The sequence below is a fragment of the Klebsiella sp. X1-16S-Nf21 genome (assembly GCF_002837615.1).
GTDB lineage: Bacteria > Pseudomonadota > Gammaproteobacteria > Enterobacterales > Enterobacteriaceae > Klebsiella > Klebsiella variicola.
In genome coordinates, this window is the sequence record NZ_PJDK01000004.1 from 1 (window position 1) to 57,671 (window position 57,671).

The window sequence follows — 57,671 nt, forward strand, 5'->3', positions numbered from 1 at the left end:
GGCGCTTACTCGCCGTCGTCGCAGATCCGCGCCCGCGTGTGGACCTTCGACCGCAATGAAGCCATCGATAGCACCTTCTTTGAACGCCGCCTGCAGCAAGCGCAAACCTGGCGGGCATGGCTGGCCGAGCGCGATGGTCTCGACAGCTACCGTCTGATCGCCGGCGAGTCCGATGGGCTGCCGGGCGTCACTATCGACCGCTTTGGCAACTTTTTCGTGCTGCAGTTGCTCAGCGCAGGCGCCGAATACCAGCGGGCCGCCATCATCAGCGCCCTGCAGAACCTGTTCCCGGACTGCGCCATTTACGATCGCAGCGATGTCGCCGTGCGTAAAAAAGAGGGACTGGAGCTGGCCCAGGGGCCGGTGGTGGGCGAGCTGCCCCCGGCGCTGCTGCCGATCACCGAGCACGGCATGAAACTATTGGTTGATATCCAGGGCGGGCACAAAACCGGCTACTACCTCGACCAGCGCGACAGTCGCCTGGCCACTCGCCGCTATGTCGCGGATAAGCGGGTGCTGAACTGCTTCTCTTATACTGGCGGCTTTGCGGTGTCAGCGCTGATGGGCGGCTGCCGCCAGGTCACCAGCGTGGATACCTCTCAGGAAGCGCTGGACGTCGCCCGACAGAACGTCGAGCTCAACAGACTGGATCTGTCCAAAGCGGAATTTGTGCGCGACGACGTGTTCAAACTGCTGCGTAAATACCGCGATCTGGGAGAGAAATTCGACGTGATCGTGATGGATCCGCCGAAATTCGTGGAAAACAAAAGCCAGCTGATGGGCGCCTGCCGCGGTTATAAAGATATCAATATGCTGGCGATCCAGCTGCTGAACCCCGGCGGCGTGCTGCTGACTTTCTCCTGCTCCGGCCTGATGACCACCGATTTATTTCAGAAAATCATCGCCGATGCCGCAATTGATGCCGGGCGTGATGTACAATTTATAGAACAGTTCCGTCAGGCTGCCGACCACCCGGTGATCGCAACCTACCCGGAAGGGCTGTATCTGAAGGGGTTTGCCTGTCGCGTCATGTAACTTGAAAAACGAAACATGAGCCTCATATAGGGAGTATTCATGTTTCCCAGGAGGTGCCTATGATAGCCAGCAAATTCGGTATCGGCCAACAGGTCCGCCATACGCTCTTGGGCTACCTGGGTGTCATCGTCGATGTCGATCCCGAGTATTCACTCGCGGAACCGGAAGAGGATGAGATTGCCGCCAATGACGAACTGCGTGCGGCGCCCTGGTACCATGTGGTGATGGAAGATGATGATGGTCAGCCGATCCACACCTATCTGGCAGAAGCGCAGCTGAGCAGCGAAACCCGCGACGAACACCCGGAACAGCCGTCCCTCGATGAACTGGCCAAAACGATTCGTCAGCAGCTGCAGGCTCCGCGCCTTCGCAACTAAAACAAAACCCCGCCAGGCGGGGTTTTTTGTTATTTTGCTAATCCCAGTCGCGGTAGCTCAATGGCCGGGCAACGATCCATCACCACGTTTAACCCGGCTTCTCTGGCCAGCACTGCGGCCTGCTCATTGATCACCCCCAGCTGCAGCCACAGCGTTTTCGCGCCGATGGCTATCGCCTCCTGCGCCACGCCCCACGCCGCTTCTGAATTACGGAAGACATCAACCATGTCGACCTTTTCCGGAACGTCGGCGAGCGTCGCATACCCTTGCTGTCCCAGCAGCGTCTTGCCCGCCACCTTCGGCGAAACCGGGATAACGTGATACCCCTGATCCAACAGATACTTCATGACCCGGTAGCTCGGGCGGTCAGGTTTATCGCTGGCGCCAACCAGCGCAATCGTCCGTGTCGACGTCAGGATGCCGGCAATATCGTTCTCTTTCATGGGTTCCTCCTGCTATTTCACCTAAGTGTATGCTAATCCGCAGCAGGCGGCCATCCAGGCTAACCCACAGATTCGACAAAATTTTCACCCCGATGCTTGCAGCGGCAGCCACATTCAGTAATCTGTCTGCAGGTCAAAATGTGGAATGAAAATATGGAACTGACAACTCGTACCCTGTCCGCGCAAAAACATATCGCGCTGGTGGCTCACGATCACTGTAAAGATATGCTGATGAAATGGGTCGCTCGCCATCAGGCGTTGCTGGCGCAACACGTTTTGTATGCCACCGGCACCACCGGTAACCTGGTCTCGCGGGCTACCGGACTGGAGGTCAATGCCATGCTGAGCGGCCCGATGGGCGGTGACCAGCAGGTTGGCGCGCTTATTTCAGAAGGCAAAATCGACGTGCTGATCTTCTTCTGGGATCCGCTGAACGCCGTGCCTCACGACCCGGACGTCAAAGCGTTGCTGCGCCTGGCCACCGTCTGGAACATTCCGGTCGCCACTAACGTCTCCACCGCTGACTTTATCATCCAGTCACCGCACTTTAATCAGCCGCTCGATATTCTGATCCCGGATTATCCGCGTTATCTTGCCGAGCGCCTGAAATAACCCACACGTGATTAGGGTTTCCTGGCCACCGGCACATCCAGGGCCTGCAGGATGTCGACAAACGGCGAAGGTTGCGCTTTGTTAAACAACAACCACACCCGATGACGTGCGCGGGTTATCGCCACGTACAGTAGTCGACGCTCCTCCGCATCAGGAAAATCTTCCGGCTGCGGCAGGAGCGCCTGCTCCATGATCGACTCGCGCGCCGGCGCGGGAAACGCATCCTCTCCCTCCTGCAGTCCCAGCACAATCACATAGTCCGCCTGCTGGCCCTTGCTGGCATGAATAGTCATAAAATCAAGCTGCAGATGCGGCCAGCGCGTCGCCGCCTTGTTGAGCGCGTCGGGCTTCAGATGATGGTAACGGGCAAGCAGTAGGATCCGCTGCTCGGGCTTAACGTAGCCGCTCAGTTTATCCAGTAAATCATCCAGCTTATCGTCGGCTAACAGCGTGACGGCCTTTTTATCGCCCGCCGTCAGGCTGTTCAGCGGCTTACTTAACTGATGCGGATTCTGCTGGATAAAGCCATTGGCGATTTCGCCAATGCGGCCGTTAAAGCGATAGGTGGTATCCAGCGCGCAGCTATCCCCTTCGCCAAAGTAATGATTAAACGCGGTGGTCAGGGAAAGCTGGGCCCCGCTGAACCGGTAAATCGCCTGCCAGTCATCCCCGACGGCAAAGAGCGTGGTTTGGCTGTTCTGCCGGCGTAATGCAGCCAACAGCGAGGCCCGCTGCGGCGAGATATCCTGAAATTCATCCACCAGAATGTGTTTCCAGGGGCTGACGAAGCGGCCTTTATCGAGAATATTGACCGCCTGATGGATCAGGCCGGAAAAATCGACCGCATTCTCGGCCTTCAGCGCCGCCTTCCACTCTTTCATCAGAGGCGACATCAGTTTCACCCGTTTACTGAACTGATCGCGTACCGCCTCCGGCGCCCCGGCAATCATCTCTGCCTGGGAGCCGCCGTGCATACGCATCAGGCTGACCCAGCGGTCGAGCCGGCTGGCCATACGCCGCTGCACCTTCTTGTCCTGCCAGAAATCGCCTTCCGGCAGTTGCCAGCCCATCTCCTCTTCCAGCCACAGGCGCCAGCCTTTCGCCTGCGCTTTTTTCTCCTGACACTGCTGCTGCCAGCTTTTCACGAGCAGCGCCTGACGAGCTGCGCTATCGCTTTCCAGTTTACTGATGGTGGGGACTTTTTTGCTGCCCTGCTGAATAATATGTAGCGCCAGCGAGTGGAAGGTACGCGCGGTGATATCGTCGGATGCAAGACGCTCGCGGATCCGCGCATCCATCTCTTGCGCCGCCTGGCGGCCGAATGCCAGTAACAAAATTTGCTCTGCTGCCGCTTCTCCCCGCGCCAGCAGCCAGCCTGCCCGCGCCACCAGCACCGAGGTTTTGCCGCTGCCCGCGCCCGCCAGCACCAGCAGGGAACGCTCGCCGTTCACCACCGCCCGTGCCTGTGAGGCATTAAGAGGGGACGACTCAACGCCGTCAAAAAAGCCGCGATACTGCTCAAGCATCGCCTCGGTGAAGGCCTGGTTATGGGCCAGGCGTGTCGCTTCAATATCCCCTAACCAGCGCTGACACTCCCGCCACAGCTCCCGACAGTTGTCAAAGGCCTCAAGCCGGCTGGAGGGCATCGGCAAACCAGTCAACGCCTGGCGAATGTTATCCTGCACATCCGCCACCTGCTGACGCGTCAACCATTTGCCTTCCGCACGGGTGCGCTCGATCGTCGCCAGCTGCCGCTTCAGTACGCCAGCGGCGATGTCGCTCATTTCCGCGCTCCACTGCTCCCAGAGCGTTTGTAAATGGTGATAGAAGCGCTGCGTTTCGCTCCACTCGGTACCGTGCAAACGCACGACTTTGCTGTCAGGCAACACAAACTCCAGTTCGCCCCAGACCAGACCGCGCTTACAATGCACTGACAATAACTGATTGAAAGGGATAAGATACTCGTGACGGTCGCCGGAAACCTTTACGCCGGCGTTCAGTAACTGCACCCGATCATAAGGGTGCTGAGCCATGCGTTTGCCCAATGTTGTCGCTTTAAGTTCCATATAATGTCGATTTTCAATCAGGGTGGATTGTTTTTCAGTTTAACCGCCCGGGACCAGGTGCTCCAGCGCAAAAAAACGTTACAATTGTCAGGTCTTATTATCCACAGGGCAAAACCGAGGCTTTATGCGTACCATTCTGAATATTTTGAACTTTATCCTTGGCGGTTTCGCCACCACTCTAGGCTGGCTGCTCGCCACGCTGGTTAGCATCATTCTGGTCGTCACGCTGCCGCTGACCCGCTCCTGCTGGGAAATCACCCGACTCTCCTTATTCCCATACGGTAACGAGGCGATTCATGTGGATGAGCTGGAGCCGGGCCGTAAAAATGGCCTCCTCAACGCCGGCGGCACCGTGCTGAATATTCTGTGGTTCATTTTTTTCGGCTGGTGGTTGTGCCTGATGCATATTTTCAGCGGCATAGCTCAATGTCTGACCATTATTGGCATCCCGGTGGGGATCGCGAACTTTAAAATTGCTGCCATTGCCCTTTGGCCTGTAGGGCGCCGGGTCGTCTCTGTGGAAACCGCGCGTGCCGCACGTGAAGCCAATGCGCGTCGTCGCTTTCAGTAACCGAACGGAACACGGACATGATTAGCCCCCTGCTACGCCGCTATACCTGGAACAGTGCCTGGCTTTATAACGTACGGATCTTTATCGCGCTCTGCGGCACAACGCTGTTTCCCTGGTGGATCGGCGAAGTCAAACTGACCATCCCTCTCACCCTTGGCGTTGTTGCCGCGGCCCTGACCGACCTCGACGACCGGCTGACCGGTCGTCTGCGCAACCTCGCCATTACCCTGGTCTGTTTTTTTATCGCCTCCGCCTCCGTGGAACTGCTGTTTCCGTGGCCGCCGCTGTTTGCCCTCGGCCTGACCGTGTCTACCATCGGCTTTATTTTGCTCGGCGGCCTCGGCCAGCGCTATGCCACCATCGCCTTCGGCGCCCTGCTCATCGCCATCTACACCATGCTCGGCGTCACACTGTACGATCACTGGTATCTACAGCCGTTGTTCCTGCTGGCGGGGGCCGTGTGGTACAACCTGCTGACGCTGTCCGGGCACCTGATTTTTCCGATTCGTCCATTGCAGGACAACCTGGCGCGTAGCTATGAGCAACTGGCTCGCTATCTGGAGCTCAAATCCCGGCTGTTTGATCCTGACCTGGAGGATGAGAGCCAGGCGCCGCTGTACGATCTGGCCCTCGCCAACGGCCAGCTGGTGGCCACGCTCAATCAAACCAAAGTCTCACTGTTGACCCGGCTGCGAGGCGACCGGGGTCAGCGCGGCACCCGCCGTACGCTGCAGTACTACTTCGTGGCCCAGGATATTCACGAACGCGCCAGCTCATCGCATATTCAGTACCAGACTCTGCGCGATCAATTCCGCTACAGCGACGTGATGTTCCGTTTCCAGCGCATGCTCTCGATGCAGGCCCAGGCCTGCCAGAAGCTCTCGCGGGCGATTTTACTGCGCGAACCCTACCAACATGACGCCCATTTTGAACGCGCGTTTATGCATCTCGACGCGGCGCTTGACCGTGTGCGCGCCAGCGGCGCGTCTGACGAGCAGATCAATGCCCTTGGGTTTTTACTCAATAACCTGCGCGCTATCGATGCGCAGCTGGCCACGATTGAATCGGTGCAAACGACCGCGCCTGCCGGGAGCAACACCGAGACGCTGTTGGCCGACGACAGACTCGGCGGGCTGAACGACATCTGGCTGCGTCTGCGGCGCAACATGTCACCGGAGTCCGCTCTCTTTCGCCACGCGGTACGTATGTCGCTGGTGCTCTGCGCCGGCTATGCCTTTATCCAGTTTACCGGGCTCCAGCATGGCTACTGGATCCTGCTGACCAGCCTGTTTGTCTGTCAGCCGAACTATAACGCCACCCGCCACCGACTGGCGCTGAGGATCATCGGCACGCTGGTGGGGGTGGCGATCGGCCTGCCCGTCCTGCTGCTGGTGCCTTCGATTGAAGGGCAACTGGTGTTGATCGTGCTCACCGGCGTGCTGTTCTTTGCCTTTCGTAACGTGCAGTACGCCCATGCCACCATGTTTATTACGCTGCTGGTGCTGCTGTGCTTTAACCTGCTTGGCGAAGGTTTTGAGGTCGCGCTACCGCGCATTATTGATACCCTGATCGGCTGCGCCATCGCCTGGGCGGCGGTCAGCTTCATCTGGCCGGACTGGAAATTTCGCAATCTGCCGCGCGTCCTGGACCGGGCGATGAACGCAAACTGCCGTTATCTGGATGCCATTCTGGAGCAGTATCACCAGGGCCGCGACAATCGTCTGGCCTATCGTGTCGCCCGCCGTGATGCCTACAACCGTGATGCCGAACTGGCCTCCGTGGTCTCGAATTTGTCGACTGAACCGCGCGCGGATGGCGCCCAGCGCGAGACCGCTTTTCGCTTGCTGTGTCTCAACCATACCTTCACCAGCTACATCTCCGCTCTCGGTGCGCATCGGGAAAAACTGTCCACCCCCGATATTCTTGCCCTGCTGGATGATGCTGTTTGTTATGTTGATGACGCCCTGCACCATACCCCCGCCGATGAACATCGGGTGCAGAAGTCTTTGACCAGCCTGCAAAGCCGGATCCAGCATCTGGAACCGCGCGCGGACAGTAAAGAGCCGCTGGTATTACAGCAGATTGGCTTGTTGCTCGCGCTGCTGCCTGAAATTTGCCGCCTGCAACAACGCGTTCACGCTCAGACAGAATAACGGCGGCTGTCCGCTAACGGGCTCCTGCCCATTCGAGCAGCTCCTGACGCCGCAGCGTCGGGAGCGCGGCGGCGTGAACGCCGACAATCGCCCCCTCCAGCGCCAGCAAGACGTTGAGCGACAGAGAGGCGTTGTTTTCTCGTAGCCGTTGCCAGGCCTGCTGAGCGCCTACCTCCCGAAGCGTCCTGACATCCGGTATGCCCGCGTGGATCAGCTGCAATTCCATATGAAAGCTGATATTGGGTAAATCCTTCAGACGGCCCGACGCCCGTCGGTGGTTCTTTTCACGCTGCGCACTCTGCCACGACAACAGCGACAGCCGAAAAAGCTGAGTCTCATCGCGCCACAATGCGTCGTCAATTTGATAATACTTCATCGGCACGATGCGCCCATGTCGGCGCAGCGTTAATAAAGGATTGCGATGTTCAACCCGATACGCGGCGCTCTGCTCGCAGGCCCTCAGGTAAATATCGCCCTCTGCCACCATCGCAAACACCGTATCATCAATGGCCAGGCTATAGCCGCCAAAAAGCGGACGAGAATGTAACTGACCCAGCGGCGAGACGCAGGCCTGAAATTGCGGGAACCGCGGACATACTAGTTTTCTCATGATCATTCCTTTGTTAATCATGTAATTAAACTTAAGTTGTTAACGGATCCGCTAAGAGAAAACATAAGGGACTTCCCGAACAGCAGCAAGATGATTTTCGCCGACTTTTCTACCAGAATGCGGTTTTGCGAGACGCTTTCAGAAAATCACTGACGTTGCTGCAATCAACAGGGTGGAAAGAAATCATTAGCCGGCATTAAGGATATCGTTGAGGAGAGGTGCGCATCGCTATAAATCAGACGCGGCGGGAAATGATTAAATTTCAGCCAGCAAAATGGCAAATTGCGGTTGATCTTTTCCCCAGGTAGATATACTGTATATGCATACAGTAACTACAGGCGGGATAGACTATGTTTACTTCAGCTCACGCAAATCGTTCAGCACAGGCTTCTGCTTCTGCAGGCCACTACGCTCATCGTTCTGGCGAACAGACCGCCAATGGGCTGATCAGTGAAATTGTCTATCGTGAAGATCAACCCATGATGACACAGTTACTGCTGCTACCTTTATTACAGCAGCTGGGTCAACAGTCTCGCTGGCAGCTGTGGCTCACGCCGCAACAAAAGCTTAGCCGTGAGTGGGTCCAGTCTGCCGGTCTGCCGCTGTCTAAAGTCATGCAAATTAGCCAGCTGTCACCCTGCCATACCGTAGACTCAATGATCCGCGCGCTGCGCACCGGTAATTATAGTGTGGTTATCTGCTGGCTAACGGAGGAGCTAACCGCGGAAGAGCACGAGCGTCTGGTCAATGCCGCCCAGGAAGGTTGCGCGATGGGATTCATCATGCGCCCGGTGAGAAATCAAGGCACGCTCGGCAGACAACTCAGCGGGCTAAAAATTCACTCAAATTTGTATCATTGAGTGAAATTAGGATTATTCCTGGAATTTTTTTTACCGATGGTAAAGACACAGCGTTTTTCAGGGACTTTTTCGCGCAATGCCTGTCACACGGGGATTTCTGCCTTTTTTCTGCGTACGAAAATCAACCATATTTGTTAAATATTGTGTACACAACCCTTTTTTTTCATATGCCTGACAGAGTTCACACTTGTAAGTTTCGAACTAAGTTGTAGACTTTACATCGCCAGGGGTGATCGGCTTACGCTGCATGTATCAGCATAGTTAACAACAAGTCACGCCCCGGGTGAAGGATTTAACCGTGAGGTCTTTTGTAACTTCATGGCGAATTTTGGATGATAATGAGGCGCAAAAAATGAAAAAGACAGCTATCGCGATTGCAGTGGCACTGGCTGGCTTCGCTACCGTAGCGCAGGCCGCTCCGAAAGATAACACCTGGTATGCAGGTGGTAAACTGGGTTGGTCCCAGTTCCATGACACTGGCTGGTACAACAGCTCTCTGAACAACAATGGTCCAACCCACGAAAGCCAGCTGGGCGCTGGTGCGTTCGGTGGTTACCAGGTTAACCCGTACCTCGGTTTCGAAATGGGTTACGACTGGCTGGGCCGTATGCCGTACAAAGGCGACCAGGTTAATGGCGCATTCAAAGCTCAGGGCGTTCAGCTGACCGCTAAACTGGGTTACCCGATCACTGACGATCTGGACATCTACACCCGTCTGGGCGGCATGGTATGGCGCGCAGACTCCAGCAACAGCATCGCTGGCGACAACCACGACACTGGCGTATCTCCGGTATTTGCTGGCGGCGTAGAGTGGGCTGTGACTCGTGACATCGCTACCCGTCTGGAATACCAGTGGGTTAACAACATCGGCGACGCGGGCACCGTTGGCGTTCGTCCGGACAACGGCATGCTGAGCGTGGGTGTTTCCTACCGTTTCGGTCAGGAAGATGCTGCACCGGTTGTAGCTCCGGCTCCGGCTCCGGCTCCGGAAGTGACTACCAAGCACTTCACCCTGAAGTCTGACGTTCTGTTCAACTTCAACAAAGCAACCCTGAAACCGGAAGGTCAGCAGGCTCTGGATCAGCTGTACACCCAGCTGAGCAACATGGATCCGAAAGACGGTTCTGCAGTTGTTATGGGCTTCACCGACCGTATCGGTTCCGAAGCTTACAACCAGCAGCTGTCTGAGAAACGTGCTCAGTCCGTTGTTGACTACCTGGTTGCTAAAGGCATCCCGGCTGGCAAAATCTCCGCACGCGGTATGGGTAAATCCAACCCGGTTACTGGCAACACCTGTGACAACGTGAAAGCTCGCGCTGCACTGATCGACTGCCTGGCCCCGGATCGTCGTGTAGAGATCGAAGTTAAAGGCTACAAAGAAGTTGTAACTCAGCCAGCGGCTTAAGTTAGAACTGATGAAAAAACCCGCCTCGGCGGGTTTTTTTATGCCTTCTCTCCCGCTTTTGCGGTGGTGGGCCCCATATCAGGGTAGCCTCTGACAGGCCGCCGTAAAGACTACTCTTTGCCTAACAGTTCCTGTAGATCGTGTTTCAGGCTCGACATTTTGCTGGCGTACTTCTCTTTATGCTCAGCATCCTCAATCAGCTGCACGATGGTTTCGGACAAGGTTTTACCCCGCCGCTGCGCCAGGCCGGCAAGACGCTGCCAGACGACAAACTCCAGATCGATAGACTTCTTGCGCGTGTGCTGATGCTCCGCGTTAAAATGCCGTTTCCGTCGCGCGCGGATGGTCTGCTTCATGCGGTTCATCAGCGCCGGATTCATATGCTGCTCAATCCAGGCATGCACCAGCACAGGTTCATTCTCGAGCGTCAGCAAGTCATCTACCGCAGCTTGCGCAGCGCTGGCCTCAATGTAGCGGGTAATCAGCTCACCTTCCCGGTGCTTCTTTACCAGATATTTCCATTTCCAGCCGCTTTCAAGATTTTCCAGTTGTTGATATTTCATTGCGATCTCAATGTGACCGTGTAACTCATTTCAGGATATCAGTTTTTTCCTGATGTGCTGAATATAAATCATTATTCGTGATGTGTATGGCCGGGGAATCATCGGGGTAATCATAATCCTCAGTGTGCTCAGTCGCGGCATCAGGTATAATTGCGCGCTTTACATCTAACTAAAAAACAGCGACTTTGACCATTACGAAACTGACCCGAACCGACCTTGCGCCCGATATGGAACCTTATCAGGCGCTGTTTGCCCAAGCTGATCTCTCTCAACCGGCCCCCTCCCTCTCGGGCGATCTGCAGCCGCGTCTGTTCTACGCGCTTGAGCAATTGCTGTGCACGCCGGCAGTCTCCTCCTTCATGCTGGTGAAAGCCCCCGAAGAACCGGAGTATCTGCAATGGCTGACGGCAGAAACCCGGACGCTGCATGAACCTACCGCCCCGCTCTACGGGGTCCGCTATGACGTTGACGGCGCTCGCGTGACGCTCTCCCCGGCCCAACGGGCTGAGGATAATTTTGCCAGCACCGCCCCGGTCGTCGCGGCCGATTGGGTAGAGGCGGAACAGCTGTTTGGCTGCGTACGCCAGTTTAACGGCGACATCACCCTCCAGCCAGGCCTGGTTCATCAGGCCAATGGTGGCGTGCTGGTAATCTCGCTTCGCACACTGCTGGCGCAGCCGCTTCTGTGGGTGCGCCTGAAAAATATGGTGACCCGTCAGCGGTTTGACTGGCTCTCCATCGATGAGTCGCGCCCGCTGCCGGTCAGCATTCCCTCCATGCCGCTGAGCCTGAAAGTCATGCTGGTCGGCGAACGCGAATCGCTGGCGGATTTCCAGGAAATGGAACCAGAGCTTTGCGCTCAGGCGATCTACAGTGAGTATGAAGACACTTTGCAGTTTGCTGACGCCGAGACGCTGAAAGCCTGGTGCCAGTGGGTATGGCAAAATGCCCAGCAGCTGACGCTGCCAGGTCCGGCGGCCGACGCCTGGCCACTGCTGATCGATGAGGGGACGCGCTACACCGGCGATCAGGAGACCCTGCCGCTCAGTCCGCTATGGATAGCCCGCCAGCTGCGGGAGGCCGCCGCCTTCTGCGAAGGCGAGGAGATTACTGGCGAAGAAATGCAGACGATGCTGGCACGCCGGGAGTGGCGTGAAGGCTACCTCGCAGAACGAATGCAGGATGAAATCCTGCAGGAACAGATCCTGATTGAAACCGAAGGCGAATGCGTCGGGCAGATCAACGCCCTGTCGGTGATTGAATTCCCCGGCCATCCGCGCGCATTCGGTGAACCTTCGCGCATCAGCTGCGTCGTGCACATTGGTGATGGCGAGTTTATTGATGTCGAACGCAAAGCCGAGCTCGGCGGCAATATTCATGCGAAAGGCATGATGATCATGCAGGCTTTTCTGATGTCCGAGCTGGAGCTGGAGCAGCAGCTTCCGTTCTCCGCTTCGCTGACCTTCGAACAGTCCTACAGTGAAGTGGACGGCGACAGCGCCTCCATGGCTGAACTCTGCGCCTTAATCAGCGCGCTGGCCAATGTGCCGATTAATCAGAGCATTGCGATTACCGGTTCTGTTGACCAGTTTGGTCGCGTGCAGCCGGTCGGCGGTCTGAACGAAAAAATTGAAGGTTTCTTCACTATCTGTCAACAGCGCGGGCTAACCGGTAAACAGGGCGTCATTATCCCTGCGGCCAACGTTCGTCATCTCAGTCTTAGCCATGAGCTCCGTCAGGCCGTTGCCGAAAACCAGTTTGCCATCTGGGCCATTGACGATATTACCGAAGCGCTGCCGATGCTGACCCAACTGATGTGGGACGGAGAAGGGCAGACGCTGCGACAAACCATTCAGGAGCGGATAGCGCAGGCGACCCAGCAAGAGACTCGCCATCGTTTTCCGTGGCCGCTACGCTGGTTAGGTGGGACAAGTTCTAACTGATCGGACTTGTTCAGCTTACACGTGTTAGCTATCCTGCGTCCCGAACTTAAAATAAGGCTTACTGAAAACATGGTAGATAAACGCGAATCCTATACAAAAGAAGATCTTCTTGCCTCTGGTCGTGGTGAACTGTTCGGCGCGAAAGGCCCGCAGTTGCCAGCACCAAACATGCTGATGATGGACCGCGTCATCAAAATGAGCGAAACCGGTGGTAACTATGACAAAGGTTATGTTGAGGCGGAACTCGACATCAACCCGGACCTGTGGTTCTTCGGTTGCCACTTCATCGGCGATCCGGTGATGCCGGGCTGCCTGGGCCTGGATGCGATGTGGCAGCTGGTCGGGTTCTATCTTGGCTGGCTCGGCGGCGAAGGCAAAGGCCGTGCGCTGGGCGTTGGCGAAGTGAAATTCACCGGTCAGGTTCTGCCGACCGCGAAAAAAGTCACCTACCGCATCCACTTCAAGCGCATTGTTAACCGTCGTCTGATTATGGGCCTGGCGGATGGCGAAGTGCTGGTTGACGATCGTCTGATCTATACCGCGAACGATCTGAAAGTCGGCCTGTTCCAGGATACTTCCGCTTTCTGATAATTATCGGCAGCGATTAAAAGGCGAAGCCCCCGCTATGCGGAGGCTTCTTTTTTAAAGAGACAGTGTCAGGCCGTTAGTACCCTGTCCTCCATGGCTTCTCGCCAGCCTCCCAGCCACCATGAGCGTTGATTCAAGCTCTGGTATGGACACATTTCTTTCGATCTCCCCGCGATACCCGCTTGATATCCACGTTGATGTGCCCGTTCCAGGCGATCTCGTTTTTGTCTCTTCATGCCTCGTTTCCCTCATTCTTTGATCTGGTGGAAAAGAAAACAGTGGTCGCAAATTGTGCAGCCACGGGTTACGAATACCGCGAAATGAAGACAACGTCAATGCGCAAAATTCACGCCAGTGTCATATTTGTGACCTATATAAGAGTTCATTTTTTGTTCATTCGGCGCAACGCTCGGTAACGAACTGACCTGGCAAAAAAAATGCCGCGCGGCTCAGATGAACCGCGCGGCATATCACTTTTATGAAATTTACTTATGGCAGACGGTTAAGCTCGCCGGCAATGGCCACCGCCTCCTGACTCCATGCCTGGGCCAGGGTCTTCACCATCGCGTCATAGCCATCCTGCTGCTGCTTGAGCACGATGTTAAACGGGCGCTTAATCAGCTGTCCCTGATGCTTCAATAGCCACTCGCCGCTGACGATAACCCGCCCGTCGTAGCGCCCGTGAAAGCCATTTACCGCCACATTGAGCGTATCCTGCTCGCTGCCCAAGGGTTGGGACGACACTACCCAGCCCGGCAACTGCTGGCTGAGGTTTGCCACCAGCGTAGTACGCAGCTGCTGGTCCAGCGGGCTGGCCCACAGATTATTATTGGCGATTACATACTGCACATCGGTGGTTTGATAGACCACTCCATTGCCCGCCAGATAATCCGGGATGCTGACCTGCTCAACCCACAGCAGACGTGCCCCCTGGCTGGCGGCGCTCTGCGCGCCGCCCTGCACCACCGGCAACTGGTAATATGTTTTGCTCTCACCGCCGCTACTGCACGCCGTCATCACGCAAACGGCTGCCACCAGTAACCATTTTTTCATTATTTCGCTCCCTTCGGCTGTGGGTCTTTTTTATCCTTCGCCTCAAATACCAGCGCATTGCTCTTATCATTGAGCGTTTTCAGGACCGGCTGCAGCTCACGCAGCACCTGATCCAGACGCTGCATATCGGCCACCATCTTATTGTAGGCCGCGGAGCCCGGCTGGAAGCCCTGCATGCTGCGGTTCAGCTCGCGCAGCGTCGTCTGCATATCGGCAGGTAGCTGCTGCATCGACTGACTGGAGGTGATCTTATTCAGACTATCCAGCGTGGTCTGTACATGCTGCATGGTCTTCTCGCTTTGCGCCAGCGTACTGGTTGCCTGTTCCAGTAGCGGATTGAGCGGCAGGTTATTGATTTTATCCAGCGCATCCATCAGACGCTGCTGGATCTGCGCCAGTCCACCGCTAATGGTCGGGATAATCGGATAGCCGTTAAACTCCTGAATTTTCCCACGCGGCGGCGCTTTCGGATAGAAGTCGAGATCGATATACAGCGCGCCGGTCACCAGGTTACCGGTTTTCAGCGAGCCGCGCAGTCCGCGGTTGATCAGATCGTCAATGTGAGCGCGAATATTCGGATCGCCGCCGAGCTGGTTGACCAGACGCTGCGGTTCAACCCGCACTTCCACCGGAATGCGATAGTCATCGTTCAAACGCTGCTTCAGCCCAGGAATAAAGAACGGCACTTTGCCGACGGTTCCCAGACGGATGCCGCGGAACTCCACCGGCGCGCCGGGCTGCAGGCCACGAACCGAGTCTTTGAAGAACATCACGTAATCGATATGCTCGGTAAAGACCGAATCCTGGATGCTCTTCTGATCGTCAAACAGGTGATATTCCGTTTTGTTCGCCACCGGCTCGCCGAGGTCCAGTCCTTCCGGAATATCGAAGCTCACCCCGCCGCCAAACAGCGTCGACAACGAGCCCATCTCGACGCGCATCCCCGCCGCGGTCAAATCAACGGCGATCCCGCTGTCCTTCCAGAAGCGAACGTTAGTGGTCACCAGGCGGTCATTAGGCGCGTTGATGAACAGCTGATAAGTGATATGACGTTTCTGCGCATCAAAGGTGCTGGTTTCCACCGACCCCACGCGATAACCGCGGAACAGCACCGGGTCGCCTGGCGACAGCTGGCCTGCCTTGCTGCTTTCCAGCAAAATCCGGATCCCCTTGGCATCCGGCGAGGCCAGCGGCGGAGAATCCAGCAGCGGATACTGCGCCGGCACCGAACCTTTCGACCCCGGCTGCAGTTCAATATAGGCCCCGGACAATAATGTCCCGAGACCACTGATCCCCTCGCGCCCTACCTGCGGTTTCACCACCCAGAAGACGGAATCGTTATGCAGTAATTTCTGCATGCCGGAATTGAGGCGAGCTTTGATTTCCACGTGGGTTAAATCGTCGGTCAGCGTCGCGCTCTCTACCACCCCAACATCCACGCTGCGGCTCTTGATCCGGGTTTTTCCCCCTTCAATGCCTTCCGCGTTAGTGGTGATCAGCGTGACCTCTGGTCCCTGATGGCTGTAATGATAAAACAGGATCCACGCTCCGATCAGCGCAGTGACGATAGGGAAGATCCACACCGGTGACCAGTTCTTCACCTTCTGCACTTTCGCTTCTCCGCTCTTATTTTCCATGTTGTTGTATTTCCTCATGGCTTGAATCTGGCTCACGATCCCACAGTAAACGGGGATCAAACGTCATCGCTGAAAACATGGTCATCACCACCACCAGCGCAAACATGACCGCGCCGATGGCGGGATAGATATTCATCAACCCTCCCATGCGCACCAACGCAGAGAGCACGGCGATGACAAAAACGTCAATCATTGACCAGCGGCCAACAAATTCCACCACTTCATAAATCAGATGCATGCGTTCCGAATCGCGCGCGCCGTTGCCGTTAGCATTCCAGCACAGCCAGGCGATAGCGATCATCTTCAGCGTCGGCACCATAATACTGGCGATAAAGATCACCAGCGCCACCGGATAGGAGCCCTCGCTCCACAGTAACACCACCCCGGCCATAATGGTCGACGGCATTTTATCGCCCAGCAGATCGGTGATCATGATCGGCATAATATTGGCGGGAAGATAGAGAATAAATGAGGTCACCAGCAGCGCCAGCGTCCACTGCAGGCTATTTTTACGCCGCGCCGTCCCTTTGCTGTGACAGCGCGGGCAGACGGTCTGGTCGGCCGGTAACACCGCCGTGCAGCAGCCGCAGGAGCGCAGCCCCTGGCGGATCCCGGCTACCCCGACCTTCAGCGGCTGGGTAATCGCCGGCATAGGGGCAATATCATCCCATAGCCAGCGGCGGTCGACGCACTGGAAGGTGCGTAACTGCAGCAGGCAAAACATGCACCAGGGAATAAAGCTCAGGCCGATGCCGATATCGCCGTAGGCCATCAGTTTGACGAAGCTCACCAGCACGCCGGCAAGAAAGATCTCCGCCATGCCCCAGGTCTTGAGGTGAAACAAAATGCGCGCCAGAAACGCCTTCAGCCCAGCGGGCATCCTGACCCGATTGACCAGCAGCAAAATGGTGACCAGACAAAAGGCCGGTACCAGTTGTACAAAGAGTAAAAAGAAGGTGCCGAGGCTGGCGTAATCCTCGGTAAACAGCACGTTGGGAATTTCCAGCAGCGCTATTTCGCTGCTGATGCCACCCACTTTCATATAGATAAAAGGAAACAGGTTGGCCAGCAGCAGCATAAACAGCGCGACCAGCGCGTAAGCCGTGGGACGCTGGCGAGGCGCGTCCCACGTGGTGGTTAACGTTGTACCGCAGCGCGGGCAGGCGGCTTTCTGGCGATGCTCAAGCTGCGGCAAAGCCACCAGCAAATCACATTGGGGACATAAAATATGTCGCGCAGCATGATGGTGATCGCACATGACAACTCCTCGGCTCAGGCGCCGTTCTTTAATCCTTCGAGATATTCCCAGCGTTCAAAGGCGGCTTCCAGCGCCTGCTCCGCTTCGGCCAGCTGCGCCAGCACTTGCTGCGTACGATCGTGCGATTGGCCAAAGAAGTCAGGATCGGCTACCTGCTCCTGCAGCGTTTGCAGTTCGGCCTCAAGCGTTTCCAGCTTCTGCGGCAGTTGCTCCAGCTCGCGCTGCAGGTTATAGCTTAGTTTGTTCCCGCCGCGTTTGACAGTTTCTGCTTTTGGCTGAGCGACTTCCGTCGTTTTTTTAACGATCGTCTGCTTTTGCGCCAAAGACTGGGCCTGCTGACCGCGGGCGTCGTGATAACCGCCGACGTACTGACCAATATGGCCGCCGCCTTCGAAGATCCAGCACTCGGTCACGGTATTGTCGACAAACTGACGATCGTGGCTGACCAGCATCACGGTGCCCTGATAGCCATCGATCAGCTCTTCCAGCAGCTCCAGCGTTTCGACATCAAGGTCGTTTGTCGGTTCATCGAGAATCAATAAGTTACTGGGTTTCAGGAACAGTCGCGCCAGCAGCAGACGGTTACGCTCCCCGCCGGACAGCGCGCGGACTGGCGTCATCGCCCGTTTCGGATGGAACAGGAAGTCCTGCAGATAGCCCAGCACGTGCCGCGGCTTACCGTTAACCATCACCTCTTGCTTACCTTCGGCGAGGTTATCCATCACCGTCCGGTCCGGATCCAGCTCTGCACGGTGCTGGTCGAAGTAGGCGACTTCCAGCTTGGTGCCAACGTGGATCCGCCCGCTGTCGGCCTGCAACTGGCCAAGCATCAGCTTCAGCAGCGTGGTTTTCCCGCAGCCATTGGGGCCGATCAGGGCAATCTTATCGCCGCGCTGGATTTGCGCGGAGAAATCTTTCACCAGCACTTTGCCGTCAACCTGATAGTTGACGTTCTCCATTTCGAAAACGATTTTGCCGGAGCGCGAAGCCTCTTCCACCTGCATCTTCGCACTGCCCATCACTTCCCGGCGCTCGCCGCGCTCGCGACGCATCGCTTTCAGGGCGCGAACGCGGCCTTCGTTGCGGGTACGACGCGCTTTAATCCCCTGGCGGATCCACACCTCTTCCTGGGCCAGCTTGCGGTCGAATTCAGCATTCTGCAGCTCTTCAACCCGCAGCGCTTCTTCTTTATCCAGCAGATACTGATCGTAATTGCCCGGATAGGTCACCAGCTTGCCGCGATCGAGATCGACGATGCGCGTCGCCATGTTGCGGATGAAGGAGCGGTCGTGCGAAATAAAGATAATGGTGCCTTTAAAGCTTTTCAGGAACCCTTCCAGCCAGTCGATAGTTTCGATATCGAGGTGGTTCGTCGGTTCATCCAGCAACAGCACGCGCGGCCCGCTGACCAGGGCACGGCCCAGCGCCGCTTTACGCAACCAGCCGCCGGAAAGCGAAGCCAGCTGCGCGTCGGCGTTAAGACCAAGCTGCTCGATCACTTCATTGATGCGGCTATCCAGCTGCCACAGGCCCAGGTTATCCAGCTGTTCCTGCAGACGGGCCAGTTCATTTAAATTTTTGTCGCTCGGGTCGGTCATCACCTGATGCGAAACATCATGGTAGGCCTTCAGGTAAGCGGCCTGTTCGGCGATCCCTTCGGCGACGAAATCGTACACCGTACCGGCAACGTTGCGCGGCGGATCCTGCTGCAGACGCGCGACGATAAGATCCTGTTCATAAATAATACGCCCATCATCCAGCCCCTGTTCACGGTTAAGGATCTTCATCAGGGTCGATTTACCGGCGCCGTTGCGCCCAACCAGACAGACGCGTTCGTTATCTTCGATATGCAGTTCAGCATTATCCAGCAGCGGCGCATCGCTGAATGAAAGCCAGGCGCCGTGCATACTAATCAGTGACATTCTTTATTCCTTTCAGGCTGCAGTAATCAGCCAGCAGTTGTGGATCTGACGGTTGCGGGCAAAATCCTGCGACAGCGTTTTTTGCGAAATCTCTTGCGCCTTCAGGCCAAGCGCCGCCAGCCCGTCATGATCCATACGGAAACCGCGTTTGTTGTTCGAGAACATAATGGTGCCGCCTTTACGCAGCAGACGTTTCAGATCGGTCATCAGGCGAATATGATCGCGCTGCACGTCAAAGGCATCTTCCATTCGTTTGGAGTTAGAGAAAGTCGGCGGATCGATAAAGATCAGATCGAACTGCTCGGTGCTTTCCCGCAGCCAGCCCAGCACGTCAGCCTGCATCAGGCGATGCGCACGACCGGTCAGGCCATTGAGACGCAGGTTGCGCTCCGCCCACTCCAGATAGGTACGCGACATATCCACCGTGGTCGTAGAGCGCGCGCCGCCCAGACCGGCGTGGACGCTGGCGCTGCCGGTATAGGAGAACAGGTTAAGGAAATCCTTACCCTTGCTCATCTGGCCGAGCATACGACGGGCGATACGGTGGTCGAGGAACAGACCGGTATCGAGGTAGTCGGTGAGGTTAACCCACAGGCGCGCGTTGTACTCCTGCACCTCGATAAAGTCGCCCTTCTCCGCCATCTTCTGATACTGGTTTTTACCCTTTTGCCGCTCGCGGGTCTTCAGCACCAGCTTGTTGGGGGCGATTTCCAGCACGGCGATGGTCGCCGCGATAATATCAAACAGACGCTGGCGCGCTTTGTGCGCATCGACGGTTTTCGGCGGCGCATACTCCTGGACCACCACCCAGTCACCGTAGCGATCGATCGCCACGTTATATTCCGGCAGATCGGCATCGTACAGGCGATAGCATTCAATGCCTTCCTGACGGGCCCACTTTTCAAATTTCTTCAGATTCTTACGCAGACGGTTGGCAAAATCTTCCGCCAGCATCGCCGGCTTGCCGCCTTCGCTTTCCGCCAGGTGATAGTTTTTCTGTATGCAGTCCAGCGGGCCGTTCTTCGCTTTGAACTGTTTATCGGCACGCAGCTGCAGGCAGCTCAGCAGTTCCGGCGAGGCGCTGAACACCGACAGGTTCCAGCCGCCAAACTGACTTTTCATGATCCGGCCCAGCAGGCTGTGCAGGGCAATCAGCGCCGGTTCGCTTTCCAGGCGCTCGCCGTACGGCGGGTTGCTGATCACGGTGCCGTACGGGCCTTTCGGCAGCGGGTTATTCAGCTGGGCGACGTCTTTGACTGCAAAATCGATCAGCTCGCCGATGCCGGCCCGGCGGGCGTTGCGGCGCGCGCGCTCAATGACGCGCTCGTCGACGTCAGAGCCATAGAAGCGCGACCCATAGGCCGCCAGCCCCTGGCGGGCGCGGGTTTGCGCTTCCGCCTTCACCTCTTTCCAGATAGCGTCATCGTGCTGCGCCCAACCGCCAAAGCCCCAGTGGCCGCGGTGCAGACCCGGCGCACGATCGGTCGCCAGCATCGCCGCTTCAATCAGCAGGGTACCGGAGCCGCACATCGGATCGAGCAGCGGCGTACCCGGTACCCAACCAGAGCGCATGACGATCGCCGCCGCGAGGTTTTCTTTGATCGGCGCCATACCGGTACCATCGCGGTAGCCGCGCAGATGCAACCCTTCCCCGCTCAGATCCAGGGAGATATGCGCCGTCTCTTTGTTCAGCCAGACGTTGATCCGCAGATCGGGCGACTCACGATCGACATTCGGGCGCGGCAGGTTTTTACGCGTGAAGCTGTCGACGATGGCGTCTTTGACTTTTAATGCGCCATACTGGCTGTTGCGGATCTCGTCATTGAGGCCGCTAAAATGTACCGCGAAGGTGGCGCCAGGGTTAAACATCTCCGTCCACGGAATGGCCTGTACGCCGAGGTACAGATCCAGATCGCTGTATACGCGACACTCGCCCAGCGGCAGCATGATGCGCGAAGCCAGCCGGCTCCACATCAGGCTTTGATACAGCAGGCGCGTATCCCCCTGAAAATGGACCCCGCCCTGGACGACCTGGCAGTCCGTCGCGCCAAGTCCTTCCAGTTCAGTTTTTAACAGCTCTTCCAGCCCACGAGCCGTACTGGCAAACAGAGAATTCATATCGTCACTTTTACTTAAAGAAAATTGGTGCGCATTATAGCCAATATGTGCCCTATGTCATAAAGTTATAGGCTTATTTTTGGAACCCGGAGGCAGCGTATGGTAACGCTCTCGCGACTTTTTATTCATCCCGTTAAATCCATGCGCGGCATGGGCCTGACCCACGCCTTTGCTGATATCAGCGGCCTGGCCTTCGATCGCCTGTTTATGGTCACCGAAACCGACGGGACCTTTATTACCGCCCGCCAGTTTCCGCAAATGGTAAAATTTATTCCGGCGCCGCTGCATGATGGCCTTCACCTGACCGCGCCGGACGGCAGCAGCGCCGTGGTGCGTTTTAGCGATTTCGCCCTGCAGGCCGAGCCCACCGAAGTCTGGGGCAACCATTTCACCGCCCTTATCGCACCCGCCGCCGTTAACCAGTGGCTCAGCGGCTTTTTCAAGCGCGATGTCCAGCTGCGCTGGCTGGGGCCGCAGTTAACCCGCCGGGTGAAGCGCCACGATGCGGTACCGCTCTCCTTCGCCGACGGCTACCCGTACCTGCTGGCTAACGAGGCCTCGCTGCGCGATCTGCAGCAACGCTGCCCGGCCAGCGTAAGCATAGAACAGTTTCGTCCTAACCTCGTGGTCACCGGCGCGGCCGCCTGGGATGAAGATAGCTGGAAAGTGATCCGCGTCGGCGAAGTGGTGTTTGACGTCGCTAAGCCATGCAGCCGCTGCATTTTTACCACCGTCAGTCCAGAGCGCGGGCAGAAGCATCCCACCGGGGAGCCGCTGGAAACCTTAAAGCGTTTTCGTACTGCGCTGGACAATGGCGATGTCGATTTTGGCCAGAACCTGATTGCCCGCAACAGCGGGGTGATCCGGGTGGGTGATGAAGTCGAAATCCTCGCCCGCGGCCCGGCGAAAGCCTACGGCGCCGGCGAGAGCGACGATACTCCGGCCCCGGAAGCGCAGCAGCAGGCTACGGTTGCCATCGAATGGCAGGGTCAACAGTTTAGCGGGAATAACCAGCAGGTGCTGCTGGAGCAACTGGAGCAACAGGGCATTCGCGTACCCTATTCGTGTCGGGCAGGGATCTGCGGCAGCTGCCGCATTCGGCTGGAAGAGGGCGAAGTCAGCGCGTTAAAGAAAAATGCGGTCGCCGGGGACGGCACCATTCTCGCCTGCAGTTGCGTACCGAAAACGGCGCTGCGCCTGGCGCCTTAAACCGCCTGTCCCAGGCTGTAGCTGACCGTGCTCTGCGCCGGCTGCAGCCGGTCGTTCATGATTTTAATAACGTCGCCTAACTGCATCACGCGCCCGGCAAGGGTGAGACCCGGCTGGGCCAGCAGACAAAGCGCGGCGTTATCTCCCGGCTCCACCACCAGCAAATTCACCTGCTCCCCGGTATCGCTCAGCCAGACGCAGGCGGCGTCGCCGCCGCTCGGCTGCCACTGGTGGGGATGAGCGATAAAGTGCCAGCTTTTCGGCATCTGCGGTTTGAGAAAACGGATCGCGGTTAACGCATTGAGGACTAATTCCGCTCGCTGTTCTTTCGACAGTTCGAGATCGCGACATTTTTCTTCAAAGGAGAAATAGAGCGCGGCGTCATCGACGCAGAATCCCGACGGCGCAAAGGCATCCGGGGTCAGCATTCGCCGGGCGAAGCGCGAGCGAAATAACATGCCATTGGCCAAATCGAGCATCATGCGGTCGTGCTCTTCATCGTAATACCAACGCCAGTTATCGTCAGGTTTAATGCGCATTTTTCCCCCTGTCCCCTTTCATACGCCTCTGCAAAGTTGTTGCGACTTGCCGCAGAATATTTTCTAAAATTAAGAAAAGTCTAAAATGTTTAAATAAGCAACAGTGAGGGAATATAAAACAACCAGGGCCGGAAATAAAGCCCTGGGTGGGTTTCAGCGGAGGAAAAGATTAGATGTGGGTAACAATTTCTTTAATCAGCGGCGGACCTTTAAAAATAAATCCGGAATAGATCTGCACCAACGATGCTCCGGCGGCTATCTTTTCTCGCGCAGCAATCACCGAATCAATACCGCCCACGCCGATGATAGGCAAACGACCATTCAGCTCAGCGGAGAGCATACGGATAATTTCAGTGCTCTTTAATTGTAATGGACGACCGCTAAGCCCACCGGTCTCATCACAATGTTTCATTCCCTGAACCAGAGAACGATCGAGGGTGGTATTGGTTGCAATTACCCCATCAATATTATGACGCACGAGGCTATCGGCAACCTGGATCAATTCCTCTGGTAAAAGATCCGGCGCGATCTTCACGGCGACCGGAACATATTTCTGATGCTTTTGCTGCAGCTCAAGCTGCTTATTTTTAATACCGGAGAGTAAATCATCGAGCGCTTCACCGTATTGCAGCGTACGCAGCCCCGGGGTATTCGGTGAGGAGATATTAATGGCGATATACCCGGCGTAAGGATAGACTTTTTCCATACAAATCAGGTAATCATCTTTACCGTGCTCCACCGGCGTATCTTTATTTTTGCCGATATTGATGCCCAGCACGCCGTCAAAATGCGCCTTTTTCACGTTCTCAACCAGGTTATCAACGCCATGGTTATTAAAGCCCATGCGGTTGATCAACCCCTCGGCATCCACCAGACGGAAGATCCTCGGTTTATCGTTGCCCGGCTGCGGACGCGGGGTGACGGTGCCGATCTCAATCGAACCAAAACCCATCGCGCCCAGCGCGTCAATGCATTCCCCATTTTTATCCAGCCCGGCCGCCAGACCCAGCGGATTTTTAAAGGTCAGCCCCATGCAGGTAACGGGCCTGGCCGGTACCTTCTGGCGAACCAGCATTTCCAGCGGCGTCCCGGTGACACGGCGTAATTGTTGAAAGGTAACTTCATGAGCGCGCTCAGGATCGAGCTGAAAAAGGGCTTTACGAACGAAGGGGTAGTACATGAACTCTCCTGGATTCCCGGTGTGCAAACCGGGGGCGTATTATGTGCGATCCGCAGCTGAAAGGGAATTGACCTGCGACAAAAAATCACCCATCAGCGCAAACGATTACCTCTCCCCGCGCCGTTATGCGCTTTTCGGCTATCTAACGGTGGATAAATCATTTAGGGAAATAATGGTGCTCTGTCACACTCACTGCAAATGTTATCAATTATAGATAAATGCAAACATTTAGTTATAAGGAGAGAGAGATGCGCGTCATTACGCTTGCGGGCAGCCCGCGTTACCCTTCCCGTTCCAGCGCCCTGCTGGAATATGCCAGAGAGACGCTCACCGCCGCCGATATCGAAGTCTGCCACTGGCATCTGCAGAACTTTGCCCCGGAAGACCTCCTGTACGCTCGCTTTGACAACCCGGCGCTACAAACGCTCAATGAGCAACTGGCCGGGGCCGACGGTCTGATTATCGCCACGCCGGTGTATAAAGCCTCGTTTTCCGGCGCCCTGAAAACCCTGCTCGATCTGCTTCCTGAGCGCGCGCTGGAGGGCAAAATCGTGCTACCGCTGGCCACTGGCGGCACCATCGCCCACATGCTGGCGGTGGACTACGCTCTGAAACCCGTCCTGAATGCCCTGAAGGCCCAGGAGATCCTCCATGGCGTCTTCGCCGATGACAGCCAGGTCACGGATTACCAGCATAAGCCGCAGTTCACCCCTAACCTGCAGCGGCGCCTGGATGAGTCCCTGGAGACCTTCTGGCAGGCGCTGCATCGTCCCAGCAGCCGCGCCCCGTCGTTAACGTCTCTGCGTGGGGTGGAACATGTTTAATCCTCTCCGCGCGCTGACCCTCGGCGGACTGCTGTTGTTCTCCGCGCTGGGCCACGCCGCCCCGGCGGCGCCCGATGCCCTGCGCATTGGTTATCAGAAAGGCAGCGTCAGCATGGTGCTGGCGAAGAGCCATCAGCTGCTGGAGCAGCGCTATCCGGGCACCCATATCTCGTGGATTGAATTCCCGGCCGGTCCGCAGATGCTGGAGGCGCTGAACGTCGGCAGCATTGACATCGGCAGTACTGGCGACATTCCGCCTATCTTTGCTCAGGCGGCGGGCGCCGATCTGGTCTATATCGGTTCGGAGCCGCCCAAGCCGAAAGCGGAAGTCATCCTGGTGGCGCAAGGCAGTCCTATTCACAACGTTGCCGAATTAAAAGGGAAAAAGGTCGCTTTCCAGAAAGGTTCCAGCTCCCACAATCTGCTGCTGCGCGCCCTGCAGCTGGCGGGCCTGAAATTTAGCGATATTCAGCCGGTTTACCTTGCCCCCGCCGATGCGCGCGCCGCCTTCCAGCAGGGTAATGTCGACGCCTGGGCCATCTGGGATCCGTACTACTCCGCCGCGCTGCTGCAGGGCGGCGCCCGGGTACTCACTGACGGAACCGATCTGAAACAGACGGGATCGTTCTATCTTGCTTCCCGCCCCTACGCTGAACGCAATGGCGCTTTCATTGAAGGCGTACTCGATACCTTTACTCAGGCCGATGCCCTGACCCATAGCCAGCGCGCGCAAAGCATTACGCTGCTGGCGAAAACGATGGGATTACCGGAAGCGGTGATCGCCAGCTATCTGGACCATCGTCCCCCCACCTCAGTAACCCCGGTGAGCGCCGAAACCGCCGCTCGCCAGCAGCAGACGGCCGACCTGTTCTATGAGAACAAGCTGGTGCCGAAAAAAGTTGATATCCGGGCCCGTATCTGGCAGCCCGCCGCCGCACAAGGAGCGAAATCATGAGTCTGAATATGTTCTGGTTTTTACCGACCCATGGTGATGGTCGTTATCTGGGCACCGAAGAGGGCGCCCGTCCGGTCGATTACGGCTATCTGCAGCAAATCGCGCAGACGGCGGATCGGCTGGGGTTCACCGGCGTGCTGATCCCGACCGGACGCTCATGTGAAGATGCCTGGCTGGTTGCGGCCTCGATGATCCCGGTGACGCAGCGGCTGAAATTTCTTGTCGCCCTCAGGCCTAGCGTGGTGTCGCCGACGGTAGCCGCCCGCCAGGCGGCGACCCTGGACCGACTGTCAAACGGCCGGGCGCTGTTCAATCTGGTCACCGGCAGCGATCCCGCCGAGCTGGCCGGCGACGGCGTCTTCCTCGACCACACCGAGCGCTATGAGGCCTCAGCTGAATTTACCCACATCTGGCGCAAGCTGATGGAGGGAGAAACCGTCACCTTTAACGGCAAGCATCAGCGCGTTCGCGACGCTAAGCTGCTGTTCCCGCCGCTCCAGCAGCCCCGTCCACCGCTCTATTTCGGCGGATCGTCTGACGTCGCGCAGGATCTGGCCGCCGAGCAGGTCGATCTCTATCTCACCTGGGGTGAACCGCCGAAGCAGGTGGCAGAGAAGATTGCTCAGGTCCGGGAGAAAGCGGCCCGGCATGGGCGCCGGGTGCGTTTTGGCATCCGTCTGCACGTGATCGTGCGGGAAACCAACGAGGAAGCCTGGCAGGCGGCGGACAGCCTTATCTCCCACCTTGATGATGAAACGATCGCCCGCGCCCAGGCGGCCTTCGCCAGAACCGACTCCGTCGGTCAAAAGCGAATGGCGGCGCTGCACAACGGTCGACGCGATCAGCTCGAGATCAGCCCCAACCTGTGGGCCGGCGTCGGCTTAGCGCGCGGCGGCGCCGGTACTGCGCTGGTGGGCGATGCCGCCACCGTTGCCGAACGAATCAATGAATACGCTGCGCTGGGTATTGATAGCTTTATCTTCTCCGGCTATCCGCATCTGGAAGAGGCGTATCGGGTCGGCGAGCTGTTGTTCCCCCTGCTCGACGTCGCCGTGCCGTCTATCCCGCAGCCGCAAAACCTGCGCCTGCAGGGGGAAGCGGTCGCCAACGAGTTTATCCCGCGTAAAGTGGCGCAAAGCTGAGGAGACACTGATGGCAAAATCAACCCATCCCCTGTTGTTACGCCTCGCCCCCTGGCTGCTGCCGGTGGGGACGGTCATTGTCTGGCAGCTGGCCTCGTCCGTCGGCTGGCTCTCGACGCGGGTGCTTCCCTCGCCGGAGGGGGTATTGAAAGCGTTCTGGACGCTCTCGGCCAGCGGTGAGCTGTGGCAGCATCTGGCCATCAGCTCGTGGCGGGCGCTGGTCGGCTTCGCCATCGGCGGCTCCATCGGGCTGGTGCTCGGCCTGATCAGCGGCCTGTCACGCTGGGGCGAGCGTCTGCTGGACACCTCGATCCAGATGCTGCGCAATGTCCCGCATCTGGCGCTGATCCCGCTGGTAATTCTGTGGTTCGGCATCGACGAGACCGCCAAGATCTTCCTTGTGTCGCTGGGCACCCTGTTCCCGATCTATATCAACACCTGGCATGGGATCCGTAATATCGACCGTGGGCTGGTAGAGATGGCGCGCAGCTATGGTTTATCCGGCTTCGCGCTGTTTCGTCACGTGATTTTACCCGGCGCCCTGCCCTCAATTATGGTCGGCGTGCGTTTCGCTCTTGGCCTGATGTGGCTGACGCTTATTGTCGCTGAAACCATCTCGGCGAATGCCGGTATCGGTTATCTGGCGATGAATGCGCGTGAATTTCTACAAACCGACGTGGTGGTGGTCGCCATCATTCTTTACGCCATCCTTGGCAAACTGGCCGATGTCTGCGCCCAGCTGCTGGAACGGCTCTGGCTGCGCTGGAACCCGGCGTATCATCTTCAGGAGGCTAACGCATGAACACTGCCCGTCTGACCCCAGGTATCCCGCTGCTGCTGAACGGGGTGACGAAACGCTATGGCGATAACACTATTCTTAACGAGCTGGATCTGCATATTCCCAGCGGCCAGTTTGTGGCGGTGGTGGGCCGCAGCGGCGGCGGCAAGAGTACCCTGCTGCGCCTGCTGGCGGGTCTGGAAAAACCGAACGCTGGCGAGCTGCTGGCGGGCGCGACACCCCTGGCGGCGATCCAGGACGACACCCGGATGATGTTTCAGGATGCGCGCCTGCTGCCGTGGAAAACGGTGATTGATAACGTCGGGCTGGGGTTAAAAGGCGCCTGGCGCGACGCCGCCCTACAGGCATTGGCCAGCGTCGGACTCGAGAGCCGTGCGCAGGAGTGGCCGGCGGCGCTGTCAGGTGGGCAAAAGCAGCGCGTTGCGCTGGCCCGCGCGCTGATCCATCGCCCGCGCCTGCTGCTGCTGGACGAGCCGCTGGGAGCGCTGGACGCCCTCACCCGTCTGGAGATGCAGGAGCTGATCGTCTCTCTGTGGCAGGAGCATGGTTTTACGGTCCTGCTGGTGACGCACGACGTCAGTGAAGCGGTGGCCATGGCCGACCGGGTGCTGTTAATTGAAGAGAAGAAAATTGGCCTCGATTTGAACGTGGATATTCCGCGACCGCGGCGCACCGGGTCGGCGAAGCTGGCCGAGCTGGAGGCAGAGGTGCTGGATCGGGTGATGAAACGCGGCGACAGCGAGCGTGCGCCGCGTTTGTTTAGTCATGGCTAACTAACGTCCCCGGCCCGCGCTTCGCTCGGCCGGGCTACCAAATCGCACAGCGCTGTAGCCCCGGTAAGCGAGAGCGCAACCGGGGATTTTGCCACCGTTACGCCAGCGCCTTACTGATTTTCTCGAACAGATCGCCGGAGAGATTCTCCAGCCCCTTCAACTGCTCCAGCGCAGCGCGCATCAGCGCCTGTCGCTTCTCATCATAACGCTTCAGACGAATCAACGGCTCAATAAGACGCGACGCCACCTGCGGGTTGCGCTGGTTAAGTTCGGTCAGCATCTCCACCAGGAACTGGTAGCCGCTGCCGTCTTCAGCATGGAACGCCGCCGGGTTGCTGCTGGCGAAAGCACCGATTAACGACCGCACACGGTTCGGGTTGCTCATGCTGAATGAACGGTGATTCAGCAGACCACGCACTGTTTCCACCACATTGGCCGCCGGGCTGGTGGACTGCAGGATAAACCACTTATCCATCACCAGACCGTCCTGATGCCATTTATCGTCATACTCCTGCATCAGCGCATCGCGGCTCGGCAGCTCGGCGGCAACCGCTGCCGACAGGGCGGCCAGCGCGTCGGTCATGTTATCCGCCTGGTGATACTGCGCCGACACCAGCTTATCGCCCAGCGTTGGCTCCGCAAACGCCAGATAGCGCAGGCAGGTATTGCGCAGGGCACGCTTACCAATATCGGCGTGCTCCACACGGTAGCTGTCGAGTTTATTGGCGTGATAAACCGCGAGGAATTCGTCCGCCAGTTCGTTCGCCAGAGTGCGGGTGAGCGCTTCGCGCACGGTGGCGATGGCGATTGGATCGATAATGGCGAACATCTCGGCGATTTCGTTGGCCGACGGCAGGGTTAAGATCTCGGCGGCCAGCGCCGGGTCAATCTTCTCGTCCAGCAGGATGGCGCGGAAGGCGTCCGCCACGTGTACCGGCAGCGACAGCGGCTGTCCCTGCTGATGACGGTTGACGTTCAGCTTGATGTAGGTCGCGAGCTGGCTCTGCGCCGCATCCCAGCGCGAGAAATCATTCCGCGCATGGCGCATCAGGAAGGTGAGCTGCTGATCGCTCCACTTATATTCCAGTTTCACTGGTGCTGAAAATTCGCACAGCAGCGCCGGCACCGGCTGGAAATAGACGTTATCGAAGACGAAAGTCTGCTCGGCCTGAGTTACATTGAGCACCGGGTGCAGCGGATGGCCGCCCTTCTGCAGGGGGATCACCTTGCCTTCGTTATCGTACAGCTCAATGGCAAACGGGATATGCAACGGCTGTTTCTCGGCCTGCTCAGCGGTCGGCGGCGTACGCTGGCTGATGGTCAGCGTGTACTGCTCGGTTTCCGGGTTGTAGTCGTCATGCACGGTGACGATTGGCGTACCGGACTGGCTGTACCAGCGGCGGAAGTGTGACAGATCGACGTTAGAGGCATCCTCCATCGCCTGGACGAAATCATCGCAGGTCGCGGCGCTGCCGTCATGGCGTTCAAAGTACAGCTGCATCCCTTTCTGGAAGTTTTCTTCACCCAGCAGGGTGTGCAGCATGCGGATCACTTCGGCACCCTTTTCATAAACCGTCAGGGTGTAGAAGTTGTTCATTTCGATAACCATATCCGGGCGGATCGGGTGCGCCATCGGGCTGGCGTCTTCGGCAAACTGCAACCCGCGCATGGTGCGCACATTGTTGATGCGGTTAACCGCCCGTGAGCCGAGGTCGGAGCTGAACTCCTGATCGCGGAACACGGTCAGCCCTTCTTTCAGGCTGAGCTGGAACCAGTCGCGGCAGGTGACGCGGTTGCCGGTCCAGTTATGGAAATACTCATGACCAATCACCCGCTCGATATCAAGATAGTCTTTATCGGTGGCGGTATCGGTACGGGCCAGGACATATTTGGAGTTAAAGACGTTGAGTCCTTTGTTCTCCATCGCGCCCATATTAAAGAAGTCGACGGCGACAATCATATAGATGTCGAGGTCGTACTCGAGGCCAAAGCGCTCCTCATCCCATTTCATGGAATTTTTCAGCGAGGTCATTGCCCACGGCGCGCGGTCGAGATTGCCGCGATCGACGTACAGCTCCAGCGCCACTTCACGACCGGAGCGAGTGGTAAAGGTGTCACGCAGGACGTCAAAATCACCGGCCACCAGCGCAAACAGGTAGCACGGTTTCGGGAACGGATCCTGCCACTGTACCCAGTGACGGCCATTCTCCAGCTCTCCCTGCGCCATGCGGTTGCCGTTGGAGAGCAGGAACGGGTATTTCGCTTTGTCGGCGATGATTTTGGTGGTAAACCGCGCCAGCACGTCCGGGCGGTCCAGGTACCAGGTAATATGGCGGAAACCTTCCGCTTCGCACTGAGTACACAGCGCTTCGCCTGACTGATACAGGCCTTCCAGCGCGGTGTTCGCCGCCGGGCTGATCTCATTGACGATGGTCAGGGTGAAATGCTCCGGCAGACCGCCGATCACCAGCTGATTGTTTTCTTCTTTATAGTCACTCCACGGCTGGCCGTTCACTTGCAGCGCGATCAGGGTCAGATCTTCGCCGTCGAGGCGCAATGGCACATCAGACGCAGCCGCGTGGCGGGAGACCTTGCTCTCGGCCGTAACGACGGTTTTTGCGGCATCCAGGTCAAAGGTCAAATCGATATCGCTAATCAGATACTCCGGCGCACGATAGTCGTGGCGGTATTTGGCTTGGGGCTGTTGTGTCATAAAAAACCTTTCGCATCTTGGGTAAAGTGTCGTCCCAGTCTATTCCCGTTGTGTCAATCGCGCTATGCAGAATCTTCATCTTTTCAATGTGAAACACGAAAACCGCTACATTTTGTTAACACGCGCGGCACGAAATGCCCTCGACCCGACGCAAAGCTTGTGGTGTGATCCATGTTCAATATATTAAACTAGGCCTCGCAAATGACCGTCAGCGTCGCCATCGCTCGCCATCGCGGGACAGAGCCGGGTAATAAAGGTATACTCCGCCTCCTTTTTTCGCGTTGGTTTGGATGGAACGCTCCAGTGAGAGGATGCTACTGCGCACCATGACACAATTCACTTCTCCTGTACTGCACTCGCTGCTTGATACGGATGCCTACAAGCTGCACATGCAGCAGGCTGTCTTCCACCGCTACGGCGATGTGCATGTGGCGGCGGAGTTTCGCTGCCGCGGAGACGACCTGCTCGGCATTTATGCCGACGCGATCCGCGAGCAGGTGGAGTCCATGCGCGACCTGAGACTGCGGGATGATGAATATCACTGGTTGTCCACCCTTCCCTTTTTCCGCCAGGATTATCTCGACTGGCTGCGCGATTTTCGCTATGACCCGCGCCAGGTCACGGTCAGCAATGACAACGGCAAGCTGAACATTCGCCTTACCGGCCCGTGGCGTGAAGCCATCATGTGGGAAGTCCCGCTGCTGGCGGTGATAAGCGAGCTGGTCCATCGCTATCGTTCACCAGAAATGGGCGTCGATCAGGCGCTGAACACGCTGGAACATAAGCTAGGCGACTTCGCCAGCATGACCGCTGGCCTCGATATGCGCGCCTTCCGCCTGATGGACTTCGGCACCCGCCGTCGTTTTTCACGCGAAGTGCAAGAGGCCATTGTGCAACGTCTGCAGCAGGAGCCGTGGTTTGTCGGCACCAGCAATTACGATCTGGCTCGTCGTTTACATTTAACCCCGATGGGCACCCAGGCGCACGAATGGTTCCAGGCCCACCAGCAGATCAGCCCGAACCTCGCCAGCAGCCAGCGGGCGGCCCTTGCCGCCTGGCTGGAAGAGTATCCCGACCAGCTGGGCATCGCGCTGACCGACTGCATCACCATGGATGCGTTCCTGCGCGATTTTGGTCCGGAATTCGCTACCCGCTATCAGGGTTTGCGCCATGACTCCGGCGACCCGGTGGAATGGGGTGAAAAAGCCATCGCCCATTATCAGAAGCTGGGCATCGATCCGCTGAGCAAAGTGCTGGTCTTCTCCGATAATCTCGATCTCGCCAAAGCGGTCGATTTGTATCGCCACTTCGCCTCGCGGGTGAAATTGAGCTTTGGTATCGGCACCCGTTTAACCTGCGATCTGCCGCAGGTTAAACCGCTCAATATCGTGATTAAGCTGGTGGAATGTAACGGCAAACCGGTGGCGAAACTCTCCGACAGCCCGGGGAAAACCATCTGCCACGATAAGGCCTTCGTCCGCGCCCTGCGCGAGGCGTTCGACCTGCCGCCGATTAAAAAGGCGAGCTAAAAAACATGGCCCGACGGCATTCTGCTATCGGGCCAATCAATATCACTCCTGCGGCAGACGGGTTCTGACGACCTCGGCAAAATACTCCGCGCCAGTTAGCAATATCTCATCATTAAAGTCGTAGCAGGCATTATGCAACGGTGTATTGCCCTGAGCATCTGAACTATCGCCGTTGCCTAAAAAGATGAAACAGCCGGGGATTTTTTGCAGAAAAGCGCCAAAATCCTCCGAAATCATCATCTGTGCGACGTTGCCGTCCACCTTCTCAGCCCCTACCACGTTAATCGCAGCGGTGACCGCCACATCAACGCATTGCTGCCAGTTCACCGTTGGCGCAAATTCATGGGTATAGCTGAACTGGCACGTCGCACCGTGCATCGCGCAAATCGCTTCGCTAATGGTCCGCATGCGCGCTTCCAGCAGCGCCTGTACGTCAGCCGAGTAGCTGCGGGTATCCCCTTTAATTTCCACATGCGTGGGGATCGCATTGCGGATACCGTCAGTATGAAGCTCCGTACAGGAGATCACCGCCGGCACGTTCGGGTCGATATTGCGTGAAACGATGGTCTGCAGCGCCAGAATAATTTCTGCCGCAATCACCAGCGGATCCTTCGCCATATGCGGCCGGGCGGCATGCGCCCCCTGCCCCTTAATACGGATAATAAAGTTATCTTCGCTGGCCATAATACCGCCGACACGGGTGGCGATGGTCCCGGCCTTCATACCCGGCATATTGTGCAGGCCGTAAATCTCCTCGATGCCGAAACGCTCGATAACGCCGTCCGTCATCATCGCATTGGCGCCATAACCGGGTTCTTCCGCAGGTTGAAAAACAAAACAGACCGTGCCGTTAAAGTTTTGCCGCTGCAATAGCAACTGCGCCGCGCCCAGCGCAATGCAGGTATGGCCATCATGCCCGCAGCCGTGCATCCGTTCGGCGGTCGTGGAGCGGTAAGGCCGTTCACCCTGTTCGTTCAATTGAATAGCATCGATATCGGCGCGGATGGCGATAACACCGTTACCGTCGCCGCATTTCAACACGCCCACCAGCCCAGTTTTACCTATATTACGATGAACCTCAATGCCCATCGCTTCGAGTTTCTCGGCGATAAACTGCGAGGTTTTGACTTCTTCAAAGGCGCTTTCCGGATTGGCATGCAGGTGATGGCGCCAGGCAATAAGCTGCTGCTTTAGCTGTTGTTGATTCATTCTTCACTCCTGTAAAAATTATGCCGCACGCTGCGCGCGCTGTAATACCACCTGCAGCAGCACATTGGCGCCGGCAATGAGATCTTTGGCTTCGCTATGTTCATTGACGTTGTGGCTAATGCCGTCAACACAGGGGACAAAAATCATCCCTGCGGGGCATACCGAAGCCATAAATTGCGCGTCGTGGCCGGCGCCGCTCGGCAGGCGCCGATAACTGAGGGCTTGACGTTTCGCCTCCGCTTCAACGGCATTGACGATTTCATCGGCAAAAATGACCGGGTTAAAACGTACCAGTGAACGGCTGGCTATCTCCACCCCCTCTTCCTGCGCCGTTGTGGCGACAAACTCGGCTAAGCGCCGTTCCGCTTCAATTAAGATAGCGTTATCGGTATTGCGTAAATCCACCGACATCACGACGTGATTTGGAATGACGTTAATCAGGTTGGGTTTAACGCTGATATGCCCGACGGTAGACACCTGATTGCCGCCGAGGCTCATCGCCAGTTCACGGGCAAAAACGGCGATTTTCGCCGCCGCCAGGCCGGCATCGCGGCGCATGGACATCGGTGTCGTACCGGCGTGATTCGACACGCCTGTTAGCGTAAATTCTTGCCATGAAATACCCTGCACGCCGGTGACGACGCCGATATCAATCCGTTCCTTATCGAGGATAGGTCCCTGTTCGATATGTAGTTCGACGTAGCTATCTACCGGCAGATTGCCCGGCTGATGTTCGCCTTTATAGCCAATCTCCCGCAGCGCCTCGTCAAGAGTAATGCCATTGTGGTCTTTTGCCGCCAGGGCCTGCGCCAGTGGATACTCCCCGGCAAACACCACGCTTCCCATCATATCGGGCTGGAAGCGCACCCCCTCCTCATTAGTAAAGAAGGTTACCGCCAACAGTCGTCGGGTGCGGATCCCGGCATCCTGGAGGGTGGCAATCACCTCAAGGCCGGCCATAACGCCGTAGTTGCCATCGTACAGGCCGCCAGTACCCACGGTGTCGATATGCGACCCCATCATCACCATCGGTAGCGCCTCTTCTCCGCGATAAACACCGGTAACGTTGCCGATAGCATCGATATAGATAGTCAGCCCCAGCGCGTTCATCCGGGCAACAACAAAGTCCCTACCGGCTTTATCTTCCGCGGTCGCCGCAAGGCGGCAGACGCCGCCGCCTTCCAACGCGCCGCATTCACCAAGCGCAAACAGGGAATCGATCAGCCGCTGGCCGTTTATCTGTAGATCATGACTCATAAAACATCTCGCTATTGTTCGGGGTTACTGGAACATGCCGTAAAAAATGGCGGATACGGTAATTAACCCAATCAGGGTGACGAAAACGTTGCTGGCTTTGCCGCGATACGGCGCCAGCACCGGTAACTTATGAATGGCATACATCGGCAACAGCAGTAGAATCGCAGCCCCGGTCGGGCCGCTGATGCACTCGATAATACCGAGGATGCTTGGGTTCTTATAGGCGGCGAACCAGCAGGTGAGGACCATAAAAACCAGAATAACGGCGTCAACTGCGCGGATAGTCGGTTTTTTCCCCCGCGCGGCGGCGGCCTCGATAATCAGATCGCGCAGCGATTCATAAGCGCCGATATAGTGGCCAAGAAACGATTTCGTAATCGCGACAAACGCAATGATTGGCGATAGCCAGGCAATAATCGGCGTCTCAAACTGGTTGGCAAGGTACGACAGGATCGACAAATTCTGCGCTTTTGCTTCCGCTAACTGCTGTGGTGACAGGCTCAACACGCAGCTGAGAACGAAAAATAGCACCACCACGGTCATTAAGAGGATGCCATAGCGCTGGATCTGCGCGCATTTGCGCTCGGCAAGCGCGAGTCCGTAGCGCTGCTTCTGGCGCACCACCATCGGCGAGACGATCGGATAGTGGTTAAACGACATAACCAGCACCGGAAAAGTCATCCACAGCGTCAGTAAAATGCCGCGCCCATCGCCCATTGCGCTGAAGCTCACGGTGTGCAAAATCGCGCCGTTCCAGTGCGGAATCAAAAACAGCGCCATAAAAATAAGTGAAATAATGAAGGGATAAACCAGGGTGCTCATCACGCGCATAATCAAACGCTGCCCGAGGCGGACAATAAACATCAGCCCGAGGATCAGCACAATCGACACCACTGCCCGCGGCGGCTCCGCCAGCCCCAGTTGATGGCTGATAAAACTTTGCGCAGTATTCGTAATGGCTACCGCATACATAATCAAAATGGTGTACACAGCGAAGAAATAGATAACGGTAAACACCTTCCCCGCTAGCGCGCCAAAATGCTCGCCAATGACATCGGTGATCGTGCTTTCCGGCGTGTTGGAAGAATAAATAAATCGTGCCAGCCCGCGATGCGCCAGATAAGTAATGGGAAAAGCGAGAGCAAAAACGATAAGCAGCGGCCAAAAACCGCCAATTCCGGCGTTAATCGGCAGAAACAACACCCCGGCGCCAATTGCCGTGCCGAACAGGCCAAGCACCCACACGGTATCTTCGCTATGCCACTTTGCGGGATCGGAATATCCTTTATTGATAATTATATTTTCAGTATTCATCGGTCAGGTTCTCTCTATGCATGACGCGAAAGCGCGTATGTTTTCGTTATGAGTCAGAACGCTTGTCATACCGAGGGCTTGTAGGGTAGGTAAGATGGCCCCCTTGTTATTGTCGATAGCGCTCAACCATTACGGCCAAACCAGACGATGTCTTCATAGACATCGGGTGATGTATCTCCTTCCGTGCTGATTAACAGAACCTGTGCATCGGCATTCAGGCGCAGCGATTCGGCAAGCTCGCGATACGCCGGTTGAGTCATCAGCGCATAAAGCACTCCTGTGCCAATAGCGCCGGATTCCCCGGAGACAAAAGGTTCGTCAGTACCTGGTCGCGGAGCGGCCAACAGGCGCATGCCGTTGGCCGCCAGACAATCGTCGGCGGAAATAAAACAGGTGGCATGGTCGCGGAGCATTGGCCAGCTGGTGATGTTAGGTTCACCACAGGCAAGCCCGGCCATCAGAGTTGACATATCCCCGCCGACGCTGTGCGGCAGTCCGTCATTAATGGTTGCCGAGCGATACAGGCAGTTCGCCTTGTGCGGCTCAACGATGATGATGGTGGGAGCCTGCTGCTGCATCTTTTCGATGAAATATCCCATGATGCTACCGGCAAACGACCCGACCCCGGCTTGTAAAAACAGATGCGTCGGCATCGGCGCTCCGCTTTCTGCCAGCTGCTGCCAGATTTCAACAGCGAGGGTCATATAGCCTTGCATGATCCATGTGGGGATCTGCTCGTAGCCCTGCCAGGCGGTATCCTGGAGTAGAACCCATCCCTGCTCGCGCGCGGTTTTGGCCGCCAGCCGAACTGTGTCGTCGTAGTTCAGTTCAGTAATCGTGCATTCGGCGCCATGCCGGCGAATATTCTGCGCGCGTACCGGCGACGAGCCCTTTGGCATATACACCACCGCACGCAGCCCAAGCTGCTCAGCCGCCCACGCCACGCCACGTCCGTGGTTACCGTCGGTAGCAGTCACAAATACGATGTCCTTGATACGCGCCTTAATCACTGGTGAATTAAGCTCGGCAAAGCTCAACGTATTAATATCTCGCTCAAGCAGAGCGGCGAGATATTTCCCCATCGCATAGGACCCGCCTAGTCCTTTAAACGCATTCAAACCGAATCGCTGCGCTTCATCTTTTATATGGATCGATCCCAGCCCCAGCCGCTGGCTTAAAAATTCCAGCTTACGCAGCGGCGTGACCCGGTAATCAGGAAATTTTTGATGGAATGCCAGCACTTCGTTCCCCACGCTTTCATTCAGCAGACTCAAGTCTGCTCCCTGGCCATAGGGCTGCCGCCGGGCGTTAAGTTGAAATTTAATTGTGTCCACTATTCAGGCACCTCTATTTTCATATCGTCCTGCGACGATAACGTTATTTGCGACCATTCCGCCTAAACGACGGGTGCACGGATCCGTGCGGCCTGAGACAGGACGGTCGCTTTAAATTGGTTAAGTCAGAATGTGAGAGGCTTTTTGTCGCGATATACCGCTTTCCCACTGCCTGTGATGGTACACTGCGCCCGGCGGTTAATTGGCGCAAAGTTGCCCATCGCGCCGCAATTTTCACTCTGTTTTATCATTCTCACGCAACAACGTTGCATTAGTGAGGTTGATCACAGGCTTGCAGGACGAGATATATGATGAAACTTGACGCATGGGATAAAAAAATTCTTACGCTCTTGCAGCGTAATAATCGCTTGTCGCAACGGGAGATCGCCGATCGGATCAGCCTGTCTCCTTCGGCAGTCAATCGGCGTATCGCTGCACTGGAGGATGCAGGAGTGATTAAAGGCAGTGTTAGCTTAGTGGACGCCAGTAAAGTGGGAAGACCGATCACCATTATGGTGCAGGTGACCATTGAGAATGAACGTCTCGATCTGCTTGAGGAGGATAAACAGCGTTTCGTAACCTGTCCGCAAGTGCAGCAGGTCTACTATGTCACTGGCGACTTCGATTTTCTGCTCGTGATCAACGTCCGTGATATGGCGGAATACGAAGCGCTAACCCGTGAACTCTTTTTTGCCTCGGGAAATATCAAGTCTTTCCGGACCATCGTGTCGATGCAAAATGCGAAGCAGGAAATGACGGTCATTATCGAGTAAGTCGTGTAAAAGTCGACATGGGGAGCCAAAGAACGCCCCGGAGGTGTATTTATTTCCGAAATCCACCCTTCCCTGTGCGAAATCTACTTGTCTGATGGAAGATGACAGGTAACATAGATATCCCCCCGCTGTAGGGGGAAGAGACTTTTTTATTGGACTACATAGAGAGATTATTATGAGCGTTGTGCCTGTAGCCGACGTACTCCAGGGCCGCGTTGCCGTTGACAGCGAAGTCACGGTCCGCGGATGGGTGCGTACCCGCCGAGATTCTAAAGCTGGCTTTTCATTCCTCGCCGTCTATGACGGTTCCTGCTTTGATCCTGTACAGGCCGTTATTAATAATTCTCTGCCCAATTACAATCAGGAAGTGCTGCGTCTGACCACCGGTTGCTCGGTGATTGTCACCGGTAAAGTCGTGGCTTCCCAGGGCCAGGGTCAAAGCTTTGAGATCCAGGCGACCAGCGTGGAAGTCACCGGCTGGGTGGAAGACCCGGACACCTACCCGATGGCGGCCAAGCGCCACAGCATCGAGTATCTGCGTGAAGTAGCGCACCTGCGTCCGCGCACCAACCTGATTGGCGCGGTAGCTCGCGTGCGTCATACCCTGGCGCAGGCGCTGCACCGATTCTTCGACGAACAGGGCTTCTTCTGGGTTTCCACCCCGCTGATCACCGCTTCCGATACCGAAGGCGCCGGCGAAATGTTCCGCGTGTCGACGCTGGATCTGGAAAACCTGCCGCGTAACGATCAGGGCAAAGTCGACTTCGATAAAGACTTCTTTGGTAAAGAGTCGTTCCTGACCGTATCCGGCCAGCTGAACGGCGAGACCTATGCCTGCGCACTGTCGAAAATCTACACCTTCGGCCCAACCTTCCGCGCCGAAAACTCCAACACCAGCCGCCACCTGGCGGAGTTCTGGATGCTGGAGCCGGAAGTCGCCTTCGCGAGCCTGAACGATGTTGCTGGTCTGGCGGAAGCGATGCTCAAGTACGTCTTCAAGGCGGTACTGGAAGAGCGTGCGGATGACATGCAGTTCTTCGCCGAGCGCGTAGACAAAGACGCTATCGACCGTCTGCAGCGTTTCGTCTCCGCTGATTTTGCTCAGGTGGATTACACCGATGCCGTCACTATCCTGGAAAACTGCGGCAAGCAGTTTGAGAACCCGGTTTACTGGGGCGTGGATCTCTCCTCCGAGCACGAGCGTTATCTGGCTGAAGAACACTTCAAAGCGCCGGTCGTGGTGAAAAACTATCCGAAAGACATTAAGGCCTTCTACATGCGCCTTAACGAAGACGGTAAAACCGTCGCGGCAATGGACGTGCTGGCGCCGGGCATCGGCGAGATCATCGGTGGTTCCCAGCGTGAGGAGCGTCTCGACGTGCTGGACGCGCGTATGGCAGAGATGGGGCTCAACAAAGAAGACTACTGGTGGTATCGCGACCTGCGCCGCTACGGCACCGTACCGCACTCCGGCTTCGGTCTGGGCTTCGAACGTCTGATCGCTTACGTCACCGGCGTGCAGAACGTCCGCGATGTCATTCCGTTCCCGCGTACCCCGCGCAACGCGACATTCTAAATTTTTCTGACATAAACCTGAAAGGCCAGCGCAAGCTGGCCTTTTTTTATGTCAATTACTGTTAGCAAAATTCAACAAACTTAAACATCAAGGCCTGGAAATCACATTTATGTTACGCACTGTTTCGGTGCACACCGGTGATGCAGATCGCACTTTATGTTCATATCAGAGCAAAACCCCTGATAAATTTGCTCATTTTTTAACCATGCGCCGCACGTCTTGCCAAGACAGAGGCTGAATAAAAAGAAGACGAATTCAACACATAAAATGAACGAATTGCCGCTTATCCAAATTAATCATAAATAATTCATATAGATAGATAAGCAATGACGTTTTACCTCATCAGGTGGAACGGAATTTTGATTAAGTTCACAAAGTTCCCCAAAATACACATTTAGTTACATGATTTTTCGTTTTGTTACTCATATGAGATATTCGTAGCATTTTCCGGCTAGCGAAACGTTGTCGCGGATGGAAAGATGCCTTCAGACACCAAACTCTCATCAATGGTTCTGTAAGTTTTTATTGACAGAACTTATTGACGGCAGTGGCACGTGTTCATATAAAAAATATTAATGAGGGTAATAAATAATGATGAAGCGCAATATTCTGGCAGTGGTGATCCCTGCCCTGCTGGTAGCCGGTGCAGCCAACGCTGCAGAAATCTATAACAAAAACGGCAACAAACTGGACTTCTATGGGAAAATGGTCGGCGAGCACGTCTGGACCACCAATGGCGACACCAGCAGCGACGATACCACCTATGCCCGTATCGGCCTGAAAGGCGAAACTCAGATCAACGATCAGCTGACCGGTTACGGCCAGTGGGAATACAACATGGATGCGTCCAATGTTGAAGGTTCCCAGCCGACGAAAACCCGTCTGGCGTTCGCGGGTCTGAAAGCGGGCGAATACGGTTCATTCGACTACGGCCGTAACTACGGCGCGATCTACGACGTCGAAGCAGCAACCGATATGCTGGTTGAATGGGGCGGCGACGGCTGGAACTACACCGACAACTACATGACCGGCCGTACCAACGGCGTGGCAACCTACCGTAACTCTGACTTCTTTGGTCTGGTTGACGGCCTGAGCTTCGCGCTGCAGTACCAGGGTAAAAACGACCACGACCGTGCGGTTCGCAAGCAGAATGGCGACGGCTTCAGCACCGCAGCCACTTACGCGTTCGACAACGGTATCGCACTGTCTGCAGGCTACTCCGGCTCCAACCGTAGCGTCGATCAGAAAGCTGACGGCAATGGCGACAAAGCCGAAGCCTGGGCAACCTCTGCAAAATATGACGCCAACAACGTCTATGCAGCGGTCATGTACTCTCAGACCTACAACATGACTCCGGAAGAAGATAACCACTTCGCGGGCAAAACCCAGAACTTTGAAGCTGTCGTACAGTATCAGTTCGACTTCGGCCTGCGTCCGTCCATCGGTTACGTGCAGACCAAAGGTAAAGACCTGCAGTCACGTGCTGGCTTCTCCGGCGGCGATGCGGATCTGGTTAAATACATCGAAGTGGGTACCTGGTACTACTTCAACAAGAACATGAACGTCTACGCTGCGTATAAATTCAACCAGCTGGACGACAACGATTACACCAAAGCGGCTGGCGTAGCCACCGACGACCAGGCGGCCGTGGGTATCGTTTACCAGTTCTAATCTGCAGTACACCCCTTCGTGATATGCCTTCAAAGCAGGACTTCGGTCCTGCTTTTCTGTTTTCGTGAGGCAAAGATCGTATCTTTCGAAAACCTTCTCGCTTTTTGTCGCAAACGGTTGGCAATTCGTTATTCTCCCGTTAACCTGATAGCGGATTTCCCTTCAGTAATCACAATGGAACCTCGTCATGTTTGAGAACATTACCGCCGCCCCAGCCGACCCGATTTTAGGTCTGGCCGATCTGTTTCGTGCCGATGACCGCCCTGAAAAAATTAACCTCGGAATTGGTGTTTACAAGGATGAAACCGGTAAAACACCCGTTCTGACCAGCGTCAAGAAAGCAGAGCAGTACCTGCTGGAAAATGAAACGACTAAAAACTATCTGGGCATCGATGGTATTCCTGAATTTGGTCGCTGCACACAGGAGCTGCTGTTCGGTAAAGGCAATGCGATTATCGCTGATAAACGCGCCCGTACTGCGCAGACCCCAGGCGGTACTGGCGCTCTGCGTGTCGCGGCTGACTTCCTCGCCAAAAACACCGACGTGAAACGCGTGTGGGTGAGCAACCCAAGCTGGCCGAACCACAAGAGCGTGTTTACCTCTGCCGGGCTGGAAGTGCGCGAATATACCTACTACGACGCCGCTAACCATGCGCTGGACTTTGAGGGTCTGCTGGCCAGCCTGACCGAAGCCCAGGCCGGCGACGTGGTGCTGTTCCACGGCTGCTGCCACAACCCGACCGGTATCGATCCGACGCTCGACCAGTGGCAGCAGCTGGCTCAGCTGTCAGTGGAAAAAGGCTGGCTCCCGCTGTTTGATTTCGCCTACCAGGGCTTCGCCCGCGGTCTGGAAGAAGATGCTGAAGGTCTGCGCGCCTTTGCTGCGCTGCACAAAGAGCTGCTGGTCGCCAGCTCCTACTCGAAAAACTTTGGCCTGTACAATGAGCGCGTCGGCGCCTGCACGCTGGTCGCCACCGATCAGGAGGCCGTGGACCGCGCATTCAGTCAGATGAAATCGGTGATCCGCGCCAACTACTCCAACCCGCCTGCGCATGGCGCCTCCGTGGTCGCCACCATTCTGAGCAACGATGCGCTGCGTGCGATCTGGGAGCAGGAGCTGACCGATATGCGCCAGCGCATCCAGCGTATGCGCCTGCTGTTCGTCAACACCCTGCAGGAGAAAGGCGCGAGCCGCGACTTCAGCTTTATCAGCCAGCAGAACGGCATGTTCTCATTCAGCGGCCTGACTAAAGAGCAGGTGCTGCGCCTGCGTGAAGAGTTCGCCATCTATGCGGTTGCTTCCGGACGTATCAACGTGGCCGGGATGACGCCTGACAATATGGCGCCGCTGTGCGAAGCCATCGTCGCAGTACTGTAAGCGACAGCGTGCTCTAAGCGAGATAAAAGAAAAAGGCCGCGAATGCGGCCTTTTTTATGTGTTCGCGTCATGTCTGTTACCAGACCGGCATCTCATCCTGCAGGAACGGGTTGTTACGACGTTCCTCACCCAGCGTCGACAGCGGACCATGGCCGGGAATAAAGGTCACGTCATCGCCCAGCGGCAACAGCTTATCCTTAATGGCCGCAATCAACTGTCCATGGTCGCCGCGTGGAAAATCGCTGCGCCCCACCCCGCCTTTAAAAATCACGTCTCCGGAAATGAGCAATCGGGAAGCGTCATCAAAGAAGACCACGTGACCCGGCGTATGGCCCGGACAGTGCAGTACCTGCAGCGCCACATTCCCTACATTGACCACATCGCCTTCATTGAGCCAGCGATCCGGACGCAGCGGCTGGCAATCCTCCAGGCCGAACATCCGGCTTTGCGCCGGCAATCCTTCCAGCCAGAACTCATCTTCTTTTTCCGGACCAATAACCGGTACGCCATAATGCTGCGCCAGTTCCGCAGCGGCGCCGACGTGATCGAGATGGCCATGCGTCAGCAGGATCTGCATCAGCGTGACGCCCGCCTCCGCCACCACCGCTTTGATACGTTCAGCATCGCCGCCAGGATCGACCAGCGCCGCCAGGCGGGTTTGTTCGCACCAGATGAGAGAACAGTTCTGCGCGAACGCGGTAACCGGAATAATACGATAGTTCATGACGCTCCTTTCGTTACCAGTGCCTTACGGGACCGGTATCAATATGCACAAAGTTACTACGTGGGTAATATCCTACACCACCTGCGCGCATAGATAACGCCGCTTTGCGAATATTGCTTAACGAAATACCTTCAATATGGAAATCCATTGCCTGCCCCTTGGTGTGATAGCTGTGTTTTGCCACACCACGGCTTCGTGCGCGAAGCTCATCATTGGTATCGAGGGAACGATAACCAGAAATAAGCTGGACAGGTTTGTTGGTGCCAAGCAATCCCTGCAACCGATAAAGATGATCGAACAGATTTGGATCGATGGACTTAATTTTATTCGCGCGGTAATCACGGAAAAAATGATTAAGTCTTGCTAATTCATCCTGAATATAGCCTCTGCCATCGAAAAACTCCGCCTTGAGCGATTCACCGGTATGCAGGTTATTCAGCGTCAAAATACGCGGACGGGGGGTCGAGAGGGTGGCAAATGCCGGCGCAGGGAGAATGGCGGCAGCACCCAGCGCAGCACCACCCAACGCCAGCAATCTGCGGCGATTAGCGTCAAATTTGTCCATGATAATCAGGTCTACAGTCAATGAATCGTTATATACTTTTTCCGCATCGCGCGAGGCTAACCGCCAGCTCGCCATCGCTCGCCACAGCCGTGATGCTGTCCGGCAAAGGAGAGCGTTCGCGCTGACCGCGCTACGCATTGAGCGGAATGATATGTATATGCACTTCTGGCGCACGAAAGGCACCTTACCGGGCATTATTGCCAACGTCAAGGCAGCCTCACCCCAGGAAAATCGGGCGCTGCAGAGGAGCAGCGCCCTTTTTTACCCAGTGCTAGGACAACAAAATCCATTGAACTACTTCATTTACCTGATTAATTGTTCAGCTTTCGTCAGAATTTGTGCACTGGATCGCGCGGTGAGATCGTAATTGTAAATATCTGTTCGATATTGTGTACGTCCATCAGCGTCCACAAAAGCCGTTAAGTAATATAAATTCACCGGTATATTTTGCCGAATATTGACATAGCGCGTGTCCCCTTGCTTCAGGGCATCGGAAATACGCGTGTCGTTCCAGCCCGCGTCCTGCAGCAACATATTGGCCAGCTCCGAGGCCTTATTGACGCGTACGCAGCCGGAGCTGAGCGCGCGAACATCTTTCTGGAACAGATTATGGTTCGGCGTATCGTGCAGATAAATAGCATCTGAACTCGGCATATTAAACTTGTAGCGGCCCAGTGAGTTACGCGCTCCAGGCGCCTGCTGAAAACGGAACGGTAAATTATTCTCGGTGATGGTCGACCAGTCGACCCGATAAGGATCGATGGTCTCTTTACTGTTCCAGCCGCGCATCACGGTGTAGCCATGCTGCTCCAGATAGCCTGGATTGTTACGCACCTTCGGCAGGATATCTTTGCGCGCCAGCGTCGGCGGCACGTTCCACGGTGGATTGACCACCACGTTGTTCAGCGCGCTGCTCATCATTGGCGTTTTGCGGTCCGGACGCCCGACGATCACCCGCGAGGCCAGCACCTGGCTGCCATCCTGGTAATAGACCAGCGAGAAAGCGGGAATATTCACCATAATGCCGGTCGACAGTTTGCCCGGTAGCAGGCGTAAACGCTGAATATTCAAGGCCAGCACCCCCGCACGCTGCGCGGAAGAGACGTTGAGCCAGTCGCGGGTGGACTGGCCAATGACGCCATCCGCACCCAGCCCCTGCATGGCCTGAAAGCGCTTAACCCCCTCCACCAGCTGGCGATCGTACACGCCGCGCGCCGCGGGTTTGCTCTTTTTCTTCGCCGACGGGCTCACCACATCGCCGGGCAGAACGATATTGGCGGTATTGTCCAGCATCCCGGTACGCTGGAGGATCTCGCGCAGGGCACCGATATCATTGCTCCATTCGCCGGGGCGCAGCGAGCCGCTACCGGTCATCTGCGGCCACGGGCGAGAATCAGCCACCAGCGCCAACAACGACTGGTGCATGGCCTCATACTGCGGATGATGCGGCGCCAGGCCAGCGATAAACGCTGGCAGGGAGCCATTGTCCAGCGCCAGCTGCCACTGGTTAATCACCGATAGCGGCGGGGTCGCCATCTTGTACGGCGTCGAGCTATATAGCCAGCGGGTCCCCTGGGTGGGGATGCCGCTGATAAAGTGCAAATAGCCCATCATGGCATCCGACAACACCACATCGCGCGCCATGCCGCTGACGGCGGGATCGGTCAGCAGGCTGACCCAGGTGGTAAACTGCGGCTGAAAACCGGCGATGGCGATCTCCGCCAGCTGCTGCTGGAACGCCTGCACCGCCTCGCGGTTCTCCCACATCGGTTTCATATCCCTGGCGGCGTACAGCGACACCAGCGGATTGATAAAGACAGGTTTGTACCCTGCCGGCAACAGCGCCTCGATCTGGGCGCGACTGTTTGCGGCCGCCTCCATCGACAGCGGCTGCTCACCGGCCAGCTTCGCGACCGCCGGCGATTGCCCATCGCTTTGCGTCAGCGCGACGGAAAGCTCTCCAGGCGTAGCGGAGCTATCACCAGGTACGACTTCAGGCTCTGCGGCCTGGACATTGAACAGCGGAGCAAATGCCAGTGCCAGGCTCAGGCTGAGCGCTGACAATGGACGACCATACCGTTTCTTTAGCAACATCCCTTGCCCCCTGTTGTCACACATTGCCGCCCACAAATTAGTGGGCTTTATCACAGTATATAAAGACGAAAAGGCTTTTGCCTTACCTAATGTAAAGAAGCTTAAAGATTATACCACCCAGACATACCAGGCTGGATAGCAAAAAGGGCAACTTAACGTTGCCCTTTTCAGCGCTTAGCCGCCAGAATTTAGCCGCAGCCTCAGGAGGCGTCGGCCGTACCCGGCAGTGCTTCCGGTACCGGTGCGGCAAAACCGCGCAGGCCGACAACGTGTACGTGTTCGTGATTATTAAACACTTTACGCACCAGTTTATAGGTCGTGCCTTTTTCCGGGCTGATATTTTCCGGCGCCGCGATAATCAGCTGCATCTCCAGACGTTCGCACAGCTCGAACAACGTGGCGATGGAGCGGGCGTCGAGACGCGCCGCTTCATCGAGGAACAGCAGACGGCAAGGCGAGATATCCTTGCCGCGCAGGCGACGAGACTCATCTTCCCAGCTCTGCACCACCATTACCAGAATCGACATCCCGGTACCGATCGCTTCCCCGGTCGACAGCGCGCCGGACTCCGCGCGCAGCCAGCCGTCGGAGCCGCGGTTAACTTCCACTTCCATCTCCAGATAGTTGCGGTAGTCGAGTAGCTCTTCGCCGATGGTTTGCGGCGTGCGCTGCCCCATGTCGATCTGCGGGTTGAGGCGCTGATACAGCTTGGCCAGCGCTTCCGAGAAGGTCAGGCGATTGCTGTTAAACAGATCCTGATGTTGCTCATGCTGTTCAGACAGGACATCCAGCAGCGTCGAGTGGGTCTCGCGCACGTTGACGTTCAGACGCACGCTGTTGACCTGGCCGAACGACACGCTCTGCAGCCCCTGGTTGAGCATCCGGATACGGTTCTGCTCACGCTGAATGGTTTTGCGAATAATGTTCGCCACGCTGCGGGAACTGATCGCCAGCTTCTGTTCGCGGTTGGTCAGCTCTTCGGTCAGACGACTGAGCTCGATCTCCATCTGCTCGATCGCTTCCACCGGGTCATCGGTACGAATAATATCCTGACGGATACGCTCGCGCAGATGCTGATAGACGGCGACGAAGAACTGGATTTTGCGCTCCGGACGTTTCGGATCTTCCGAAATACGCAGCACGTCGCGCAGATGTTCGTTATCGGCGACCGCCAGACGCAGCGCACCGAGCGCCTTATCCGACATCGAACGCAGTTCGTCGGCAGAGAGATAGGCCAGTTCGCGGCGATGCAGACGACGTTCGACGCCATTGTCTTTCACCAGACGCATCACCGCGCACCAGCCCGCCTTGGCGCTGACAACCTGCTCACGCATTTCGCAGTAATCGCGTTCCAGCTTGCGCAGTTTACGGGTCAGGTTGTCCATTTCCGCTTCGCAGAAGGTCAACGCTTTTTCCAGCTGATTGCGACGGGAGCGGTTGTTGCTCAGCTGCGTGTGCAGCTCGTCACGACGCTGACGCGCGCGCTCTTCCGCCCCGGCATCGGCACGCACGCCGATATCCTGCAGCTCTTTATACAGATCGTTGAGCAGCTCTTTTTTGGTGTCATACGAGCTCTTCAGCGACGCCAGCACCTGGTTGTACTGGTTCAACTGCGCAACGTGGCTACGCATCGCTTCGCGCGCGCGGCTACGCTCAGATTCCGCTTGTTGCAGACGCTGGCGCAGCTTCTCGTTGAGATCGCTGTTGCCACTGAGCATCTCCGCCGAATCGGAGTAGCTGAAGTGGGCCCGGCGCTGCACGACTTCCGCCAGCGCAAAGGCCTGCTGACGCGCATCGCGCTGGGTTTGCTGCGCATAGGCGTAATCTTCTTTCAGCTGCTCAAACTGCTCCGGATCGCTCTGCAATACCGAGACGATCGGCTCCAGCTTCGCCAGCTGATTGCCATGCTGCTGAATAAAGCGCACTGCCTCCTGCGCTTCGTCCAGACGTTCCTGGATCTCGTCCACGCGGTCAGCCAGCGTATCATCCGCCAGCAGGTTCAGGCGCGGCAGCAGGCGGTTGAGCGCCGACACGCCCTCTTTCGCCTGCTCATACTGCACGCGGTTCTGTTGGTTATCGCTCTCATGGGCGTTCAGCGCACGCTCCAGCTCGCCGCGGCGGCTGTTAAGCTTGCGGATCTCTTCTTCCGGATCGTCCTCGAAAGCCACCGCCAGATGGCTGCCAATGAAGCGGCTGAAAGCCTGGTGAAGACGCTGGGTTTTCTGCACGTCGAACGACAGGGTCGCGAAACGCTCGGAGAGACTCTCACGCTCAGCATGCAGTGTTTCGATGCGATTTTCGCGCGCCGCGCGACCAAACAGCGGCAGCGTTGGGAAACGTGAATAACGCCACTGGCGGTCGGCAATCTTCACCACCACCGCTTTTTCCAGCTCGTCAACGCTGAACACGCTGTCGTCGAAGGACTGCGGATCGCCTTCGATCAGATACAGGTCTTCCGGACAATCTTCCAGCCCTTCGAGCTGCTCCGCCACCTGCGACAGATCCGGCACCACGATCGCATGGCGCGATGGGCCATACAGCGCGGAGAAGTACGGCGCATCTTCGAGGCTAACGTCGTCATAAATTTCCGACAACAGGACGCCGCCAAAGCGCTCCGCCAGCGCGTTCAGACGCGGGTCTTCAGAGCCGCCCGGCTGACTGAGTCGCTCGATCTCTTCGTCGATGGCACGCTTGCGGGCGCCGACCTCGTCACGTTCAACGATAGCCTCACGCTCACGCTCCAGCAGCTGCTGCAGGTATTCGGTGACCTCCTGGCCGGACTCAAACTGTTCGCCGCTCTGCTCGCACAGCTGGTTGAGACTGTTCTGCGCCGCCAGCCAGATCGGCGCCCGGCGCATCAGCGTCTGGGTGCGCGACTGCAGTTGCTCCAGCTCCTGACGCAGGGTCATGCGCTGTTCCTGAGCGTTAGAGACGCTGTCGGCCAGCGACGCGATGCGCGCTTCCAGCTCCTGATGCAGCGTTTCCAGATCGTCGATATCGTAGCGTTTGCCCTGGCGTTTGCAGAACTCAGCCAGCTGACGCTCGGCGTCCTGCTGCTCGCGCAGACGCTGTTCCAGCTCGTTGAGACGGCTGCGCAGCCCCTGCGCCTGCTCGGCCTGATGGCGTTGGTTAACGCCGTCGCGCAGCAATTCGCGCGCCACGTCCCAGGCTTCATTACGCGCCAGCGGGCCGTTAATCGCCGCCACCAGCTGGTACGCCTGTTCGAACTGGCTGTGCGCGGTTTGCGCCACGCTCATTTTCTGTTCCAGCGACAGCATTTTCTCCGTCGCTTCCTGCTCTTTCGCCTGGAAGGTTTCCAGCCACTCGTCGGCGCTCTCTGGCGTCAGATCCGGCAGATGGCACAGCGCCTTCGCGCGCTCCAGCGCCTGCAGCGCCTGGTTATACTGAATGGCGCGGGTCTGCTGGACGTCGAGCGCCTGCTGATAGTCGGCGAGCTGGTTTTTCAGCTCATCCACTTCCAGTTCGGCGGCTTCGGCGCGGGCTTCGTTCTCTTCCTGCTGGTCGGCGGCTTCCGCCACCACTTCATTCTGTTCTTCCAGACGGATCTGCAGCTCGTCGAGATCCGCTTCGTAGCGCTCAATTTTTTCCTGCTGACGCAGGGCGGTCTGCACCAGGTTCAGGTGATCGCTGGCGGCCTGGTAATCGGCTTCCAGATCGCCCTCCGCGCCGTTGTGCTCCTGCAGCTCGCGCGCCATCTCGACGTGCTTATACTGCTCGGCCGCCAACTGCGAACGCGAGGTAAAGAGATCGCGACGATACTCCAGCGCCTTATCCAGGTGAATGCGCCGCTCGTTGGCGTGACGCATATAGTCCGCCGCCACGTAGTTGGTGGCTTCGCTGATCAGGTGTTTAAACAGATCGCGGTCAGACTGGGTTACGCGAATGGCTTCCAGCGTCATGCGGTTTTCCCGCAGCGCCGCTTCCATATCCTGGAACGCTTTACGCACGCCGCTGTTTTCCGGCAGCAGGTAGTCGCGCAGCGAGCGGGTAATGGTGCTGGAGATCCCGCCGTACAGCGAGGCCTCAATCAGGCGGTAGTATTTGCTACGATCGGAGGCGGAACGCAGACGACGCGCCACCACGCCCAGATCGAACATTAGCGAGTGATATTCGGTGATCGAGTTGAACTGTTTAAACTGGACGCCTTCCATCGCCTCGAGTTTGTCTTTCAGCTCATTGAGACTGACCACGCGCGCCTGACGATCGTTCAGCGTTTCGGTCAACAGCTGGGTCGGCAGGATAGAGGTCGGCAGTCCCTGAATGGCGAACGGCTTAATATCGACTTTACGATCGCGTCCGGCGACCTGCTGCAGGCGCACGCCGACCACCACGCGCTGGTGGCGGGAGTTGATCACATCAAGCACCGAGTAACACACCCCGGCGCGCAGCTTACCATGCAGGCCTTTATCGCGTGAGCCGCTGGTGGCCCCCGCTTCAGTGGTGTTACGGAAGTGCAGCAGGGTTAAATCCGGGATCAGCGCCGTGACGAAAGCCGCCATGGTCGTGGACTTACCCGCGCCGTTCCCCCCGGAGAGGGTGGTCACCAGTTCATCAAGATCAAAGGTCCGGGCAAAGAAACCGTTCCAGTTCACCAGCGTTAGCGAGCGAAACTTACCGCGTTCAATCATTACTCTTCCTCCCCGCTATCCGGCTGGTTTTCTTCATTCTCATCATTGAGCTGCAGGTGATTTTCCAGAGCCATCGCTTCCCCGTCGCGGATCAGGCGGCGCTGCGCCTCGCGCGGGTCGTCGCCGGCGCGCACATCGGCGCCAAAGCGGAATACCGATTCGGTAATGCGAAACTTGCTGCTGTCATGGCCCATAAACCACACCATCCCCAGGCGGCGCAGGCGGTTAAGCGACGCGCGCATTTTTTCCTGCAGCTTCTGGCGGTCCAGATCCGAACCGGTGGAACGATTGTTCACCAGCTTCAGCAGCCTGGCTTCATCCGCCAGGGTCAGCAGTTCGTCATAGAGCTCCTGCTGGGTGAAAATCCCTTCGTTTGCCAGGCGCTCCGGGCTGAGATAGAGATAGCAAAGAATTTTGCCCACCATCATATCCAGCTCCGACAGCACCGAGCGCGAAATCAGCGTGGTGGAGCGCGGGCGCAGATAGAAGAACCCTTCCGGTGCGCGGATCAACTCGACGTTATAGCGAGCGTAAAATTCTTCCAGGTAATCCTGGAAATCCATCAAAAATGCGTGATTATCCAGCTCGTCGAGACCGATATGACGGCCCGCGCGCAGGGCGCTGTCCAGCGCCGGAAATAACGGATTGGCCAACGCCTGCGCCAGCTTAACCGGCATCACTTGTTCAATATTTGTCAATGACATGCGCCTGTACCTTGGCTCCGTAATCATTAATCGGCTGCCATTTTGCCGGCAGTCCGGTGAAATCTGCCTGGGCGACGCCCAGCTGTACCGCCTGATCCACGACGATCCGCGCCACGTCGAAGTGACGCCCGCGCGGATACTGCGCCAGGAACTCCCGCGCCACCAGGCCGAGGTCCAGCGGTATTCCCTTCTCTTTATAGACCGCCAGCTGCGCTTCGATCAGCGCCGCCAGCTGCTCGCGAATTTCGTTAAACTCTTCAAATTCGAGATCCGCCGGCAGTTCGCCGGTGACCTCTTCATCGCGCAGCGCCATCTCTTCATCGCGCATATCCAGCAGACGGTCGGCGTTGGCGTAAGTCAGCGCCCACGGTTCATCAAAATAGGTCTGTACCGACTGGCGCAGACGCTGGGCGAAGACGCGGTTCTTATCCATATCGATAGCGGTACGGATAAACTTGTGCACATGGCGGTCGTAGCCGATCCACAGGTCAATCGCCTGCTGACCCCAGCTGACGATGCGGTCGAGTTTGCTTTGCAGGTCGAATACCAGCCGGTCGACAAAATGCAAATCGTCGCGCGCCATGGTCGAATCCTGAATGCGCAGCAGATTCGCCTGCAGTTTATCCCCCGCCGCATCCAGCGTATCCTGCAGTTCGCGCAGGGTGCCGGAAGTTTCCGACAGCAACAGTTCACAGCTGGAAATCGCCGCGCGCCAGTCTTTATTTAACAACTGTGCGATATCGTCTTTCACCAGCTGCTGCTGCTCATCCATAATGCGCTGCGTCAGGTCGATGCTGTCGAAAATTTCCGCCACGGAATATTTCAGCGGAGCGAAAACATTGCGATGCCAGTGGAACTCATCCCCGCCCTCTTCTGCCGCATCCGCCGCACGCTTCAGCTCGCCGGCGACGATCGACAGCTGCATCGAGAGACGCAGCGTCGAGAATTCACGCTGACGGATATAGTAATCGGTGATCCCGATCCCCAACGGCGTCAGGCGATAGATCGCATTGCCTTCGGTAATTTCGCTGGTAAAGCGGTTCAGCAGACGCTGGCGCACCAAATCGTTGATCGCATTATTGGCGCGCTGGCTGATGGTTTCGCTGGTCTGCTCAAACGCATCACTGACGTGGCGGAACGCATCCACCAGTTCTCCCTCGCTCATTTCCCCTTCCAGCCGTTCGCCGTTCAGCGTGGCGACCGCCAGCAGAAAAGAGAGTCTGTCGACCGGCAGCGAGATAGAAAAATCATTTTTCCTGGCCCAGGCAACCAGTTCGGGGACTGTCTGGGAAAATTCACTCATACTTTATCCTTGCATCTGCGGCTATGAGCCTGGCTCTTAAGCGCGGTGACATGAATATAACGGCCCAGGCTGAGATACGGCTCCTGACGACAGTAGCGCGTTTCCAGCTCCAGCAGCGCCGCATAGCTGTCATGCTGTTGGCGTTTTTCACGCAGATAATCATGAAACACCCGCACGCCGGTTTTGCTGACAATCTGCCAGCCAATCTCTTCCAGCCAGTGATAAACCTGCTGCGGCTCACGCGGATAATCCGGCGACAGCGTGCGTTTTTTCTTTTTTGGCATGCCCAATTGTACGTAATCGAAATTACCGGCCACCATATTGTGCATCAGCAAGCCGTTAGCATTGTAGAACATCAACGACAGCCCACCGCCAGGACGCAGCGTCGACCACAGCGTACGCAGCACCTCCTGGGGCTCCGCCACCCACTCCAGCACCGCATGAAACAGTACCAGATCAACCGGGCTTTCCAAATGCTGCGCAATATCCTGAGCCGCGCATTGTACAAAATGCATGTTGTCGATCACACCTTTATCGACGGCCGCCTGGCGGGCGCGCACCACCATTTCAGCGGAGAGATCGCACAGCGTCACGTGATGGCCCAGTTGCGCCACTTTAATGGCTGTTTGCCCTTCGCCGCCGCCGGCATCCAGCACCCTCAGCGGTCCCGGCCCCAGCTGCGCCAGCAGCGGTTCCAGATCCTGCCAGAGGATCGCCTGGCGCAGCTGACCTTTTGTGGTGCCGTAAATATTGCGCGAAAACTTTTCAGCAATGTCATCGAAATTGCGATCCTGCACGGGCGACTCCACAAGCCAACACAAAACCGCTATTTTGTCATACCCACGCCGAGAATGAAGCGATCTGTTATAAGATCCGAACATAACTTTGGTTATATGGTTAAAAAAGGAACCATCTGGCATGCTTTTCACGCTAAAAAAGATCGTCGGCGGTCTGCTGTTGCCGCTTCCCGCCCTGCTGTTGCTGATCGGGATCGGGATCGCGCTGTTATGGTTCAGCCGCTTTCAACGTACCGGCAAGCTATGCGTGAGCCTCGGCTGGCTGCTGCTGGCGCTGCTGAGCCTGCAACCGGTGGCCGACAGCCTGTTGAAACCGATTGAAGATAGCTATCCCACCTGGCGTGGCGAGCAGCCGGTGAGCTACGTGGTGGTGTTGGGCGGCGGCTATACCTGGAATCCGGAGTGGGCGCCAAGCTCTAATCTTATCAATAACAGCCTGCCGCGCCTGACGGAGGGCATTCGCCTGTGGCAGGCGAATCCCGGATCGAAAATGATCTTTACCGGCGCGGCGGCAAAAACCAACCCCGTCAGCACGGCGGAGGCCGGGGCGAGAGTCGCGGAGAGCCTCGGCGTACCACGCAGCGATATCATCGTGCTCGATCGGCCGAAAGATACAGAAGAGGAAGCGCAGGCGGTGAAGCGCGCCATCGGCGATGCGCCCTTCCTGCTGGTCACTTCGGCGTCCCACCTGCCACGGGCGATGATTTTCTTTCGTCATGCCGGTCTGGATCCCCTGCCCGCGCCGGCAAATCAGTTAGCGGTGACCTCGCCGCTTAATCCGTGGGAACGAGCCATCCCCTCCCCGGTATGGCTGATGCACAGCGACCGGGTCGGCTATGAAACCCTCGGTCGTGTCTGGCAATGGCTGAAAGGTGGCTCAGGCGAGCCAGGGCAGGAGTGATTTTGTCGCGAGGTCGAAACGGGCGCGGTCAAAGCGCCCGGTATTGACCAGATTATCCACCTCATCCCACAGCAGATAGAGCCAGCGCCGCCAGACAAAGGCCTCGGAAACTGGCGCCTGCTGCAGGTAGCGCCACAGCAACTGTTCCGCCTGGCCGCCTTCTGCAAGGCGGAACAGTTCATACTCGCGTGGCGCCCACAGCATCATCCCCGGGCCCACCATCGCCAGCAGCTGATCGCTGCGTGGGTCTTTCAGCATACTGCGCAAGGTGAAATTACCGTGTACCAGCACGGCATTGTCATTAAAATCGCGAAACAGCTCCGGAAGGCACTCCCGGGAGCGGAACAAAATACGCTTATCCTGCATCGTCAGGCCGGTATCCTGATACAGGTTCAGGGTGCTCCACAGCATCTCTACCCGCTGGCGGTACCAGTTCGACCACAGATTGTCCTGGGTATTGTCGACCATTCCTACGCAGCCGCCGCTGTCCTGACGATGCCAGGCGAGCAGCGCCTCGACGATTTGCTCCTGCAGTTGCTCCCAGCGCGCTGGTGTGCGCGTGGGGGCCTCCACCGGAACGCCGCGCAAGCGCTCAAGCAGCAGCACATCCGGCCCGGGATGCTCTTCATGCGTCATCACGCCGTAAACCACCGGCATGCGCACTGTACCACTGCGCGCGAGGGTGGAGATCTTCCATGCCAGTTGCCGCGCCACACCGGGCGTGGTGAAACTGCGCGCCAGCAGCGGCATCGGGTTTCCCTGCGCGTCGTACAGGGACCACAGCGCCGTAGCGGGTTTTTCACTGACACACTCCACCCGGCTCAGCTTTTCGCCAAGCAGGTGACTGAGTTCGGTTCGCAACTGTTCCATTGTCGATTACCCCTATGAACACTACTGGTTTCATAATGAGCGCCCGCACCTGGGTTGTCATCGAATAAGATCAAAAAGGGACAAAAAAAGCGAAAAACCGGCGGGGATATCCCCCCCTGCAAGGAGGGGACAGGGGATTAACGCAGTTCAGCGCGGACGCGCTCCAGATCTTCCGGGGTATCCACACCGGTGCCGGGCACTTCTGCCGCCACGGCAACATGGATTTTCTCGCCATACCACAGCACCCGCAGCTGCTCGAGCATTTCAATCTGCTCCAGCGGGCTCGGCGCCCAGCTAACATAGCGGCGAATAAAGCCAGCGCGGTAGCCATAAATGCCGATGTGACGCAGCAGGGAATCACCGATGGTCTCGCGGGAGTGGGCAAAGCGATCGCGATCCCAGGGTATGGTGGCACGGGAGAAATAAAGCGCATAACCTTGCGCATCCATCACCACTTTCACCGCATTTGGATTAAACGCCTCTTCCGCATCGTGGATCGGTACCGCCAGCGTCGCCATTCCACTGCTGCTGGACGCCAGATTCTCCGCCACCTGGCGGACGATCGCCGGGGGGATCATCGGCTCATCGCCCTGAATATTGACGATAATAGTGTCATCGCTGAACGCGCACTTCTCCACCACTTCCGCCAGCCGTTCGGTGCCGGACTGGTGATCGGCGCGGGTCATGCACACTTCACCACCCGCCGCTTCAACGGCGCTGGCCACGTCCGGATGATCGGTGGCGACAATAATGCGATCCGCGCCGGATTCGCGCGCGCGCTCCAGCACGTGGACAATCATCGGTTTGCCGTTAATGTCCTGCAGTGGTTTTCCCGGCAGGCGCGTAGAGGCGAAACGCGCAGGAATAATAACCACGAAACTCATGAGTGACTCTCTTCAACCGTCAGCGCTCGGGCCTCTGTCTCCAGCAGCACAGGAATACCATCGCGCAGCGGAAACGCCAGACTATCAAGTTTGCAAATAAGTTCTTGCTTATCCTGACTGTAATACAGCTTACCGTTACAGACCGGGCAGGCGATGATTTCAAGTAAACGGTGATCCATGTTTCCTCCTGATGGACCGGATAGATTTCACAGCAGCATATCACAGGAAGGTCGGCGCCGGGATCAATCGGCGTTGATTTCCCACCCCTGCTCCTGGCCGACAAACAGCCCTTCCGGCAAGCCTCGGCACAGGATCCGCTCCGCCGATTGCCAGCGCGCGAAGTCGTTAATCGCCCGGCGCAGCCCCTGCTCAAGGCCACGGGTGATCTTCACACCCTCCTCCAGCCACAGAGAGAAGATCTCCAGCTCCTGGCTTTTGCGATGTATTTTACTGTCCATCCGCCCAACCAGTTTTCCCTGGTGCAGCAGGGGCAGTACGAAGTAGCCATACTGCCGCTTCGGCGCTGGGGTATAGCACTCCAGGCGATAGCTGAAGTTGAAGAGTTGCTCCGCGCGTTTCCGATCCCAGACCACCGGGTCAAAAGGAGAGAGCACGGCGCTATGGCTGGCGATCAGCTTACCACCAGGCGCTGACTCAAGCTGCGCCAGCGCGTCGCGATGCAACCACATCTCGCCGAGTGCTTCCACGTTAACCGGCACCACCAGGCCCTCTTCCTGCCAGGCAGCCAGCAGACCCGGTAGCGACGGCTGGCGCAAGCGATAGTAATCGGC

The 57,671-nt window shown here is 57.0% G+C and carries 49 protein-coding genes (1 of these 49 running past the window's edge); 21 read left to right on the forward strand and 28 right to left on the reverse strand.

Features of this window, described 5'->3' with window-relative positions; translation table 11 throughout:
• Window positions 1–1,035: 23S rRNA (cytosine(1962)-C(5))-methyltransferase RlmI (gene rlmI, locus CW267_RS03125; protein WP_101148611.1), on the forward strand; the 1,035-nt coding region annotated here is incomplete at its 5' end.
• 59 nt (window positions 1,036–1,094) lie between these two features.
• The gene (gene hspQ, locus CW267_RS03130) at window positions 1,095–1,412 is read left to right on the forward strand and encodes a heat shock protein HspQ (RefSeq protein WP_002898441.1); all 318 of its coding nucleotides are present in this window, start codon (window positions 1,095–1,097) and stop codon (window positions 1,410–1,412) included.
• Window positions 1,413–1,441: 29 nt separating this feature from the next.
• Here hspQ and CW267_RS03135 read toward each other — a convergent pair whose 3' ends face one another.
• The gene (locus CW267_RS03135; RefSeq protein WP_002898434.1) at window positions 1,442–1,855 is read right to left on the reverse strand and encodes a CoA-binding protein; all 414 of its coding nucleotides are present in this window, start codon (window positions 1,853–1,855) and stop codon (window positions 1,442–1,444) included.
• 153 nt (window positions 1,856–2,008) lie between these two features.
• On the opposite strand from CW267_RS03135, the gene mgsA reads away from it, so the two are divergent.
• Complete coding sequence (gene mgsA / locus CW267_RS03140; RefSeq protein WP_008805898.1) at window positions 2,009–2,467, forward strand: methylglyoxal synthase; 459 nt, start codon at window positions 2,009–2,011, stop codon at window positions 2,465–2,467.
• Between the two features lie 11 nt (window positions 2,468–2,478).
• On the opposite strand, the gene helD is transcribed toward mgsA, so the two are convergent.
• Window positions 2,479–4,533, reverse strand: a complete 2,055-nt coding sequence (gene helD, locus CW267_RS03145) for a DNA helicase IV (RefSeq protein WP_016160584.1) — start codon at window positions 4,531–4,533, stop codon at window positions 2,479–2,481.
• A 124-nt stretch (window positions 4,534–4,657) separates the two neighbouring features.
• Between helD and CW267_RS03150 the strand changes: the two genes are divergently transcribed.
• Both CW267_RS03150 and yccS read left to right on the forward strand, forming a co-directional pair.
• Window positions 4,658–5,104 (forward strand): YccF domain-containing protein, encoded by a 447-nt coding sequence (locus tag CW267_RS03150; protein ID WP_012542294.1) that lies wholly within the window; start codon window positions 4,658–4,660, stop codon window positions 5,102–5,104.
• A 17-nt stretch (window positions 5,105–5,121) separates the two neighbouring features.
• Window positions 5,122–7,257: a YccS family putative transporter gene (gene yccS / locus CW267_RS03155; protein WP_008805895.1), complete on the forward strand. Its 2,136-nt coding sequence runs from the start codon at window positions 5,122–5,124 to the stop codon at window positions 7,255–7,257.
• 13 nt (window positions 7,258–7,270) lie between these two features.
• On the opposite strand, the gene CW267_RS03160 is transcribed toward yccS, so the two are convergent.
• Complete coding sequence (locus CW267_RS03160) at window positions 7,271–7,867, reverse strand: TfoX/Sxy family DNA transformation protein (protein ID WP_012542296.1); 597 nt, start codon at window positions 7,865–7,867, stop codon at window positions 7,271–7,273.
• 350 nt (window positions 7,868–8,217) lie between these two features.
• Here CW267_RS03160 and sulA point away from each other — a divergent pair, with 350 nt between their 5' ends.
• Together sulA and ompA are read left to right on the forward strand one after the other, a co-directional pair.
• Window positions 8,218–8,727 carry an SOS-induced cell division inhibitor SulA gene (gene sulA / locus CW267_RS03170; RefSeq protein WP_008805893.1) on the forward strand — a complete coding sequence of 170 codons (510 nt, stop codon included), beginning with the start codon at window positions 8,218–8,220 and terminating at the stop codon, window positions 8,725–8,727.
• 352 nt (window positions 8,728–9,079) lie between these two features.
• Complete coding sequence (gene ompA, locus CW267_RS03175; protein WP_008805892.1) at window positions 9,080–10,132, forward strand: porin OmpA; 1,053 nt, start codon at window positions 9,080–9,082, stop codon at window positions 10,130–10,132.
• Window positions 10,133–10,242: 110 nt separating this feature from the next.
• On the opposite strand, the gene matP is transcribed toward ompA, so the two are convergent.
• Window positions 10,243–10,695, reverse strand: a complete 453-nt coding sequence (matP, locus tag CW267_RS03180) for a macrodomain Ter protein MatP (protein ID WP_008805891.1) — start codon at window positions 10,693–10,695, stop codon at window positions 10,243–10,245.
• A 185-nt stretch (window positions 10,696–10,880) separates the two neighbouring features.
• On the opposite strand from matP, the gene CW267_RS03185 reads away from it, so the two are divergent.
• On the forward strand, window positions 10,881–12,638 hold the full coding sequence (locus CW267_RS03185) for an AAA family ATPase (RefSeq protein ID WP_012968609.1): 1,758 nt from the start codon (window positions 10,881–10,883) through the stop codon (window positions 12,636–12,638).
• Window positions 12,639–12,707: 69 nt separating this feature from the next.
• Window positions 12,708–13,226 (forward strand): bifunctional 3-hydroxydecanoyl-ACP dehydratase/trans-2-decenoyl-ACP isomerase, encoded by a 519-nt coding sequence (fabA, locus tag CW267_RS03190; RefSeq protein ID WP_012542300.1) that lies wholly within the window; start codon window positions 12,708–12,710, stop codon window positions 13,224–13,226.
• 68 nt (window positions 13,227–13,294) lie between these two features.
• Here the strand turns inward: fabA and rmf are convergent, their stop codons facing one another.
• From rmf to rlmKL, 6 genes are all read right to left on the reverse strand, one after another.
• Complete coding sequence (gene rmf, locus CW267_RS03195) at window positions 13,295–13,462, reverse strand: ribosome modulation factor (RefSeq protein WP_002898396.1); 168 nt, start codon at window positions 13,460–13,462, stop codon at window positions 13,295–13,297.
• A 253-nt stretch (window positions 13,463–13,715) separates the two neighbouring features.
• A complete protein-coding gene (gene pqiC, locus CW267_RS03205; protein WP_008805888.1) occupies window positions 13,716–14,279 on the reverse strand; it encodes a membrane integrity-associated transporter subunit PqiC in 564 nt (187 codons plus the stop codon).
• Entirely contained in the window at window positions 14,279–15,916 is a 1,638-nt protein-coding gene (gene pqiB / locus CW267_RS03210; RefSeq protein ID WP_008805887.1) for an intermembrane transport protein PqiB, read from the reverse strand. Before pqiB ends, pqiC begins: the two co-directional genes overlap by 1 nt.
• Window positions 15,906–17,174 (reverse strand): membrane integrity-associated transporter subunit PqiA, encoded by a 1,269-nt coding sequence (gene pqiA / locus CW267_RS03215; RefSeq protein ID WP_012542302.1) that lies wholly within the window; start codon window positions 17,172–17,174, stop codon window positions 15,906–15,908. Before pqiA ends, pqiB begins: the two co-directional genes overlap by 11 nt.
• A 14-nt stretch (window positions 17,175–17,188) precedes the next feature.
• Window positions 17,189–19,096, reverse strand: coding sequence for an ABC transporter ATP-binding protein (locus CW267_RS03220; RefSeq protein ID WP_012542303.1), 1,908 nt, complete (start codon window positions 19,094–19,096; stop codon window positions 17,189–17,191).
• Between the two features lie 12 nt (window positions 19,097–19,108).
• Window positions 19,109–21,214: a bifunctional 23S rRNA (guanine(2069)-N(7))-methyltransferase RlmK/23S rRNA (guanine(2445)-N(2))-methyltransferase RlmL gene (rlmKL, locus tag CW267_RS03225; RefSeq protein ID WP_008805884.1), complete on the reverse strand. Its 2,106-nt coding sequence runs from the start codon at window positions 21,212–21,214 to the stop codon at window positions 19,109–19,111.
• Between the two features lie 99 nt (window positions 21,215–21,313).
• On the opposite strand from rlmKL, the gene CW267_RS03230 reads away from it, so the two are divergent.
• Complete coding sequence (locus tag CW267_RS03230) at window positions 21,314–22,423, forward strand: YcbX family protein (RefSeq protein ID WP_012968611.1); 1,110 nt, start codon at window positions 21,314–21,316, stop codon at window positions 22,421–22,423.
• On the opposite strand, the gene zapC is transcribed toward CW267_RS03230, so the two are convergent.
• Both zapC and pyrD read right to left on the reverse strand, forming a co-directional pair.
• Window positions 22,420–22,962, reverse strand: coding sequence for a cell division protein ZapC (gene zapC / locus CW267_RS03235; protein ID WP_023297330.1), 543 nt, complete (start codon window positions 22,960–22,962; stop codon window positions 22,420–22,422). The two genes, CW267_RS03230 and zapC, sit on opposite strands and share 4 nt — an antisense overlap.
• Before the next feature lie 169 nt (window positions 22,963–23,131).
• Entirely contained in the window at window positions 23,132–24,142 is a 1,011-nt protein-coding gene (gene pyrD, locus CW267_RS03240) for a quinone-dependent dihydroorotate dehydrogenase (RefSeq protein ID WP_002898303.1), read from the reverse strand.
• A gap of 248 nt (window positions 24,143–24,390) precedes the next feature.
• On the opposite strand from pyrD, the gene ssuE reads away from it, so the two are divergent.
• The 5 genes from ssuE to ssuB are packed head-to-tail and all read left to right on the forward strand — an operon-like array spanning window position 24,391 to window position 28,635.
• Window positions 24,391–24,966 (forward strand): NADPH-dependent FMN reductase, encoded by a 576-nt coding sequence (gene ssuE, locus CW267_RS03245; RefSeq protein WP_008805880.1) that lies wholly within the window; start codon window positions 24,391–24,393, stop codon window positions 24,964–24,966.
• A complete protein-coding gene (locus CW267_RS03250; RefSeq protein WP_012542306.1) occupies window positions 24,959–25,921 on the forward strand; it encodes a sulfonate ABC transporter substrate-binding protein in 963 nt (320 codons plus the stop codon). The genes ssuE and CW267_RS03250 overlap by 8 nt, the downstream gene beginning before the upstream one ends.
• Window positions 25,918–27,063 carry an FMNH2-dependent alkanesulfonate monooxygenase gene (gene ssuD, locus CW267_RS03255; protein WP_008805878.1) on the forward strand — a complete coding sequence of 382 codons (1,146 nt, stop codon included), beginning with the start codon at window positions 25,918–25,920 and terminating at the stop codon, window positions 27,061–27,063. Before CW267_RS03250 ends, ssuD begins: the two co-directional genes overlap by 4 nt.
• 10 nt (window positions 27,064–27,073) lie before the next feature.
• Window positions 27,074–27,865 carry an aliphatic sulfonate ABC transporter permease SsuC gene (gene ssuC / locus CW267_RS03260; RefSeq protein WP_008805877.1) on the forward strand — a complete coding sequence of 264 codons (792 nt, stop codon included), beginning with the start codon at window positions 27,074–27,076 and terminating at the stop codon, window positions 27,863–27,865.
• Window positions 27,862–28,635, forward strand: coding sequence for an aliphatic sulfonates ABC transporter ATP-binding protein (ssuB, locus tag CW267_RS03265; protein ID WP_012542307.1), 774 nt, complete (start codon window positions 27,862–27,864; stop codon window positions 28,633–28,635). The genes ssuC and ssuB overlap by 4 nt, the downstream gene beginning before the upstream one ends.
• Window positions 28,636–28,732: 97 nt before the next feature.
• Here the strand turns inward: ssuB and pepN are convergent, their stop codons facing one another.
• A complete protein-coding gene (gene pepN, locus CW267_RS03270) occupies window positions 28,733–31,348 on the reverse strand; it encodes an aminopeptidase N (protein WP_100781432.1) in 2,616 nt (871 codons plus the stop codon).
• Window positions 31,349–31,674: 326 nt separating this feature from the next.
• Here pepN and pncB point away from each other — a divergent pair, with 326 nt between their 5' ends.
• Window positions 31,675–32,877 carry a nicotinate phosphoribosyltransferase gene (gene pncB, locus CW267_RS03275; protein WP_032691145.1) on the forward strand — a complete coding sequence of 401 codons (1,203 nt, stop codon included), beginning with the start codon at window positions 31,675–31,677 and terminating at the stop codon, window positions 32,875–32,877.
• A 42-nt stretch (window positions 32,878–32,919) separates the two neighbouring features.
• On the opposite strand, the gene CW267_RS03280 is transcribed toward pncB, so the two are convergent.
• From CW267_RS03280 to dpaL, 4 genes are all read right to left on the reverse strand, one after another.
• Window positions 32,920–34,086, reverse strand: a complete 1,167-nt coding sequence (locus CW267_RS03280) for a M20 aminoacylase family protein (protein ID WP_044614240.1) — start codon at window positions 34,084–34,086, stop codon at window positions 32,920–32,922.
• Window positions 34,087–34,104: 18 nt separating this feature from the next.
• Complete coding sequence (locus tag CW267_RS03285; RefSeq protein ID WP_100781431.1) at window positions 34,105–35,343, reverse strand: Zn-dependent hydrolase; 1,239 nt, start codon at window positions 35,341–35,343, stop codon at window positions 34,105–34,107.
• Window positions 35,344–35,367: 24 nt separating this feature from the next.
• Complete coding sequence (locus tag CW267_RS03290; RefSeq protein ID WP_044613214.1) at window positions 35,368–36,657, reverse strand: aromatic amino acid transport family protein; 1,290 nt, start codon at window positions 36,655–36,657, stop codon at window positions 35,368–35,370.
• A gap of 122 nt (window positions 36,658–36,779) precedes the next feature.
• Entirely contained in the window at window positions 36,780–37,991 is a 1,212-nt protein-coding gene (gene dpaL / locus CW267_RS03295) for a diaminopropionate ammonia-lyase (RefSeq protein WP_004199498.1), read from the reverse strand.
• Window positions 37,992–38,302: 311 nt separating this feature from the next.
• Between dpaL and CW267_RS03300 the strand changes: the two genes are divergently transcribed.
• The 4 genes from CW267_RS03300 (at window position 38,303) to CW267_RS03315 (ending at window position 43,389) form a co-directional block, all read left to right on the forward strand.
• Window positions 38,303–38,764, forward strand: a complete 462-nt coding sequence (locus tag CW267_RS03300; protein WP_002898209.1) for an Lrp/AsnC family transcriptional regulator — start codon at window positions 38,303–38,305, stop codon at window positions 38,762–38,764.
• 175 nt (window positions 38,765–38,939) lie between these two features.
• Window positions 38,940–40,340 carry an asparagine--tRNA ligase gene (gene asnS / locus CW267_RS03305; protein WP_012542310.1) on the forward strand — a complete coding sequence of 467 codons (1,401 nt, stop codon included), beginning with the start codon at window positions 38,940–38,942 and terminating at the stop codon, window positions 40,338–40,340.
• 591 nt (window positions 40,341–40,931) lie between these two features.
• Window positions 40,932–42,011 (forward strand): porin OmpK35, encoded by a 1,080-nt coding sequence (gene ompK35, locus CW267_RS03310; protein WP_008805872.1) that lies wholly within the window; start codon window positions 40,932–40,934, stop codon window positions 42,009–42,011.
• A 187-nt stretch (window positions 42,012–42,198) separates the two neighbouring features.
• Window positions 42,199–43,389: an amino acid aminotransferase gene (locus tag CW267_RS03315; RefSeq protein WP_023339853.1), complete on the forward strand. Its 1,191-nt coding sequence runs from the start codon at window positions 42,199–42,201 to the stop codon at window positions 43,387–43,389.
• Window positions 43,390–43,465: 76 nt separating this feature from the next.
• On the opposite strand, the gene CW267_RS03320 is transcribed toward CW267_RS03315, so the two are convergent.
• The 7 genes from CW267_RS03320 to cmoM form a co-directional block, all read right to left on the reverse strand.
• On the reverse strand, window positions 43,466–44,113 hold the full coding sequence (locus CW267_RS03320) for an MBL fold metallo-hydrolase (protein ID WP_008805870.1): 648 nt from the start codon (window positions 44,111–44,113) through the stop codon (window positions 43,466–43,468).
• 13 nt (window positions 44,114–44,126) lie between these two features.
• Window positions 44,127–44,678: a YcbK family protein gene (locus tag CW267_RS03325; RefSeq protein WP_004201403.1), complete on the reverse strand. Its 552-nt coding sequence runs from the start codon at window positions 44,676–44,678 to the stop codon at window positions 44,127–44,129.
• A gap of 303 nt (window positions 44,679–44,981) precedes the next feature.
• Window positions 44,982–46,772, reverse strand: coding sequence for a L,D-transpeptidase (gene ldtD, locus CW267_RS03335; RefSeq protein WP_012542312.1), 1,791 nt, complete (start codon window positions 46,770–46,772; stop codon window positions 44,982–44,984).
• A 200-nt stretch (window positions 46,773–46,972) separates the two neighbouring features.
• Entirely contained in the window at window positions 46,973–51,421 is a 4,449-nt protein-coding gene (mukB, locus tag CW267_RS03340) for a chromosome partition protein MukB (protein WP_023339852.1), read from the reverse strand.
• Window positions 51,421–52,125 (reverse strand): chromosome partition protein MukE, encoded by a 705-nt coding sequence (gene mukE, locus CW267_RS03345; protein ID WP_032735144.1) that lies wholly within the window; start codon window positions 52,123–52,125, stop codon window positions 51,421–51,423. Before mukE ends, mukB begins: the two co-directional genes overlap by 1 nt.
• Window positions 52,106–53,428, reverse strand: coding sequence for a chromosome partition protein MukF (gene mukF, locus CW267_RS03350; RefSeq protein WP_008805866.1), 1,323 nt, complete (start codon window positions 53,426–53,428; stop codon window positions 52,106–52,108). Before mukF ends, mukE begins: the two co-directional genes overlap by 20 nt.
• Window positions 53,425–54,225 carry a tRNA uridine 5-oxyacetic acid(34) methyltransferase CmoM gene (gene cmoM, locus CW267_RS03355; protein ID WP_032735142.1) on the reverse strand — a complete coding sequence of 267 codons (801 nt, stop codon included), beginning with the start codon at window positions 54,223–54,225 and terminating at the stop codon, window positions 53,425–53,427. Before cmoM ends, mukF begins: the two co-directional genes overlap by 4 nt.
• Window positions 54,226–54,346: 121 nt before the next feature.
• On the opposite strand from cmoM, the gene elyC reads away from it, so the two are divergent.
• Complete coding sequence (gene elyC / locus CW267_RS03360) at window positions 54,347–55,126, forward strand: envelope biogenesis factor ElyC (RefSeq protein ID WP_008805864.1); 780 nt, start codon at window positions 54,347–54,349, stop codon at window positions 55,124–55,126.
• On the opposite strand, the gene CW267_RS03365 is transcribed toward elyC, so the two are convergent.
• The 4 genes from CW267_RS03365 to CW267_RS03380 form a co-directional block, all read right to left on the reverse strand.
• The gene (locus CW267_RS03365) at window positions 55,103–55,996 is read right to left on the reverse strand and encodes a YcbJ family phosphotransferase (protein ID WP_008805863.1); all 894 of its coding nucleotides are present in this window, start codon (window positions 55,994–55,996) and stop codon (window positions 55,103–55,105) included. The two genes, elyC and CW267_RS03365, sit on opposite strands and share 24 nt — an antisense overlap.
• Window positions 55,997–56,133: 137 nt before the next feature.
• Window positions 56,134–56,880 carry a 3-deoxy-manno-octulosonate cytidylyltransferase gene (gene kdsB / locus CW267_RS03370; RefSeq protein WP_012542315.1) on the reverse strand — a complete coding sequence of 249 codons (747 nt, stop codon included), beginning with the start codon at window positions 56,878–56,880 and terminating at the stop codon, window positions 56,134–56,136.
• Window positions 56,877–57,059: a protein YcaR gene (ycaR, locus tag CW267_RS03375; RefSeq protein WP_012542316.1), complete on the reverse strand. Its 183-nt coding sequence runs from the start codon at window positions 57,057–57,059 to the stop codon at window positions 56,877–56,879. The genes kdsB and ycaR overlap by 4 nt, the downstream gene beginning before the upstream one ends.
• A gap of 63 nt (window positions 57,060–57,122) precedes the next feature.
• A protein-coding gene (locus CW267_RS03380) for a winged helix-turn-helix domain-containing protein (RefSeq protein ID WP_012968617.1) crosses the window boundary here: on the reverse strand, window positions 57,123–57,671 show its end. It continues 681 nt past the right edge of the window; 549 of the gene's 1,230 nt are visible here — the last part of the coding sequence; its start codon lies beyond the right edge, outside the window; it ends in the stop codon at window positions 57,123–57,125.

Bases quoted from the DNA above. Each gene is read 5' to 3' on its own strand.
- CW267_RS03325 (WP_004201403.1), bottom strand. From the start codon at position 44,678: ATGGACAAATTTGACGCTAATCGCCGCAGATTGCTGGCGTTGGGTGGT.
- CW267_RS03160 (WP_012542296.1), bottom strand. From the start codon at position 7,867: ATGAGAAAACTAGTATGTCCGCGGTTCCCGCAATTTCAGGCCTGCGTC.
- helD (WP_016160584.1), bottom strand. From the start codon at position 4,533: ATGGAACTTAAAGCGACAACATTGGGCAAACGCATGGCTCAGCACCCT.
- matP (WP_008805891.1), bottom strand. From the start codon at position 10,695: ATGAAATATCAACAACTGGAAAATCTTGAAAGCGGCTGGAAATGGAAA.
- mgsA (WP_008805898.1), top strand. From the start codon at position 2,009: ATGGAACTGACAACTCGTACCCTGTCCGCGCAAAAACATATCGCGCTG.
- ldtD (WP_012542312.1), bottom strand. From the start codon at position 46,772: ATGTTGCTAAAGAAACGGTATGGTCGTCCATTGTCAGCGCTCAGCCTG.
- elyC (WP_008805864.1), top strand. From the start codon at position 54,347: ATGCTTTTCACGCTAAAAAAGATCGTCGGCGGTCTGCTGTTGCCGCTT.
- zapC (WP_023297330.1), bottom strand. From the start codon at position 22,962: ATGCGCATTAAACCTGACGATAACTGGCGTTGGTATTACGATGAAGAG.
- hspQ (WP_002898441.1), top strand. From the start codon at position 1,095: ATGATAGCCAGCAAATTCGGTATCGGCCAACAGGTCCGCCATACGCTC.
- mukB (WP_023339852.1), bottom strand. From the start codon at position 51,421: ATGATTGAACGCGGTAAGTTTCGCTCGCTAACGCTGGTGAACTGGAAC.
- mukF (WP_008805866.1), bottom strand. From the start codon at position 53,428: ATGAGTGAATTTTCCCAGACAGTCCCCGAACTGGTTGCCTGGGCCAGG.
- CW267_RS03290 (WP_044613214.1), bottom strand. From the start codon at position 36,657: ATGAATACTGAAAATATAATTATCAATAAAGGATATTCCGATCCCGCA.
- mukE (WP_032735144.1), bottom strand. From the start codon at position 52,125: ATGTCATTGACAAATATTGAACAAGTGATGCCGGTTAAGCTGGCGCAG.
- CW267_RS03285 (WP_100781431.1), bottom strand. From the start codon at position 35,343: ATGAGTCATGATCTACAGATAAACGGCCAGCGGCTGATCGATTCCCTG.
- ompK35 (WP_008805872.1), top strand. From the start codon at position 40,932: ATGATGAAGCGCAATATTCTGGCAGTGGTGATCCCTGCCCTGCTGGTA.
- asnS (WP_012542310.1), top strand. From the start codon at position 38,940: ATGAGCGTTGTGCCTGTAGCCGACGTACTCCAGGGCCGCGTTGCCGTT.
- ompA (WP_008805892.1), top strand. From the start codon at position 9,080: ATGAAAAAGACAGCTATCGCGATTGCAGTGGCACTGGCTGGCTTCGCT.
- kdsB (WP_012542315.1), bottom strand. From the start codon at position 56,880: ATGAGTTTCGTGGTTATTATTCCTGCGCGTTTCGCCTCTACGCGCCTG.
- fabA (WP_012542300.1), top strand. From the start codon at position 12,708: ATGGTAGATAAACGCGAATCCTATACAAAAGAAGATCTTCTTGCCTCT.
- yccS (WP_008805895.1), top strand. From the start codon at position 5,122: ATGATTAGCCCCCTGCTACGCCGCTATACCTGGAACAGTGCCTGGCTT.
- ssuB (WP_012542307.1), top strand. From the start codon at position 27,862: ATGAACACTGCCCGTCTGACCCCAGGTATCCCGCTGCTGCTGAACGGG.
- pncB (WP_032691145.1), top strand. From the start codon at position 31,675: ATGACACAATTCACTTCTCCTGTACTGCACTCGCTGCTTGATACGGAT.
- ycaR (WP_012542316.1), bottom strand. From the start codon at position 57,059: ATGGATCACCGTTTACTTGAAATCATCGCCTGCCCGGTCTGTAACGGT.
- CW267_RS03135 (WP_002898434.1), bottom strand. From the start codon at position 1,855: ATGAAAGAGAACGATATTGCCGGCATCCTGACGTCGACACGGACGATT.
- sulA (WP_008805893.1), top strand. From the start codon at position 8,218: ATGTTTACTTCAGCTCACGCAAATCGTTCAGCACAGGCTTCTGCTTCT.
- pqiA (WP_012542302.1), bottom strand. From the start codon at position 17,174: ATGTGCGATCACCATCATGCTGCGCGACATATTTTATGTCCCCAATGT.
- CW267_RS03315 (WP_023339853.1), top strand. From the start codon at position 42,199: ATGTTTGAGAACATTACCGCCGCCCCAGCCGACCCGATTTTAGGTCTG.
- pqiC (WP_008805888.1), bottom strand. From the start codon at position 14,279: ATGAAAAAATGGTTACTGGTGGCAGCCGTTTGCGTGATGACGGCGTGC.
- CW267_RS03320 (WP_008805870.1), bottom strand. From the start codon at position 44,113: ATGAACTATCGTATTATTCCGGTTACCGCGTTCGCGCAGAACTGTTCT.
- rmf (WP_002898396.1), bottom strand. From the start codon at position 13,462: ATGAAGAGACAAAAACGAGATCGCCTGGAACGGGCACATCAACGTGGA.
- pyrD (WP_002898303.1), bottom strand. From the start codon at position 24,142: ATGTACTACCCCTTCGTTCGTAAAGCCCTTTTTCAGCTCGATCCTGAG.
- CW267_RS03250 (WP_012542306.1), top strand. From the start codon at position 24,959: ATGTTTAATCCTCTCCGCGCGCTGACCCTCGGCGGACTGCTGTTGTTC.
- CW267_RS03230 (WP_012968611.1), top strand. From the start codon at position 21,314: ATGGTAACGCTCTCGCGACTTTTTATTCATCCCGTTAAATCCATGCGC.
- CW267_RS03150 (WP_012542294.1), top strand. From the start codon at position 4,658: ATGCGTACCATTCTGAATATTTTGAACTTTATCCTTGGCGGTTTCGCC.
- pqiB (WP_008805887.1), bottom strand. From the start codon at position 15,916: ATGGAAAATAAGAGCGGAGAAGCGAAAGTGCAGAAGGTGAAGAACTGG.
- pepN (WP_100781432.1), bottom strand. From the start codon at position 31,348: ATGACACAACAGCCCCAAGCCAAATACCGCCACGACTATCGTGCGCCG.
- CW267_RS03300 (WP_002898209.1), top strand. From the start codon at position 38,303: ATGAAACTTGACGCATGGGATAAAAAAATTCTTACGCTCTTGCAGCGT.
- ssuE (WP_008805880.1), top strand. From the start codon at position 24,391: ATGCGCGTCATTACGCTTGCGGGCAGCCCGCGTTACCCTTCCCGTTCC.
- rlmKL (WP_008805884.1), bottom strand. From the start codon at position 21,214: ATGAATTCTCTGTTTGCCAGTACGGCTCGTGGGCTGGAAGAGCTGTTA.
- CW267_RS03365 (WP_008805863.1), bottom strand. From the start codon at position 55,996: ATGGAACAGTTGCGAACCGAACTCAGTCACCTGCTTGGCGAAAAGCTG.
- ssuC (WP_008805877.1), top strand. From the start codon at position 27,074: ATGGCAAAATCAACCCATCCCCTGTTGTTACGCCTCGCCCCCTGGCTG.
- CW267_RS03220 (WP_012542303.1), bottom strand. From the start codon at position 19,096: ATGTCACTGATTAGTATGCACGGCGCCTGGCTTTCATTCAGCGATGCG.
- CW267_RS03280 (WP_044614240.1), bottom strand. From the start codon at position 34,086: ATGAATCAACAACAGCTAAAGCAGCAGCTTATTGCCTGGCGCCATCAC.
- ssuD (WP_008805878.1), top strand. From the start codon at position 25,918: ATGAGTCTGAATATGTTCTGGTTTTTACCGACCCATGGTGATGGTCGT.